Annotated in this window: 37 protein-coding genes (1 of these 37 running past the window's edge); 5 read left to right on the top strand and 32 right to left on the bottom strand. The window is 34.9% G+C overall.

Going from position 1 to position 40414, the window contains the following annotated elements:
* Positions 1-666: DDE-type integrase/transposase/recombinase (locus FYJ58_RS05915; protein ID WP_154518684.1), on the top strand; the 666-nt coding region annotated here is incomplete at its 5' end.
* 291 nt (positions 667-957) lie between these two features.
* Here FYJ58_RS05915 and FYJ58_RS05910 read toward each other — a convergent pair.
* From FYJ58_RS05910 to FYJ58_RS05855, 12 genes are all read right to left on the bottom strand, one after another.
* Entirely contained in the window at positions 958-1794 is an 837-nt protein-coding gene (locus FYJ58_RS05910; protein ID WP_154518682.1) for a DUF5685 family protein, read from the bottom strand.
* 128 nt (positions 1795-1922) lie between these two features.
* The gene (locus FYJ58_RS05905) at positions 1923-3131 is read right to left on the bottom strand and encodes a D-alanyl-D-alanine carboxypeptidase family protein (protein ID WP_154518680.1); all 1209 of its coding nucleotides are present in this window, start codon (positions 3129-3131) and stop codon (positions 1923-1925) included.
* A gap of 111 nt (positions 3132-3242) precedes the next feature.
* Complete coding sequence (locus FYJ58_RS05900; protein WP_154518678.1) at positions 3243-3434, bottom strand: ferredoxin; 192 nt, start codon at positions 3432-3434, stop codon at positions 3243-3245.
* Between the two features lie 87 nt (positions 3435-3521).
* Positions 3522-5279 (bottom strand): ABC transporter ATP-binding protein, encoded by a 1758-nt coding sequence (locus FYJ58_RS05895; protein ID WP_154518676.1) that lies wholly within the window; start codon positions 5277-5279, stop codon positions 3522-3524.
* The gene (locus FYJ58_RS05890; protein ID WP_154518674.1) at positions 5276-7024 is read right to left on the bottom strand and encodes an ABC transporter ATP-binding protein; all 1749 of its coding nucleotides are present in this window, start codon (positions 7022-7024) and stop codon (positions 5276-5278) included. The genes FYJ58_RS05895 and FYJ58_RS05890 overlap by 4 nt, the downstream gene beginning before the upstream one ends.
* Positions 7025-7048: 24 nt before the next feature.
* Entirely contained in the window at positions 7049-7693 is a 645-nt protein-coding gene (locus tag FYJ58_RS05885; protein WP_154518672.1) for a trimeric intracellular cation channel family protein, read from the bottom strand.
* 166 nt (positions 7694-7859) lie between these two features.
* Positions 7860-8621 (bottom strand): helix-turn-helix transcriptional regulator, encoded by a 762-nt coding sequence (locus FYJ58_RS05880; protein WP_328597807.1) that lies wholly within the window; start codon positions 8619-8621, stop codon positions 7860-7862.
* A gap of 17 nt (positions 8622-8638) precedes the next feature.
* Entirely contained in the window at positions 8639-9424 is a 786-nt protein-coding gene (locus FYJ58_RS05875) for a response regulator transcription factor (protein ID WP_154518666.1), read from the bottom strand.
* Between the two features lie 81 nt (positions 9425-9505).
* Positions 9506-10363, bottom strand: coding sequence for a carbohydrate ABC transporter permease (locus FYJ58_RS05870; RefSeq protein WP_154518663.1), 858 nt, complete (start codon positions 10361-10363; stop codon positions 9506-9508).
* A 15-nt stretch (positions 10364-10378) separates the two neighbouring features.
* Positions 10379-11260 carry a carbohydrate ABC transporter permease gene (locus tag FYJ58_RS05865; RefSeq protein ID WP_154518660.1) on the bottom strand — a complete coding sequence of 294 codons (882 nt, stop codon included), beginning with the start codon at positions 11258-11260 and terminating at the stop codon, positions 10379-10381.
* Positions 11261-11367: 107 nt separating this feature from the next.
* A complete protein-coding gene (locus FYJ58_RS05860) occupies positions 11368-12702 on the bottom strand; it encodes an ABC transporter substrate-binding protein (RefSeq protein WP_154518657.1) in 1335 nt (444 codons plus the stop codon).
* 191 nt (positions 12703-12893) lie between these two features.
* Positions 12894-14723, bottom strand: coding sequence for a sensor histidine kinase (locus tag FYJ58_RS05855; RefSeq protein ID WP_154518654.1), 1830 nt, complete (start codon positions 14721-14723; stop codon positions 12894-12896).
* Positions 14724-14884: 161 nt separating this feature from the next.
* On the opposite strand from FYJ58_RS05855, the gene FYJ58_RS05850 reads away from it, so the two are divergent.
* Positions 14885-16108, top strand: a complete 1224-nt coding sequence (locus FYJ58_RS05850) for a GNAT family N-acetyltransferase (protein ID WP_154518651.1) — start codon at positions 14885-14887, stop codon at positions 16106-16108.
* A gap of 65 nt (positions 16109-16173) precedes the next feature.
* On the opposite strand, the gene FYJ58_RS05845 is transcribed toward FYJ58_RS05850, so the two are convergent.
* Positions 16174-17589, bottom strand: a complete 1416-nt coding sequence (locus tag FYJ58_RS05845) for a phosphoglucomutase/phosphomannomutase family protein (protein WP_154518648.1) — start codon at positions 17587-17589, stop codon at positions 16174-16176.
* Positions 17590-17610: 21 nt separating this feature from the next.
* On the bottom strand, positions 17611-20001 hold the full coding sequence (locus tag FYJ58_RS05840; protein ID WP_154518645.1) for a GH36-type glycosyl hydrolase domain-containing protein: 2391 nt from the start codon (positions 19999-20001) through the stop codon (positions 17611-17613).
* A 224-nt stretch (positions 20002-20225) separates the two neighbouring features.
* Here FYJ58_RS05840 and nagB point away from each other — a divergent pair, with 224 nt between their 5' ends.
* Together nagB and nagA are read left to right on the top strand one after the other, a co-directional pair.
* Positions 20226-20960, top strand: coding sequence for a glucosamine-6-phosphate deaminase (nagB, locus tag FYJ58_RS05835; RefSeq protein WP_154518642.1), 735 nt, complete (start codon positions 20226-20228; stop codon positions 20958-20960).
* Positions 20961-21013: 53 nt separating this feature from the next.
* Entirely contained in the window at positions 21014-22123 is a 1110-nt protein-coding gene (gene nagA, locus FYJ58_RS05830) for an N-acetylglucosamine-6-phosphate deacetylase (RefSeq protein ID WP_154518639.1), read from the top strand.
* A gap of 83 nt (positions 22124-22206) precedes the next feature.
* On the opposite strand, the gene FYJ58_RS05825 is transcribed toward nagA, so the two are convergent.
* From FYJ58_RS05825 to FYJ58_RS05775, 11 genes are all read right to left on the bottom strand, one after another.
* Positions 22207-23301, bottom strand: a complete 1095-nt coding sequence (locus FYJ58_RS05825; protein ID WP_154518636.1) for an amidohydrolase — start codon at positions 23299-23301, stop codon at positions 22207-22209.
* Between the two features lie 95 nt (positions 23302-23396).
* On the bottom strand, positions 23397-25310 hold the full coding sequence (locus tag FYJ58_RS05820; RefSeq protein ID WP_154518633.1) for a PTS fructose transporter subunit IIABC: 1914 nt from the start codon (positions 25308-25310) through the stop codon (positions 23397-23399).
* Between the two features lie 28 nt (positions 25311-25338).
* Positions 25339-26244, bottom strand: coding sequence for a 1-phosphofructokinase (gene pfkB, locus FYJ58_RS05815; protein ID WP_154518630.1), 906 nt, complete (start codon positions 26242-26244; stop codon positions 25339-25341).
* Complete coding sequence (locus tag FYJ58_RS05810) at positions 26222-26992, bottom strand: DeoR/GlpR family DNA-binding transcription regulator (protein WP_154518627.1); 771 nt, start codon at positions 26990-26992, stop codon at positions 26222-26224. Before FYJ58_RS05810 ends, pfkB begins: the two co-directional genes overlap by 23 nt.
* Before the next feature lie 228 nt (positions 26993-27220).
* Positions 27221-27766, bottom strand: coding sequence for an SMC-Scp complex subunit ScpB (gene scpB / locus FYJ58_RS05805; RefSeq protein WP_408647369.1), 546 nt, complete (start codon positions 27764-27766; stop codon positions 27221-27223).
* Between the two features lie 40 nt (positions 27767-27806).
* The gene (locus tag FYJ58_RS05800; RefSeq protein WP_154518621.1) at positions 27807-28565 is read right to left on the bottom strand and encodes a segregation and condensation protein A; all 759 of its coding nucleotides are present in this window, start codon (positions 28563-28565) and stop codon (positions 27807-27809) included.
* A gap of 16 nt (positions 28566-28581) precedes the next feature.
* A complete protein-coding gene (locus tag FYJ58_RS05795) occupies positions 28582-29157 on the bottom strand; it encodes a hypothetical protein (RefSeq protein ID WP_154518618.1) in 576 nt (191 codons plus the stop codon).
* A 106-nt stretch (positions 29158-29263) separates the two neighbouring features.
* Complete coding sequence (locus FYJ58_RS05790) at positions 29264-30067, bottom strand: metallophosphoesterase (protein ID WP_154518615.1); 804 nt, start codon at positions 30065-30067, stop codon at positions 29264-29266.
* Between the two features lie 9 nt (positions 30068-30076).
* Entirely contained in the window at positions 30077-31297 is a 1221-nt protein-coding gene (locus FYJ58_RS05785) for a D-alanyl-D-alanine carboxypeptidase family protein (RefSeq protein WP_154518612.1), read from the bottom strand.
* A gap of 108 nt (positions 31298-31405) precedes the next feature.
* On the bottom strand, positions 31406-31762 hold the full coding sequence (locus FYJ58_RS05780) for an Ig-like domain-containing protein (protein WP_154518609.1): 357 nt from the start codon (positions 31760-31762) through the stop codon (positions 31406-31408).
* A gap of 223 nt (positions 31763-31985) precedes the next feature.
* Complete coding sequence (locus FYJ58_RS05775; RefSeq protein ID WP_154518606.1) at positions 31986-33194, bottom strand: LCP family protein; 1209 nt, start codon at positions 33192-33194, stop codon at positions 31986-31988.
* A gap of 249 nt (positions 33195-33443) precedes the next feature.
* Here FYJ58_RS05775 and FYJ58_RS05770 point away from each other — a divergent pair, with 249 nt between their 5' ends.
* Positions 33444-34472 (top strand): 3-deoxy-7-phosphoheptulonate synthase, encoded by a 1029-nt coding sequence (locus FYJ58_RS05770; protein ID WP_154518603.1) that lies wholly within the window; start codon positions 33444-33446, stop codon positions 34470-34472.
* A 1-nt stretch (position 34473) separates the two neighbouring features.
* Here the strand turns inward: FYJ58_RS05770 and FYJ58_RS05765 are convergent, their stop codons facing one another.
* From FYJ58_RS05765 to FYJ58_RS05735, 7 genes are all read right to left on the bottom strand, one after another.
* The gene (locus FYJ58_RS05765) at positions 34474-35064 is read right to left on the bottom strand and encodes a stage II sporulation protein M (RefSeq protein WP_154518600.1); all 591 of its coding nucleotides are present in this window, start codon (positions 35062-35064) and stop codon (positions 34474-34476) included.
* 164 nt (positions 35065-35228) lie between these two features.
* Positions 35229-35762: an NUDIX hydrolase gene (locus FYJ58_RS05760; protein ID WP_154518597.1), complete on the bottom strand. Its 534-nt coding sequence runs from the start codon at positions 35760-35762 to the stop codon at positions 35229-35231.
* Positions 35749-36849: an LCP family protein gene (locus tag FYJ58_RS05755; RefSeq protein ID WP_205839169.1), complete on the bottom strand. Its 1101-nt coding sequence runs from the start codon at positions 36847-36849 to the stop codon at positions 35749-35751. The genes FYJ58_RS05760 and FYJ58_RS05755 overlap by 14 nt, the downstream gene beginning before the upstream one ends.
* 51 nt (positions 36850-36900) lie before the next feature.
* Positions 36901-38355, bottom strand: a complete 1455-nt coding sequence (locus FYJ58_RS05750) for an aminoacyl-histidine dipeptidase (RefSeq protein ID WP_235912569.1) — start codon at positions 38353-38355, stop codon at positions 36901-36903.
* A 22-nt stretch (positions 38356-38377) separates the two neighbouring features.
* Positions 38378-39742, bottom strand: coding sequence for a PFL family protein (locus tag FYJ58_RS05745; RefSeq protein WP_154518588.1), 1365 nt, complete (start codon positions 39740-39742; stop codon positions 38378-38380).
* Positions 39743-39767: 25 nt separating this feature from the next.
* Positions 39768-40040 carry an ACT domain-containing protein gene (locus FYJ58_RS05740; RefSeq protein WP_154518585.1) on the bottom strand — a complete coding sequence of 91 codons (273 nt, stop codon included), beginning with the start codon at positions 40038-40040 and terminating at the stop codon, positions 39768-39770.
* A gap of 40 nt (positions 40041-40080) precedes the next feature.
* Positions 40081-40414 carry the 3' portion of an MBL fold metallo-hydrolase gene (locus tag FYJ58_RS05735; RefSeq protein WP_154518582.1) on the bottom strand. 464 nt of this gene lie beyond the right edge of the window, so only the last 334 of its 798 coding nucleotides appear in the window; its start codon lies off the right edge, out of view; it ends in the stop codon at positions 40081-40083.

The raw sequence follows: 40414 nt of genomic DNA, 5'->3' as shown, positions 1-40414 counted from the left end.
ATCTGCATCAAACCTTTTGTTGATCAGTATCCCTACGAAAAAGGGGATGTGTTCACAGCTGACGAAACATACATAAAAATCCGTGGTATCAAGACCTACATCTGGCTCATCATGAATGCCGCCACCCGATCCATCATCGGCTACCAGGTTTCTGACAACCGCGGTGTCGGCCCCTGTATCCTCGCCATGCGTATGGCATTTCAAGGACTCACAAAGCTGCCGGAGAACTTCAAGTTCATCGCTGACGGTTACAGTGCATACCCCCTTGCAGCAATGGAATTCGCACGCAAATTCAAAGAAGACTTTACCTTTAAAATCACCCAGGTCATTGGACTTACCAACGACGATGCTGTCTCCACAGAATACCGACCATTCAAGCAGATGATAGAACGCCTGAACCGTACCTATAAGGCTTCTTACCGTCACACAAACGGTTTTGACAACATCGACGGTGCCAACTATGACCTTGCTCTCTGGGTTGCTTACTATAACTTCCTTCGTCCGCACAAACACAATAAATACAAAGTCCTCAACGAAGTGGAGATGCTGCAAGGTGCTGACAATATGCCAGGTAAGTGGCAGCTCCTCATCTTCCTTGGCCAGCAGACCATTCTGAATATGCAGAAAACTGTTACTGCTGCACCGGAGCGGAGCTGTTGTCAATAGAACCGTGGAATACCGGAACAGACGGCTTTGCCGGCTGTCAGGATATGCCGCGAAAGTCTATTGACATAAAGCTCACGGATTATCCTGTTTCAGCAGAAAAGGGGCAACTGCGCCCTTTTCCTGCCCTCCGGCGAGGATGGGTTCGGGCAAAGCCCGTTAATAGGTCAAGGGACAAGTCCCTTGCGGGTTTTTAGGGCAGCGCCCTAAGCCCTCGGAGAGCTTATAGGAATAAATATCTACAATTTTCAAGGTTCTATTGAGCCTATTTTGTTGGCTCTGTTTTTTCATAACTTACTTGACACTACCTTTCTTTCTTATCCATTCATATTTAAACCAAACTCCCGAATATAAAATATTTCGTAAAATGTCGGCATATTGAATAATAGGAAGCCGTTCAAATGCCTTTGAACATTCTGCCATCATCAGTGTTAAAATTTGATGTATCATATCATTTTCTTCAAACTTAGAATTTTCTTCCTGCTTTAACAAAAATATATTATAATTTTTCTTTTTTCTGTCTATTTTCTGGTCTTCATACGCATCCATCAAATAAATAAACTTTCCAAGATAATAGCCGATCTGCATCATTGTTTCTTTCCATTCATCCTCTTGATAGACAAATAATTCAGCTAAAAAAAGTCCCGTTAGTCCGGACATATAATCAATGTCACTGCAATAATCCCTTTCTGCATTTCGAATCTGTTTCATATACTCTTCGATTGCTCTGGCTTGTCTTGTATAATGGTCCGCTATCTGATTATATTGTTTTTGTATTACCATAGACAATCCCTTTTTTGAAACAGAACGTTCGTCCTTCCAGTCATCAATACATTTGTGATAAGTTAATAACACTGTCATATCAGCCGCATATTCCGTAAACTTATTTTGAATCAGCGGTTCCTTCCGATTCGGATGTAAAAGACAACGATATTCTGACGGTTCCTCTTTCTCTTCATATAATGCAGATAAAAGAATTACAAGAAAAGTCATATCATTATTCAACATAATCTGCCCGATTCTTCCATAACGTTTTTTCAAAGTCTGACAAAGACCACAATAAAAAGCATGATAAATCCTATAATCCTCTTCGGATAATTGTTTTTGATTGATTGTTACATATCCAAACATGCTATCTCCTAACTCATTCGTCTAATTCTTTCTTCTGAGTTATAATCATAGTCGCAATAAAACTATCTGTCAACAATTCTAACCTATAGTTCATTCTTTTTTCATAGTTCTTTCGAAACCCTTAATTTTTATAAGAAAAACTGTTTTAAAATCTTCTGACAACACCACCAATAATCTAATTTTTCAACTGCACAATCCGTAACAATCGGATATTCCTTCAAGACCGTTCCTTCCAATGAGTATAGAATCCTTCCAACTTTTGTTTCTTCCTTCACCGGTGCTTCCAGTTTATTTTTACATTCAAATGATACATGAACATTCTCATCATTTCTAAGAAGCCATTCTCTCTCCTTATCCTGTTTTGTACATTTCACATAAAGATTCGCATACGCCAAATCGCTCTTTTCCCCACTTTTTGGAATTCCGTTTTTTACAAAAACAGGAGATAGCTTTGGTTCTTTCCAAACAGTACGATATTCATAATTATCAATGCCATAACTCATAAGCTTTTTCGTATCACTCCACTTATAACTTTTATTATTGGGCCATCCACAACCGAGCAATGCAACGACGAACATTTTTCCATCCCGCTCTAATGCACCGACATAACAATAACCTGCTTTCGAAGTAAATCCTGTTTTTCCACTTAAGGCACCCTCCATCATATTTAAAAACGCATTATGATTTCTACATGAAAATGTACGTTTGCCATCCAAATCAGAAAAAGAATGGGAAGAAGTTCCTGTAATTTTTAAAAATAAATCTTTCTTAGGCGATTCCTTAATACAGTACCTCATAATTTTTGCTAATTCAACCGCTGTTGTCCCATGAATTCCGTCCGCATTTTCTGCATCTAACCCATTTGGGGTAATAAAATGTGTGTGTACTAAATCAAGTTCCTTCGCCTTCTCGTTCATCATATTTGCAAAATTTTCTACGCTTTTCCCTACATGCTCTGCAATTGCTACAGCCGAATCATTATGCGATTCTAACATAAGCGAATAACATAAATCTTTTAAATAATATTTTTCCCCTATGTTTACATTTAATTGCACATCCGGCTGTCTTGCCGCATTTTGTGATATTGTTACAACTTCGTTTAAATCACAATTTTCTAATGTAACAATCAAAGTCATAATCTTCGTAGTACTTGCCATTGCCCTTTGTTCTTCTCCATTTTTTTCAAATAAAACACGTCCGGAATCGGCATCCATAAGACAAGAACACAAAGCATATAAACCACTTGGTTCTTCAATCTTTTCTTTTTCTTCCGCTTGTACAAAGCAAGCCGGGAATAAAAGAAGAAAAATAAGAATAATCGAAATTATTTTTTTCATTCCATTCTTTTCCTCAATCTAACATCATTTTATTCTATTCATTCTAAGAATGAACTATTCCTAGATACAGAAAAGATGAAGCCGAACCACTCAGCTTCATCTTTTCTCTCTTTATTCTTCAATATCAATTACACTGACAGGACAGCCATCTCTAGCCTCAATTGCACTTTCCACAACATCTTCCGGTATTTCTTCCTTTATTGCCTCTGATTTATCGTCGTCATTAAACTGAAATACATCCGGACAGACACTGACACATAACCCACAACTGATACAATCTTCCTGATTTACATATGCTTTCAAGTCACTACCTCCTGACACTTAAAATATTATAATATCGTTATTATATCCCAAAGGAATCTCCCTATTCATTTTCCTTTTTAATTCTAATCAGACATTGGCAAATTGACTATCATACAAATTTTTATAAAATCCATTTTTCTTAAGCAACTCAAAATGAGTTCCCTGTTCAATAATCATCCCATCTTTCATAACTAAGATAACATCTGCCTCCCGAATTGTAGAAAGCCTATGGGCAACAATAAAACTTGTTCTTCCTTCCATCAACTTATGGAATGCTTCCTGAATCATTAATTCCGTTCTAGTGTCAATCGAAGAGGTTGCCTCATCTAAAATTAGCATTGGAGGACTTAAAAGTAATACCCGGGTGATACATAAAAGCTGTTTCTGACCTTGTGATAAATTACCGCCATCCTCACCAATTATCGTATTATAAGCATTTGGAAGCCGCTTTATAAAATTATGAGCTCCTGTTGCCTTTGCTGCTTTTTTTATCTCCTCATCTGTTGCATCCGGCTTACCCATAATGATATTCTCCCTAACCGTTCCAATCTTTAACCACGTATCCTGCAACACCATACCAATTGAAGACCTGACGTCTTTTCGTTTTAAACGATTCATATTGTTTCCATCCAATTTTATTTCACCCGAATCGATATCATAAAATCGCATCAATAAATTGATTAATGTTGTTTTTCCACATCCAGTCGGGCCAACAATTGCAATTCGTTGTCCAGCCTTCACATTAAGATCAAAATGCTCAATTAATTTTTTTTCTTTACTATAAGAAAAACTTACATCCTCCAACAATACATTACCTTGAAGTACTATATTTTCCGGTGCCTCCAGATAATCCGGCACTTCCGGTTCTTCTTCAATCAATTCAAAAATTCTTGCCGCACAAGCCAGTGCATTCTGTAATTCTGTTATCACACCTGATATTTCATTAAATGGCTTTGTATATTGATTTGCATAACTTAAAAAGCAGGACAGATTTCCAATCGTAATAATCCCATAAATACCGGCAAACGCTCCGCTAATTCCTACTGCTGTATATACCAGACTATTTACAAATCTAGTCGCCGGGTTTGTAATAGAAGAAAAAAAAGTAGCCCGAAGGGAATATTTCTCTAATTTTTCATTGATTGCATCAAATTTTTCGATTGCTTCTTTTTCATGACCAAATGCTTTTACTACTTTCAAATTCCCTACCATCTCATCAATAAATGCAGTCTGCTCCCCTCTCGTTTCTGACTGTAACCGAAACATAGAATAAGTTCTTTTTGCAATAAAAGCAGCTACAAGTAAAGACACCGGAGTAATAATTACTACAACTAATGTAATCCATACATTAATTGAAAACATAAAAAATAACGTTCCAAGAATGGTTATGACGCCGGTAAATAGCTGTGTAAAGCCCATCAATAGCCCATCGGCAAACTGATCAACATCAGCAATTACTCTGCTTACTAACTCGCCGGAAGAATGAGAATCAATATAACTTAATGGTAAAATTTCTATTTTATTAAATGCTTCCGCCCGCATATCGCGAATAACAGAATAGGTAATCTTATTATTGCATAGATTCATAATCCACTGTGCGACTGCTGTACAGATAATTATAACCCCCAGTTGTTTTAAAATCAAAAAAATAGCATCAAACTTCACATTTTCTTTTCCTACAATAAAATCAATTGCTTTTCCAATTAAAATAGGGGCATAAAGAGTTAAAATTACCGTTACAGAGGCAAGAATAATTGAAAATAAGACATAAATACTATATGGCTTTATATAATTCAATACCTTTTTTATTGTTTCTTTTTGAGCCTTCTTCTCGGTCTGGTTCATGCAGTCACCTCCTCTTTTGGAAATTGGGAATAATAAATTTCCTGGTATACAAGACACTCCTTTAATAACTTATCATGATTTCCAACTCCCACTAATTTTCCATCCTCTAACACCAAAATCTGATCTGCCGACTGAATTGATGCAGCACGCTGAGATACAATAAATATAGTCGGTCTTTCTTTCATCGTCCGAATTGAATGACGAAGTTTTGCATCTGTGGCAAAATCCAAAGCAGAGGCACTATCGTCAAGAATTAATATTTCCGGTTTTTTTATAAGAGCTCTTGCAATTGTAAGACGCTGGCGTTGTCCACCTGAAAGGTTACGTCCGCCCTGTTCTAATTTAAATTCCATTCCTTCTTTTTTCCCGTCCACAAATTCTTTTGCCTGAGAAATTGTCAACGCCTCTTCCATTTCTTTATCCGTCGCTTCTTTCTTTCCCCAACATACATTTTCTCTTATTGTTCCCTTAAATAAAACTGCTTTTTGCATCACAATTCCAATCTTTGCTCTAAGCTCTGCCAAGGAATAGTCCGAAAGCTTTCGACCATCTAAAATAATTTCTCCATTCGTTACCTCGTAAAATCTTGGCAACAAATGCACAAGCGATGACTTTCCTGAACCGGTACCACCAATAATTCCAATGGTCTGCCCCCTTTTCACTTCAAACGAAATATCGGTCAATGCTTCCTCTGATGCACCTTTATACCGAAATCCTACATGGGAAAATGTTATATAATTTTCTGTTTCTGAATGTACCTCATTCTCTAAACTATCACTTAACAAATCAATATTTTTCTCGCTGCTTTCTACCTCAAAAATTGTTTCTATCCGTTTTGCACAGGCAAGTGCTTTTGTCACTGTAATAATTAAATTTGCCAATTTAACAAGTTCTACCAAAATTTGTGACATATAATTAACAAGTGCAACTACTTCTCCCCGTGTAATAATTCCTAAATTAACCTGTATTGCCCCTTTCCAAATTAGAGCAATAATTGCAGCATTTACAATTACATAAGTAAAAGGATTCATTAACGCAGAAATTCGTCCGGCAAACATTTGAATCTTTGTTAAAGCTTTATTGTAATTCTCAAACTGCTGTCTTTCTTCCTGTTCTTTATTAAATGCACGAATTACACGCACACCTGTAAGATTTTCTCTTGTAATTCCAAGTACACGATCCAAATTCATTTGCACTTTTCGAAACAACGGAATATTAAACAGCATAATGCCAAACACAACAAGAGATAAAAAAGGAATTGCACAAACGAAAATATACGCTGCTTCTCTATTAATCGTAAATGCCATTATCATAGCCCCAAATACAACAAATGGCGAGCGTAAAAAAAGTCTTAATACTAAATTCACTCCAGATTGTACCTGATTAATGTCACTTGTCATTCTTGTTATTAATGTTGAGTTGCCCAAAGTGTCCATATCCGAGAACGAAAATCCTTGTATATGAGAGAATAAAGAATGTCTTAATTTCGTTGCAAAACCTATCGAAGCCTTTGCTGCAAAATATTGTGCTGTAATAGAGCAAATAAGACCAATTATTCCAAGAAGTATCATAATAAAACACATCTTAATGATATAAAAACTATCTTGATTTCCAATTCCGTTATCAATAATCGCAGCCATAACTAACGGAACAAAAAGTTCAAAAGAAGCTTCCAAAAGCTTAAATAACGGTCCTAAAATACTTTCTTTTTTGTAATCTTTCAAATATACAAGCAATGATTTCATTTTAACTCCGCCTCTCTTTTTAATTTACCGTATTCTTGGCAAGTTCCATCTATATTTTGCAGCTAAAAACCGAATCAGCATTACAACAAATGCAGATAGAAACATAGCTGGAATTTCACCAAATTCCCGGTATAAGATGACACAAATAATAGCTCCTACCATAGAAGCACAAGCATAAATATGCTTTACTAGAATATAAGGTGTAACACCTGCCATCACATCACGCAAAAGCCCTCCACCTACACCGGTAATCATTCCAACAAAAATAAGTAAAAATGTCTGATTTGCAAATCCGGCCTTAATTGCGGTATTCACACCAACTGCAGTAAAAATTCCAAGTCCAATTGCATCAAACATCATCATAATCCTATCATAAGTTGTCCTAAAACGACTTGATAAAAATTTCTCATTCATAAATACAATAAAAAATAAACAACAGCAAGTAACAATTGATACCAATGCGTAGACAGGGTTTCGAAACATATTAGGCGGAGCAATTCCTAATATTAAATCTCTTATCATTCCTCCACCTACTGCAGTTGCAATGCCTAATACATTTACCCCAAATACATCCATATTCCTTTCAATGCCGACCATGGCACCAGAAGAGGCAAAGGCAATTGTCCCAACAATTTCCAGAACAAATGTTATAACTTCACTATATTCCATCTTTCTAACCTCCAAACTTTTATCCCACCTACTCTATTGAACGTTTTAAATTGTACCATATAGGGACAGTCATCGCAAGAAAAGCATACGTTTTTGCTTTATAGGAGACGAAGTTTCCTATAAAGTAAAAAAAGAGACTATAAAAGTCCCTTTTCCTCTCTTATTTTTATTCTCTTTCACGAATCATTTTAAACATTTGAACCCGATTACTAATACCAAGCTTTTTGTAAATATTTAATATATGCTTTTTTAATGTATTATTTGTAATCGCAAGCTCAGAACAAATCTTATCATTTTCATCCCCATCCATAAGTCGTCGTAGGATCGTTTCTTCTCGTTTTGTAAGATTATATAAGGTAACACATTGATGAACTGTTACCTTATCATCCGATTCACTTTCCGTCTGAAGTTCCTTATATAATCTTAAAGCAAGATGTTCTTTTAAAATATCTAATATCAACAAATCTTCATATGCAAAATCTTCCTGCTCTCTGGTACGATAAAATGTTACAATTCCTAAAAATTGATTTTTTCGTGCCAGAATCATTGTCACTGCATAGTGTAAATGATAAGGAGCAAAAAACTCTTTATAATACTTCGTTTCTACTCTCTTTTCTTCTGAAAGTATGTCACTTTCCCTATATACCTGACTTTTCCCCCCATACATAAAACCTCTGCTATTCTCTATTCCCTCCCATTTATCTTCTGCATTCGTATCCATCCGTATTGTATGGTTACAATATACAGGGGATGTTAATGTGTGATTCTTTGTATCTTTTATAATATAAAAATCAGCACTGTCAAACTCTAACACCAGCTTCATTTGTATTAGAAAATTCTCCCTCATTGCTTTTAAATCATCTGTCGCATTCATCTGATATATTATATTATTTAATACCATCCAGTCATTTGTACCTAAAGTTCTCACACATATCCTCCTCATTACTAATGTATATCATCTTTTGCAATTCGATTGCGGTATTCATTTGCAGATATCCCCATAATTTTCTTAAATACTCTTGAAAAATGAGCCAAATCAACAAATCCCACCGCTTCTGCTATATCACCTATTCGCAAAGAAGAATCCGAAAGTAACTCTTTTGCTTTGCTAATCCGAACTGAATTTAATAATTCAGAAAAGCTTTTCCCTGTATGCTTATTAAGTAATTTACTTAAATGCCACTGGCTGACATATGTTTTTTCAGCCACTTCGGACAAAGTTAACTTTTTCTTATAATTCTCCTCGATAAATTTCATAGCATTTTTTACGATAAAACTGCTCGCTGAACTATCCTCATCTATCGTCGCAGTCAGTTCATCGCCTCCTTCTTCCGTTGCAACTAGATCTACCGATTTTTTCTTTAATCGTTCTGTCATTACCTGAATTGCTTCTTCTATCTCGTCCATATTAGAAGGCTTCAATAAAAACCGTGTCACACCTAACCTTATCGCCTGCTGTGCATAATCAAAATCCCGATAGCCGGTTAAAATACAAATCATCATATCTGGAAATTCTGATTTTAATCCGGCAATCATAGTAAGACCATCTAAACCCGGCATTGCAATATCAGAAAAGATAATATTAGGTTTATGTTCACGAATTAGTTCCGCCCCTTCTATGCCGTCATGGGCAGTTGCGATGACTTTACAATTATATTTGTCCCAAGGCACCATCCTTGAAATCCCCTCAACAATAATTGGTTCGTCATCAATAATCATAACTTTATACATGCTTATCACTCCATATCCCACTATAATAGATAGAATCTTATCTCAAAATGACATTTTCGATAAAACTACCTTACTATAAGTTTATCCTTTTACAGCGCCTGCTGTCAATCCTTTCACAATATTTTTTTGTAATAAGATATATACAATCATAACAGGAACAACAATTAATGTTACCGCTGCTGCCATAAGACCATAGTCCGTACCGTAAATAGAACTAATCTGTTTTAATAAAGCACAAATTGGAAGTAACGCTTTTTTACGAACTAAACAGGATTGTGTAAATAAGTCATTATAGGACCATAAGAAACAGAAAATTGCAACAGTTGCAAGAGATGGTTTTGATAATGGAATAATAATTCTTGTAAATACCTTTGCAACTCCTGCACCTTCCATATAGGCTGCCTCTTCCATTTCAAGCGGAAGCCCTCTTAAAAATCCCATCATAACAATCGCAGCAAAGCTTAAGTTACCTGCAATCTGTGGAAGAATTGCTGCCAATAAATTACCGCTATTGATAAATCCAACTTTTACCATCATTGCCATAACCGGAATAATCGTAGCAAAAACAGGAAACATAAGACTACCTTTAATCAAAGCATCGACTACTTTTTTCCCCTTAAACTGATATCTTGTCATAGCAAATGCCATCATGGAAGAAAGAATCATTACACCAACCATAACACTTCCAGAAATAATCAGACTGCTTCGATACGCCATTCCAATATTTACACGTCTGAACGCTTTTTCATAATTCATCAGTTCAAAAGCTTTTGGCCATGCAAATGAATTGCTTATAACATCCTGTGATTCCTTAAACGAATTCATAAATACCCATATAAATGGAAATACTGTTGTAACTGCCCATAAAATTAAAACAATATAAATAATAATAGTAGAAATTTTAATAGGCTTTTTGTTCTTCTTTACTTCTGCTGCCATATGTATCATTCCCTCCTACAAATTCTTATCTGGTTTTACAATAAAGTCAACTGCCTTTGATACTATAACACCAACTACAACGATAAATAAAGCAATTGTAGAACCATAATCAAAATTATTATTACTAAATGCTGTATGATACATATAAGTTCCTAAGAAATGAGTTGTACCATTTGGTGCACCTTTTTCTGCCAGCATCCAAGGTAAGTCGAATACCTTCAACGCACCTGTAACTGCCAGTGTAATACAAGTACAAAGAACGCCTCTTAAAAGAGGTACTGTTATATAAAATACGGATTTAAAACCTGAACATCCGTCAATAGCCGCTGCCTCATATACATCATCTGGAATATCGCAAATTCCTGTTAAAATAATGACAAAATAAAATCCAACATAACTCCATAATACCGGTATGCTTATCATTGTAAATGCCAATGATTCAGATAGCCACATAACAGGCTCTTTTCCCATCTTTTCTAAAATCTGGTTTAACATACCACCATTGTAATCATAAAACAGTTTAAAAAGTAAGCCTAATGCAGAGGCAGAAATTACAACTGGGAAAAAGTAAAGGGTACGGAAAAGCTGTTGTCCGCGACGAATTGAATTTACCAAAATTGCAAAAACCAAAGCCAATCCTACTTGGAAAATCACAGTTAAAATCATCATTAAAAATGAATTTTTCAATGCAATTTTAATATAAGGGTCTTTAAATAAGTTTTTATAGTTTTCTAATCCGATAAAATTAAGCTCTACACCTGGCATCCTTACAACACTGCTCATATTGTAAAAACTATTTCCGATGTTAGAAATAAAAGGATAGTATAAAAATACTCCCATCATAATTAAGCCAGGTATTAAAAATACAATTAAAGGCCATTTCTTCTTATATAGCATATCACTCCACGCCTTTCTTCCATTTTTTCATATTTTTTCATAAAAACAGAGGGGCCCAATAAAAAACCCCCCTGTTCTGTTTCCATGCTACCTTAATACAACTCTTATTATTTCTGGCTGTTAATTTTTAACATATTGTTAATTCCTTTTTCAGCTGACATTTTTCCAGTAGCGATTGCAACCATGTTATCTTTTAATCCGTTAAATGCTTCTGGAGTCATACGAGAATCAGTTGGTCCAACTGGATTTTTAATTGTTTCTGCGTATTTAGCACCAGATACTTGAAGAGGATTGAAGTCTCCACCTTCTGGAACTGGTACGGAGCAAGCACCATTACCACCCCAGTATGTAAGAATTTGTTTGTCACATGTATTCGCTAATACAAATTCAAGAGCTGCTTTCTTCTTAGCTGGATCTTCCCAAGCTTTCTTTGTGATATAGAATCCTGAAGAATATCCGGAAATAGCTGTTCCTTCTTCCGATTTTGCTCCATCCCATCTTGGGAAAGCACATACTACAGTATTTTCTGTATCAGGAACTCCATTTAAGAACCAGGAACCTTCTAAAATCATAGCTGCTTTTTTGTCTTTAAATGTATTTTGAGCCATTTCATTATCTACAGTTGCAACGTCTTTGGAGAATGCACCTAAATCATATAAATCTTTGATTTTAGATAATCCTTCTACCCAGCTCTTTGGAGCCTTTTCTGGAATTTGAACGAATTCATCTGTTGTAGATGCTGTCATCATCAAGAATTCAATCCAGTAGTTAGGAACGTCGTTCATAGCCAATGCAACTGGAACGATGTCATTTTCTTTAAATGTTTTAACTGCTGTTTCTAACTTATCCCAATCTGTAGGTAATTCAAGATTGTATTTATCAAATAAATCCTTGTTACAGAATAATCCTTCCCAGTAACCTGTAGTAGGAACTGCGTAGTTCTTTCCATCTACTGGAGATTTTGTCTGCTCTAAAGCAACATCAGAAGTATTTTTTGCAATTTCAGGATTTTCAGCCTGCATTTCTTCTAATGTAACAAATTTATCTGCCTTTAAAATGTTTTCAGCACTCTTGTCTGTGAAGTACTGAATAACATCTGGTTCATTGTCCATTGAGAAGTCTGCTTCAATCTGAACTTTCCAATCATTATCAGCTGTTGCTGAATTATCTTCAATTGTAATGTTTGGATGATCCTTCTGAAATTGTTCAACTACTTTATTATAATTGTCTGTATTGGCGTCTTCACCGGCCATCATTGTTACTACATTTAATGTACAAGCCTCATCTTCAGAAGTTTCTTCTGTGCCATCTGTTGTTTCCGTTGTTTCCGTATTCCCCCCATTGTTAGTTGTCTGCTCATCGCTTGAACCACAGCCTGTCATCATGCTCATAGTCAAACCAAAAGCAAGCATAAGTGCAATCGCTTTTTTTGTTTTTCTCATGTCTTTTCCTCCTTAAAAAATAAATATGAAAATTTGTTTATACCATTTTGGAAATCGCATATTGTTTCGTTCTTTTTTATATTTCCTCATCTGGTATATCTATATTATACTTGCAGATTAACCAAATAGCATTAGTCTGTTTTGACATTATTTGTTCATTCTTGCCATATTCGCAAAAAAAAGCAACTTTTTTATAAAATATCACCCTCAAATGGTATTTTTATTGTAGAACACGTTATATTTTCCCCGCATGATTTTATCGTTAATCCGTAATTATCACCATAAATTAGTTTGATTCTTTGATTTACATTGCGAATCCCTAACGAAGTGTGCTGACCACGTCCCTTTTTAATTTCCTGTTCACCATTTAATATACTTGCTATTTTTTCTTCCTTTTCCTTCGTCAGTTTTTTCCCTGTATTTCGAACTTCCATAAAAATATTAGCCTCTTTTTTATAAACCTGAAGCCAAATCGTTCCCCTGTTTTCAGACTCAATTCCATGTAAAACTGCATTTTCCAATAATGGCTGTAAAATAATCTGAGGAACCTGTGTCTGTAAAATAGACTGGTCAATCTCTTTTTCTACTTGAAGCCTCTGTCCGAACCGCATTGATATAATGTAAAGATAAGCGTCGGCACAGCGGATTTCCTCTGCCAGGCTAATCAGACGTTTGCTTTCCCGGTTCATTGTATAGTCTAAAAGAGTGGATAATGCCTCTATCATTTTTGATACACTGACATCTCCTGCCATTCTCGCCTGCCAATTCATCATCTCCAATGTATTATTTAAAAAATGCGGATTAATCTGAGATTGTAATGCAATAATCTGAGCATCCTTTCTTGCGATTTCTTCATTATAAGCATAATTAAATAAATATTTTATTTTGGTGGACATTTCATTAAACGAATCCACTAAATAAATAAATTCCTGATTCGGCATTGTATCTCTATCTCTCGGAATCTGGATTCCCATATTTCCCTCTTTAATCTCTTTAAAAGCTTCTACCATATGTTCAATTGGAAAAGTGAAATTTTTCTTAAACATTAGAATAAAAATTGCCAAAATTGGAATTACTACAATTAACAAACCTTCCACTAAGTTAACTAATGTCTTAAATACAACAAATAATTCCGTACGGTCAATGATTAATATACTGCACAAATTATAATCATCATAGGCTTTTTGATAGACAAATCCCTGGTATTGTTTTTCCCTATCTGTCAGCTGATACTGTTTAATGATATTCCCCTCACGCTTAAAATTATATTTTACAACTTCTAATATTTCTTTTTTCTGCTCACAATCTTTTGTTTCTCTGTCATAGGTAATGTTTTCTTCTCCTTTATTAATGTAGAAAACTAAATCATATTCATCGCTGCTATTCATTCTATTCAATAGCTCCTGAGTATTTAATTTTATTACCATCGTAGCAATTTTTTTATACCCATGAATTGCATAAATATTTCTAAAAATATAAATTTCTTTATCTACCACTTTTACAATCACCCTAGCACTCGGATTAGCCGATACTTCATGAGCCGCTTCTTTTACATTTCCTTGAAAAACTTCCAGTTCACCCGTTGTACATGGATAAATCTGCTCCGGCGATTCAAGCAGATAAAAAAAAGCTTCATCAATTCTCCAATCCTTGTCAAACTTTATATTTATCATTTTCTTTGATTCATCGTAATATTCCCCCCAATCAATTGCTCCATCCATATATTTTTGCCATGGAGTTTCAATCAGCCGGTCATAAAATAAGTTCTTTGTTAAATCGATTACTTCATTTATATTATATGAAAGAGCCATCGTATAAGCTTTTGTTTCTTCCATTCGAATATCTTCGGTCTTTTTAATCATGTCCATTTGATACGTTGACGACATATTCACAAAAATTATCATAATCGGAAGCAGCCAGCAAATACTAATCAGCAAAATTAACTGTTTTTTCAATGAAAATTGCTTCCGATTAAAAATTTTCTTCCATTCATGTACTTTAAATTTTCTTTTGGTGTGCATAAATATCCCTCTCTTTTCCTATTTACTTATTATTAGTCTAACATAATCAGAAAAAAGAAGAAACCAAAAATGTGATATTTTGTCTTAACTTGTTCTCCCTCTTATTCTAATTGATTCTATTTTTCAAAATGGCTATAATATAGAAAAAAAGGAGGGTTTTCATGAATATACGACCAATTAGGAAAGAAGAATTAATTGAAGCCAAACAACTGAGTGCAATCTGTTTTGAATATCCATTTCAGATGAATAAACCAAAAGAAGAATACTTAAATCAGCTTTTAGCTTCTCCTGATCAAAAAGGGGATGCTTATTGGAATATGATATATGGTGCTTTCACAGAACAGAATGAGCTTATGTCTTGTTTAAACGTGATTCCTTATCAATTTTATTTTGATGGAAGCATTATGAATGGAACCGGAATCGGAAATGTAGTTACCTATCCACACCACAGAAAAAAAGGAGCCGTAAAGAAAATTTTCCAAACCATTTTACCTGAAATGTACAAGAATAAGATTGCTTTTTCTTATCTTTATCCATTTAGTGAAAGTTTTTACCGCAAATATGGTTATGAACGTTCTTGTACTTCCATCGGTTGGAATCTGGATTTATCGAAGATTCCATGTTGCTCCTATTCCGGTTCTTTCCACCTGTATTCTTCTCCATCGGAACAGCCAATGTTTGAAGAAACCTATAAAACATTTGCTTCTTCCTTTAATATGATGGTAAATCGTGATAAATATGACTGGACAATACTAAAAGAGGCAAAAGCAGCTTATAATAACACATATGCTTATCTATATAAAAACGACGCAGGCATTCCTTGCGGATATATCATCTTTAAAAAAGATTTTGATAACAATCAGGCAATCTTAAATTGCCGGGAACTTGTATATAACAGCTTTTCAACTTTACAGGCAATCATGAGCTTTCTCAGTACCTACGCAAGTGATTACAAAAGAGTCCATTTTTATGGTCCTTCCACTCATAATCTTCAATCCTTTTGCACTGACTTTGCTCAAAGTTCAAGTTATATGACAATTGGTTCAAATGGTATGATACGTGCAATCCATGTTCCATCTGTTTTGAAACAGGCAAACTATAAAGGCAGTGGTGAAATTACCATTGAACTTTTTGACCAACAGATTATAGAAAATAATGGAGTTTTCCACATCATATTTGAATCTGGAAAAGCAGTTTCCATTGAAAAGACGGAACACGTTTCACCAGACGTTTCATTACCTGTCTCTTTATTTTCTTCTGCTATTGTAGGAAACTACACACCTGAACAGTTATTATTCTGTAATGACCTGACATTACATTGCACTCTTGAAAAACTTTCTTGTGTTTTTTATAAAAAGCCTTGTTGGATTAATAATTATTTTTAGTCCAATTATGGCATCACAAAAAAAGTGCTATTTTTCATTTTCTTATAAAAATAGCACTTTTTTTATTATTTCAATTTTAGAAATTCTTCATACAAATTACAAAGCTGTTTTGCATCTTCAGGATTTGGCATCTCACAGAAAATTCGAAGCAATGGTTCTGTCCCTGAAAACCTTGCAATAATCCATCCGCCATTTTTAAAGTACACTTTACAACCGTCTAAATAAGAAATCTTGTCAATATCAAAATTTAACTCTGGTAATTCTTTATCTAACATTAATATTTGATAAATTTGTTCTTTTTTCTCTTGGTTGAATTTATAATCCCTTTCTTCCATATAAATTGAACCACATTCTGTTTCAATTTCTTTTGCAATTTCCGATAATTTTTTTCCAGTCACTGCAATCATTTCTACTAATAAGGAAGCGGCATAAATCCCATCCTTTCCTTTAATATGTCCACGGACAGTAAGACCACCAGAAGACTCTCCACCGATTACTGCATCCGTTTCCTGCATTTTAGCTGATATATATTTAAAACCGACCGGAACCTCATAACATTTCTCTCCAAATCGTTCTGCTACTTTGTCAAGCATATGAGTTGTTGCAATATTTCTAACAACCGGACCATGCCATCCTTTATATTTCACAAGATAATAATATAATAGAACAAGAATATCGTTTGGATGTAAGAAACGACCGGTATCATCAATTACACCGATTCTGTCGGCATCTCCATCTGTAGCAATTCCTATATCACATCGTTTGTCAATTACATGATTTTGTAATGCTCTTAACGTATGTGCAGACGGTGCTGGTAGTTTCCCACCAAATAAAGTATCATGACGGTCATGAATTGTTTCAACCTCGCAACGGGCTGTCAATAAAATGGTTTTTAAAGAAGTTTCACTTACCCCATACATTGGGTCTAATGCTACTTTTAACCCTCTGTCACGAATTGCCTTCATGTCAACTGCACTAATAATATTATCAAGGTATTCATTTAATGGGTTAATTTCTACGATCATGCCATTTTTCAATGCTTCTTCGTATTCCATTTCTCTTACATCTTCTTTTTTTACATGCGAAATATATTCCTCTAATGCTTTTGTCTGAAATTCATCTGCATCTCTTCCACCTTCTGTAAACACTTTAATCCCATTATAAATTGCAGGATTATGACTTGCTGTCACCATCATACCATATGGGAACTCATGTTTCATTACATAAAACATAATCAATGGAGTAGGAGAAGAACGATTAATTAAATATGTTTTAATTCCTTCTGCTGCAAAGACACGCCCTGCCCATTGCATCGCTTCTTTTGAAAGAAAACGTCTGTCATACCCAATTACCATTCCTTTTTCTTCCACTTCTTCATCTTTCATTTTATTGGAAAGTGCTTTTGCTAATAGCTGTATGTTCTCTTTCGTAAATTCATCACCGATTACTGCTCTCCAGCCACCTGTTCCAAATTGTATCATTCTGGGTTTCCTCCTTTTTGCTTATCCCATCGTTACTTCTACCTGATTTACACTTCCTGCTGCCATAACAGGGATTTCTTTTACAGGCGTATCATTTAAGAAAATATCCTTTACTCCCTTCATCACGCCATTTGGATTCGAAACATGAATCATGTATTTTGCACCTCGCCATTCTCGTTCCACAGAAAATTCTTTCCAGTCCGAAGGGATACATGGATCAATTTCTAAATAGTCAAGCTGTGGTCGTATTCCAAGCATATAGCGTGTTGCCGAAAAATATGCCCAGCCACCTGTTCCGGTCATAAATGGATGTCTTGCACGTCCAAATGCGGTATGGTCTTTTCCCATAACAAACTGGCAATAAGAATAAGGCTCAGCCTCTCTGATCTCAATCATGTCATTTTGATAGTATGGACACAAAGCATTGTAAAACTTCATCGCCTTATCTCCTCTGCCAAGCTTACACTCTGCCGCCCATGCCCATGGATTCGGATGACTAAAAATTGCACCATTTTCTTTTACACCAGGGTACACTCTGGTCACAAAACCAATATCATCATCTGGAATTGTATAAGAAGGTCCGTTTAACATAATACCATAAGGTGTAAATAGATAGTTATCAACGGAATCCATCGCTTTCACTCCCTTTTCATAGGAAGCTGCACCCGATAAAACTGCCCAGGCATTTGATTCTAAATGAATCTTTCCTTCTTTATCAGCTTTTGTTCCAATTTTTTTTCCATTTTTCGTTATTCCACGAATGAACCATTCTTCATCCCATAACTCATTGTCACAAACTTCTTTTACATGTTCCTTCATTTTCGTATATTTTTCTACATCCTCTTCTCGTTCCAGATAAGAAGCTAACTGCAAGAAATTATCCAAAGCCCAGTAATGAAGGAATGAAACCATAGCACTTTCTCCACCGCCAAGATTCAGGCAATCATTCCAGTCTGCTCTAAGTCCTTTGCAAACTCCCGTTGCACCAACCATTTCATTTGAGAAATCTAAAATTCGCTTCATATGTTCGTAAACAGTACCTTCCCCTTTATCTGCATAGCGAATTACCTGATCAACAAAATCATACTCTCCTGTTTCTTTTATGTATTCCACGATTGAACTTACAAGCCATAGTGCATCGTCAGAGCAGGCATCTTCTAAACCGTGTATCATATCACTGGCATTAGGAGTTGGTACAACTGTAGGTGACTTAAATGGTTTTACATCTGTATCCTCTTCAAACCATTCTGGTTGAAATAAATGAAGACCATATCCCTTTGAAACAAGTCCCTTCAATAATTCAACAATTCTCTGCTTACATTTTTCTGGATTTGAATGTGGAACAGTCATGGAATCCTGTGCCGTATCTCGATACCCTAGCCCTGTTCTTCCGCCAACTTCAATAAAAGAAGCAAAACGTGAGAACATTATATTGATTTCCGACTGATACAAATTCCATATATTAATCATCGTATTCATACCATCATTTGGAGTCTGAATCTGTAATTTTCCTAACTTCTCATCCCAATATTCTCTCAATTCTTCATAAACAGAGTCCACTTTTTTCATGTCAGAATACTTTTCTCTCATGCATGCACCAGTTTTACGGTCGCCTTCACCAAGCATAAAAATCAATCTTATCTCTTCATTCGGCTGTAACGTTATTTTCTTTTGCAAAGCACCACAATGATTGCCGCCTTTTTCAAAAGAACTACTCAATTCGCCCTTTTCTACTCCAATTGGATTATCTTCTGTATGATATAATCCAATGAACTTATCTCTTAAACAATCATATCCATCCGGTTCAAAATTTGATGTAAAATATTGATAGCCAAACTCTTCATAAAATAAATCATGTTCAATAATTCCATCTTCATAAGAGGAACCTGCTGCATACAAACTCATCTGAAAATTACGATTATCCATGTCAATATGGTGGAAAGAAAATTCACAATAGGAGTACACACTCAAATTACGAACTTTATCATCTTCATTTTTAATCTTAACATCCCAAAGTTCAACAGCATCATTTAGAGGAACGGATAAAGTCTGTTCTGCTTTAATTTTATTATAGTCACAAGAATATTTTGTATAGGAAAGACCATGGCGACACTCATAATTTGCCTCATCAAGAGGTTTCCCAACCGGTTGCCACGAAACGCTCCAATAATCCTTTGTTTCATCATCACGGATATACACATAATGACCCGGTCTGTCCATTGGAACCGCATTTGCACGAAATCTTGTCACCCTATGATATTCCGGTGACTTATAAAACATATATCCTCCTGCTGTATGGTTCACTACTACACACATATCCTTTAAGCCTAAATAATTCGTCCAAGACGTTGGCAAATCTACTCGTTCAATTACATACTCCCTGTTGTCGTTATCAAAATACCCATATTGCATTTATCTTATTACCTCCTATGTCTTCTGTTACTTTCATTATATAGTTACAAGCCATAGAATAATATTGTTAACTATGTTAATATTTGCACAAACTTGCCTTTTCTTTGCATAAACTTGTCATTTATTGAAATAGCATTTACATAGATACTAAAGAATTATATAATAGCAATTGAATAAAATCTCACAAGGAAAAAAACAAAGCAATCATTGAGGAGGATATTATAATGAAACTTATTCAAACAAAAGACTATGATGACATGAGTAGAAAAGCTGCAAATATTATATCAGCACAAGTGATTTTAAAACCGGATTCTGTGCTTGGACTTGCTACAGGCTCTACTCCAATCGGTACATATAAAAAACTAATCGAATGGTATCAAAAAGGCGATCTTGATTTTTCTGACGTTCGCACTGTTAATTTAGACGAATATAAAGGTCTTACAAAAGAAAACGACCAAAGCTATTACTATTTTATGAATGAAAACTTATTCAAACATATTAATATTGATTTAACAAAAACAAATATTCCCGATGGAACAGAAGAAGATGCAAAGAAAGAATGTGACCGATATAATCATGTTATTGAATCAATGGGTGGTATTGATTTGCAGTTATTAGGTCTTGGCAATAATGGGCATATTGGATTTAATGAACCTTGTGATACATTTGATAAATTAACACATTGTGTTACATTAACCCAAAGCACAATTGATGCCAATGCCCGTTTCTTTGAAAAAATAGAAGACGTACCTCGTTATGCTTATACAATGGGAATCGGACAAATTATGAGCGCAAAAAAAGTATTAGTTGTTGTTAACGGTAAAGGAAAAGCAGAAATCCTCAAAAAAGTAATAGAAGGACCAGTTACGCCATTTGTACCAGCTTCTATTTTACAATTTCATCCGGATGTAACAATTGTGGCTGATGAAGAAGCCGCTTCTTTATTAACTTTAGAATAGAATGGTATTAACACTATCAATTCATATATATAAATGGAAGGACTGTATTTCTCATGATAATAAAAAATGGACTTGTATATACAGAACAACACACATTTGAACAAAAAGACATCTTCATTGAAAATGGTCTTTTTGCAAAAGAAACTTCCGATTCTACTGTGATTGATGCCCAGAATCTTTACGTTATTCCAGGTCTGATTGACATTCATTTTCATGGCTGTGTCGGATATGATTTTTGTGATGGTACAACAGAAGCAGTAAAAGCAATGGCAGAATATGAAGCGTCAGAGGGAGTCACTGCCATTTGTCCTGCAACAATGACACTGGGCGATGACAGCCTGACAAAAATATTTGAATGTGCCAATCAATACGAAAGTGAAACCGGTGCTGACTTAGTTGGAATCAATATGGAAGGACCTTATCTTTCCGAAGCCAAAAAAGGTGCTCAAAATGCTTTGTATTTACATAAACCCGAAATCGAACATTTTAGAAAAATGAATCATTTATCGGGAAATAAAATAAAATTGGTATCGATTGCTCCAGAAATAGAAGGTGCAATTGATTTTATAAAAGAAGTAAAAGACGAAGTGACTCTCTCTATCGCACATACCGCCTGCGATTATGACCAGGCTAACGCTGCATTTTTAAATGGTGCCTCTCATGTAACTCATTTATTTAATGCTATGAATCCATTTAATCACCGTGCTCCCGGTGTTGTCGGAGCTGCCTATGACAATCATGCAATGGTAGAATTAATCTGTGACGGTATCCATATTCACCCATCTATGATTCGCTCTGCATTCGGATTATTTACTGAAAAACAAATTATTTTAATTAGTGACAGTATGATGGCAACCGGATTGGAAGACGGCGATTATTCACTTGGCGGTCAGGCAGTTCACGTAAAGGGCTCTTTAGCCACTCTGGCAGACGGAACCATTGCTGGCTCCGCAACCAATCTAATGAACTGCATGAGAAAGGCAATTGAATTCGGTATTCCAGCCCAGCACGCAATCCAATGCGTAACAGAAAATCCTGCAAAAGAAATTGGCATTTACGAACATTATGGAAGTATTACAGAAGGAAAAATCGGAAATGCTGTTTTATTAGATAAAGATTTCAACGTAATTTCTGTTATCTTAAAAGGTAAAAAACTTCGTTAAAATTTATCATTTTTAAATAAAATAGACACTTTATGAATCAAAATCAATAACATTGTATTCATAAAATGTCTATTTTTCTTTTTCTACTCTTCTATAATACCATAAAACATTGAAACTGCTGTCTTTATAATCTCATCTGGGAACTCATATGTTTCTGTATGAAGCTGAGTATAAGTTTCTCCATCTCCAATTCCAAAAAATGCACCTTTTGTATCTTTTAGATAATGCCCAAAATCTTCAGACCAACGGAATGGTTCTTCCGGATATACACTTAAAAGCCCTAATTTATCCGAAACTTTCTTAATTGTTTCTACGCATGTAGAATAATTTCTTGTTTCTGGGAATTCCTCACTGTAAGCAAAAGAATATTCTAATCCGCTTTTTTGTGCATGTTCCTTAACAAACCGTTCCATTTTATCTTGCAATTTTTCTAAATCTTCCTCGTAATGAGCACGAATTGTAAGTAATATTTCTCCTTCACTGGCAGATACTCCAAATGCCTCATCACCAACCAATATCTTAATAACAGTACATAATACCATACCTTTATAATGTTTTTGTTCTAATAGGTCAGGAAGACTTGTAATTAACTCACCAATTACAAAAGCAGGATTAATTCCAGCCTCCGGATAAGCAGCATGGGATGGCTTTCCTGTTAAATGGATAATCATTCCTTTCGATGCACAGGCAAATGTTTCTTCTCTAATCAGCACGCTTCCGACCGGATACCCCGGAATATTATGAAAACCATAGATTTCATCTGTATTTGTATCTTTTAAAGTCTTTTTACACTCTCTTGCACCTTCCCCGGTTTCTTCGCCATGTTGAAATAATAAAATTACATCCCGTTCTGGCTTTTTTTCTTCTAATTCCAGTGCAAGACCTGCTAATACTGTACTATGTCCATCGTGTCCACATCGATGGGCAACGCTTCCATCAGGTGAAGATACTCCATCCATATCAGCGCGGAAGGCAATCCTCGTTTTTTCCTTCGCCTCTTTCCTTCCTTCGTAAATACAATAAAACCATTTTCCCTCTTCCACAATTTTTAGAGAAGTATTGGAGCGAATAAATTTCTTTAAAATTTCCTGGGTTCTTACTTCCTTTCCAGCCCCTTCCGCATGGGCATGAAGCTCTTTTCTCAATTGATACAGCTTTTCTAAATTCTCTTGTGTCATTGTTCCATCCCTTTCCTATGGTAATTCAACTGTCCTCTTTTCTCTACCAATATTATCTTAGAACAAAGAGATGAAAAAATCAATTTTGAATTTTTCTAGTTTACTTTTTTCTTTAATACACCTAACAATATCGCACTGATTATCGTTCCAACTACTAAACTCACGAAATACATCATTGAATTTGTAACAACCGGGAATACAAAAATTCCGCCATGAGGTGCCATAAGTTCACACTGAAATGCCATTGATAATGCTCCTGACACTGCAGAGCCGCCAATCAATGCAGGGATTACATGCAATGGGTCAGCTGCCGCAAATGGTATTGCACCTTCCGAAATAAAAGAAAGTCCCATAACAAAGTTTGTAGGTCCAGATTTTCTCTCCTCTGCCGTAAACTTATCTTTAAATAATAACGTTGCTAAAGCAATTGCACATGGCGGAACCATACCACCTATCATAACAGCAGCCATAACATTGTAATTACCAGAAGCGATTGCTGCAGTTCCAAATACGTATGCCGCCTTATTTACCGGACCGCCAAGGTCAACCGCCATCATTCCGGCTAAAATAAACCCTAATAAAATACTACTCGTTCCACTCATACTGTTTAATCCATTTGTTAAGGCTTGGTTTAATGCACCAATTGGAGGTTCAATTAAAAATTTCATAGAAAGTCCCATGATAAGAACTCCAAAGAATGGATATAACAAAACTGGCTTAATTCCTTCAAGGCTTTCCGGTAATTTGTCAAATGCTTTTTTCAAAAGTACGATAACATAGCCTGCCAAAAATCCGGCAATCAAGGCTCCTAAAAATCCAGATTTTCCCTCAGATGCAATTGCACCGCCAACAATTCCAAGTAAAAGCCCCGGTCTGTCTCCAATACTCATTGCTATAAATCCCGCCAAAATTGGCAACATAAATTGAAACGCTGTACCTCCAATCCCCTTTAGCAATGCAGCTGTAGGTGTAATCGTTCCAAATTGACTTCTAGTTTCTGGATCCAATGAGGCAAGATCAACTGACATACTATCAATTAAAAATGCAAGTGCAATTAAAATACCACCGCCTACTACAAATGGAAGCATATGCGAAACACCACTCATCAAATGTTTATAAATCGTATGTCCGATACTATCCTTATCCGTTCCTGTCGATAAATGAGCCTCTTCCTTTTTCCCATTTTTTGCATGGTATTCCTCAACTTCTCCACTCTCAGCAAGTAAGATTAATTCTTCTGCCTTATGAATACCATCTGATACCTTTCTTTGAATTACCTTTTTTCCATCAAAGCGTTCCATCGGCACATTCGTATCAGCACATACAATAATGCAATCCGCTTCTGCAATTTCTCGATCTGTTACTACATTTTTTACACCACCTGAACCTCTTGTTTCCACCTTAATCGAATGTCCCATACTAACTGCTTTCTTTTCTAATGCTTCCGCTGCCATATATGTATGTGCAATACCGGTAGGGCAAGCAGTCACCGCAAGAATTTTACAATTCCTTTCTTGCTTTTTCTCTTCTTTTCCTTCCTGTTTTTTCATTCGTTCCTTCTCTGTTTTATCAATAATTTGCAAAAATTCATCTGGTGTTTTTGCCTGTTTTAATTGTTTTGTAAATTCTTCGTCCATGAGTAAAACAGATAACCGGCTTAATACATCTAGATGAATATTATCTTCTGTATTTGGTGCTGCAATCAAAAATGCAAGATGAACCGGCTCGCCATCTAGTGAGTCATAATCTACACCTTTAGGAATAACCATAGCAGCAAGTGCCGGTTTTATAACTGCATCACATTTTCCATGAGGAATCGCAATTCCTTCTCCTATTCCGGTTGTTCCTTCTTCTTCCCGCTTTAATACTTGAGCTTTATAAGCTTCTTTGTCCTTTAAGCTTCCTGTCATCTCCATCAAATCAACCAATTGATTAATTGCTTCTGCCTTTGAAGATACGTTGACATTTAAGCGAATCCCATCTCTAACAAGCAAGTCTGTAATTTTCATAGTGCATCCTCCTTCTTCTATAATCGTTTCATGAAAGCTGTTTTAATAAAGATACTACCTCATCTTTTGTTGCTAATTTTTCTGAAAACGCACTGGCGCTCCCAGTTGCAATTCCCATATAAAATGCCTTTTTATAATCGTTTTCTTTTAAATACCCGGTTAAAAATCCGGCTACCATAGAATCTCCGGCCCCAACCGAATTCATAACCGTTCCTTTTGGTGCCAGACTTTCATAAAAAATTCCGTCTTCCGATAATAATACTGCTCCATCACCAGCCATGGAAACAAGAACATTGATGGCTCCCAGTTCCTGTAATTGTTTTGCCATACGTTTTACATCTTCTTTTGTTTTTACTTCCTCATGAAAAATTTCTTCTAGCTCATGATTATTTGGTTTAATTAAAAACGGGTGATACTTTAATACATTTACGAGTAAGTCCTTCGTCGCATCTACTACAATTTTAACCTCCTTTTTCTCCAAATATTTCATAATGTCTTCATAAGAAGAAGCAGGCATAGAAGCTGGAATACTTCCTGCCAAAACAAGAATATCATCGTTATTTAACTTATCTAATTTCTTATAAAGTAAAGAAAGCTCTTCTTTTGATATCTCCGGTCCCCGCCCATTGATTTCCGTTTCTTCTTTTGACCGAAGCTTTATATTAATTCTAGACATTCCATCTTTCGTTTTAATAAAATCCGTAAGACATCCCAATTCTTTTAAAGACCGCTCAATCTCTACTCCGGTAAATCCGGCAATAAAACCAAGTGCCGTGCTTTCCACTCCCAGATTTTTTAGTACTAAGGAAACATTAATTCCTTTTCCGCCCGGATAGATAAGCTCACGTTCTGTTCTGTTTACCATTCCCATACAAAACTCTTTTACTGTAACAATATAGTCTAAGCTTGGATTAAATGTTACGGTGTAAATCATCCTTTTTCACCTCCATGATATTTTCATACTGCTTATATGCCTCATCTTTTAGTTCTGTCGTTAAAATAGTAGCACTCTCAAACGGTGCAAACGTAACTGCTGATGTCTGGTTAAATTTCTTAGAATCTGCCAGTATATAACACTCCATACATTGTTCCATTGATTTCTTCTTTACCATCGCTTCCCGAATATCCGGCGTACTAAATCCATTTTTAATATCAATACCATTCGTACCAAAAAATCCAATTGTAAAATGATACTTTTCCAGTTCGATTACCGTTTCATTTCCAACAATTGCCTCTGTTGCAAGCTTAAATTCTCCACCAACGATATGTGCCTTACAGCCTCGTTCTACTAACTTTTTTGCATGACTGATTGCATTTGTGACATAAACTGCCTGTTTTTCTGTAATATAATCAATCAGCATTTCTGTTGTAGTTCCTGCATCAATATATACAAAATCATTCGGGCGGATTAAAGTTGCTGCATACTTAACAATTTCTTTTTTTTCTTCCTTATTTAACGTTTTTCTAAATGCAATGTCTTCGTCTTTTGTACTATATAAGCCACTTATTGTTGTTGCACCACCATGAACCTTTTTTAATTTTCCCTGACTGTCAAGTAAAGTCAAATCTCTTCGAATGGTAGATTCTGATGAATCTAATAATTTAGTCAATTCCTGCACAGTCACCGTACTTTTTTCTTCTAGTAAATTCATAATTTGGTTTAGTCGTTCTTCAAGCAACATAATTCCACCTCCTTGAACGAATTTAATTGTTTTTGATTGTTTTTTGATTATATCTTTATATTATCACCATTTTCAGTCATTGTAAATCATTTTTAATCAAATTCATTTACAAAAATAAGCGGATATTTTATACATATTGCACAAAATATCCGCTTATTTTTTATTTTACCTATCTTTTTTTATAGTCAGACATAAAATGACCGAAATTGCCGAATTCAATCATATTGATTAAATATCTAATGTAAGCTGGACTTCTTCTTCCGCTTCATTTTTAAAATCCTCTACCTTCTCTGGATTTAAAATCGGAAGATCTTCTAAAGAATGAATTCCAAAATAACGTAAAAATTCTTCGGTCGTTCCAAATAAAATTGGTCGTCCCGGTGCATCCAGACGCCCGACTTCACATGCTAAATTATACTCAACCAATTTGTTTACTGCATGATCGGATTTGACACCACGAATTGCTTCAATTTCTATCTTAGTAATTGGCTGTTTATAAGCAATAATCGAAAGCGTTTCTAACAACACATCCGTAAGTACATGTTTTTTCGGAACATGAGCAATTTTGACAATCGCTTCGTACATTTGAGCTTTTGTGCACATCTGAAATGCACCATCCAACTCAATTATCTGAATTCCTCTTTCCTCTGCTTCATATCGGTCCATCATGTTTCGAATAATTTTTCTTGTTGTATCAACATCATGCTCAACTGCTGCCGCAATCCGTTCTAATTCAACGGCTTCTCCCATTGTAAATAAAATTGCTTCTATCATCGCTTCAACTTTTTTTAGTTGTAATTCCACATTCATTCCCCTATTCCTTTGTTTCCTCATCGATATATGTAATTAAAATATCATCAAAAATATTTTCCTGAAGAATTTTCAACTTTCCCAACTTCATCAATTCTAAAATTCCAAGGAATGTAACAATTACCTCCATTTTAGAACTCTGCTCTTCCAACATTTCACGAAAGCTAAAATTGCGATGCTTTCTCGCAAATTGCTCAATAAATTCCATTTTTTCTTCTTGGTTGACTTCTTCTTTCTCAATTCTGCCAAAATTGCTTCGAATTGGGTCAATTTTATCGACCTGCTTCTTCATAACTGACTTAAAAATGGATTGTAGTTTATTTAATGTTAAATCAGAAAGTAAATCTTCCAAATTAACTTCCTCTTTAAAATTTTTCACCTCTTTGGGAATAGTTGGTTCCTTAAAAATAATCTTTGATGCGTCAATCTGCCTGTCTTTTAATTCATATGACATATATTTATACATCTTATATTCTAACAGTCGTTCCACAAGCTCTTTTCTTGGATCTTCTTCCTCTTCTGGTTCAACCTCTTCTCTTGGCAAAAGCATCTTTGATTTAATATTAACTAAAGTAGCAGCCATAACTAAGAATTCACTCATTACATCCATATCTTTTGTTTCCATTGCCGAGATATATTCCATATATTGTTCTGTAATCATTACAATTGGAATATCGTAAATATTTACTTTATTTTTATCAATTAAGTGTAGCAACAAATCTAATGGTCCCTCAAATACCTCTAACTTAATTGGAATTCCCATTGTCTTCTCTGTCCTCCTAACTTCCCAACAGGTACATTACAGTCTGCACCCCAAATGATTTAATTAATCCTAGCAGGACTACAACAAAATAAATCATCTTAATAATAGAATCACTTTTTAAAATGGAAAAATACATATGATCCGACTTGCCACGTATTATTTGTCCCATGTCCAACACTGCTAATGGAAATAAGTTTGTAACAAACATGCCGGAACTAATAATTGCAATGGATTGAATAAAAAAATAGCAAAAGACAAGTATCGTTCCCTCTAATGTTTCTAAATTCATCCGATTTGTTAATGGCTTCAGTCCGTATTTTGCCAGCAAAATTGATCCAATAAAAATAAAAAACAAACTGCAAAGACCAACTATCCCTGACCGTCTGCTTATCTCTTTTTCCTTTCCCAAATAAATATAAGGCTTTGAAAAACCACAATAAGAAGTAACACAAAAAATTAATCCAACCGGATCAATATAAGAGAAAATATTTTTATTTTTATGATGAATTATCATTTTCGGCAATTCATGGAGTATCATAACAACACAAGAAGCCAGTAAGACTGCCACCAAAGAAAGTAATTGTTCTTTCAAATTTTTCGCCCTTTCTTGCTGTAAATTAATAAATCAGCCAATTTACAAGGCTTTTTCTATTCACCAGTCTATTTTACTAATACTTTCGTTTTTTCGCAAGTTTTTTTTATTTCGTTTTTAATGTTATGCAGGAAAGCTCCGGTCTGTTATGAATACGCAAATGAATCGTATGTGTTCCAAGTCCCCTAGACAAAACCATTTTATGCTCTCCTTTTTCAAACAGACCAAAATCATAAGTCGGAAACAATTGATACGATGGTGCAATAACTCCGCCTAACTTTGGAAGAATCATGATTCCTCCATGGACATGTCCTGACAGTGTAAGATCAGCTCCCCAATCTGCATAACAATCAAAATAAGCCGGGTTATGGGCTAACAAAATCTGATATTTATCCTTTTTCTTCTTACCAATCTGTTTTTCCAAATACGCCTGATTCATATGAAGTCTTTTCCATATTTTCCCATAATAAAAAAAGTCAATTGTAAGTCCTGTTATAAAAATAGACTCATTTCCTCTTTTTAATTCAAATGTCTGATTATCCAAAACAATAATTCCAAGTTCTTTTAAATGTGCAAAATAAGAATGATAAACCGTATCACGAGTTTCCGGATATTGTTGAATTTTTTGCTCGTGATTACCTAGACTATAAAAAACCTTCCATTCTTTTGCCAGCCGTTCCAATAATTCCATTGCAACTTTGGTATCACAATCTTTGCTTCCAACTATCATGTCACCGGTTATCATAATATAATCCGGATTCATGCTATTTATTTTCTCAATTAAATACTGATTTTTTTCTCCATAAAGATTATTATGTAAATCAGTTAGAAATGCTATTTTACATCCATCAAAACTTTTAGGAATTTTTTCAGAATAAATGCTATATGGTTCCAATTTTATTTTTCTCATTGTAGTTCATTACTCCTTACCTTTGTCTTCCTTCATAAAAAATTCTTTTGTTACTCGCATCAGATAATCTTTATATTTTGCTTTTTTTACGTTATTTTTAGCGAAAATAGGAACAATTCCGATTGGTTTTCCTTTCATTTTATACTGGATTTCTCCAATTTTATCTCCTTTTTTCACTGGGGCAACAATCTTCTTTTTTATTACAACATTCTTTTTAATTGATGATTTATCCTCTCCCATAATACAGACATAGGAAAATGGCTTTTCAATGTAAACTTCTGTCATTTCCGTTGTTCCTTTTTCAACTGGAACTGATTTTATTTTCAAAGCGTTCTTTTTCTCTTTATAGAGAGAACAATTTGCAAATCCATAATCTAATAGCTTTGCTGCCTCTGAAAATCTAGTTTTAGGATTCGGTGCTGCCATAATAACAGCAATCATATCCATTCCATTTCTGCTTGCAGTTGCAGACAAACAAAATTTTGCTTTACTTGTACTTCCTGTTTTTAAACCTGTAATTCCATCATATGTCCGAATTAACTTGTTTGTATTTGTCAGACCGAATTCGCTCTCTCCCTTTCTTGTTACATGTGTAATCGTATCCATCCAGACTGTTGCATAATCACTTACTTGTGGAAATCTTGAAATCAGCTCTCTGGACATAATTGCAATATCATGAGCAGTTGAATAATGTCCCGACTCAATATCATCATCTAAACCACAGCAATTCAAAAAATGGGTATGTTTCATTCCCAATTGCTTTGCTTTCTTATTCATTCGCTTTACAAATTCTTCTTCTGAACCCGCTACTTTTTCAGCCATTGCAACGCTCGCATCATTTGCACTTGCTATGCTAATACACTTTAACATTGTATTTACGTCCTGTGTTTCTCCCGGCTCTAAAAATACTTGAGAACCTCCCATGGAAGCAGCATGCTCGCTTACGCTTACTTTATCCTCTAATTTTAACTTTCCCGCCTCAATCGCTTCAAATATTAAAAGCATTGTCATTATCTTTGTCACACTGGCAAGTGGTTTTTCCTTATCGCCTTCTTTATTGTATATAATTTTGCCTGTAGAAGCTTCCATTAACACAGCCGATGGAGATTCAAGCTCAACCTCTCCCTCTGCTCTTACTGTAACCGGATGCATCCCTATGGAAGAAATCGTAAGTACTATTACTAACAAACTGCTTATCTGCCGTTTCGAAAACCATTTTGTCCGTTTCATTTGACTCTCCAGATGAAAGATGTTATTTCTATTATATTATCTTTATTATATACAATATGACAAATGAAATCCATTCTTATTAAATAATCCTCCAAGTAACATATTTATTCAAGAAACCACTTTTACTTTACATTTTAATTGCTTTGTATTGGTTTTAACAACAATAATTGCAGTACCATTTTTATGTGCATATACGTTTCCTCCAAAATCCACTTCGGCAACCTTGAAATCCGTGCTAAAAAATACAGCCCTTTGATTCACTCCAATCACTCTGATTTTTTTTCTTTCACCAGCCTTCATTACAAGCTGTGTTTTATTAAGACGACAAAACATATCTTCATACACCGGACTATAATAACCGAATCGAGTATATGGAAGAATCCACTTTATAAATACACAGAAGCATAATATTAAAATAAAATACTTATAAATACAACCTCGTTTTCCCATTCTATTCCTATTCATATCACAAGCCGGCCTGCAATACTGCCAATTTCTTTCCCCTTTCTTTTTCAATCCTTATTGGTATTTTATTCAATCTAAAAAAAGATTCTACGCTTCTTATTCTGTAAAAAAATACAGAGGGCTTTTTAATTCATAGGACGTAACTTCCTATGAATTAAAAAAAAGGCAAGCATCTGTCCTTATTTTCTAAGATACTTGTCTTTTTCATTTCTTACGAAACTTATCAATTGCTTCCATTTTGCACACCAGAATTTCCAGTAGCAGTATCTGCTGTACTATTTGAATCTGTTGTTGTACTAGCACTCACGGTACCATATAACTCTTCCTGTAAAGCCTGGTTGACGGTTGGGTAATCTACAATCAGTACATCACCGGCACTATTCTTCTCTCCATGATAACAATTATTCATAGGAACACGAAATGTGTCCAATTTTGTTGTGCCAAGGGAAACTACAGTAGCAAGATAGCTTAAAAGATCAGTCTTGCTTATATTTGTTGTAATATACGGTAATAAATCGTTGGCAATTCCAACTAATTCCACAAGACCTTTCGACTTATATTTCTCAAAAATTGCATTTAATACAATTCTCTGACGATTTGTTCTTGCAAAATCATCATGTTCTCCATTAATACCTGCAACCTTTCGTACACGAGTATAACCCAATGCCTGATTACCATTTAAAGTCTGTACACCTGCTACTACATTTCGATTATTTGGGTCTGATATATAGTTTGTTCGATTTAAATATCTGGCTTCATTATCCGTTAATTCTATTTCAACACCGCCTAACTTATCGACAATTGTTTCAAAAGCTTCAAAATCAACTCTAACATAGCCATCAATGTGAATCTGGAAGTTTTGCTCAATTGTATTTAAAAGCAAAGGACCTCCTCCTACATTATAAGACGTATTTAACTTTCCTTCTTTATAACCAGGTATCATTACGTAACAATCTCTCATAAAGGAAGTTAAGATTAACTTCTTTGTTTCTTGATTAATTGTCGCTACCATAATAGAATCCGAGCGACCACGCGTCGTATCATGAATCTTCTCTTCTCCAATTAGTAAAATATTAACAACTTTATCATTACATGGAACTACATCATTTGCATTACTTGCGTCCCAGTCAATGGCAACACCATCTTTATCTACTTTCGCTTTTACATCAGAATCGCTCTCATAATTGATTCGATTCATAAAATAATTTCCTGCCAGTGCAACACAAAGAATCATAGCAACAAACACACCGGCTACGGTTCCTGCAATTTTTTTCTTAGACCATTTCTTCTTTTTTGAATCTAATACCTCCATAGTCGTTTCTTCGCTTTGATTTTCTTTGTCCAGCTCATTTGCAATCTGTCTTCCAAGATTATCATTAATCTCCTTTAACAAATTATCCGTCTGAAAATTATTCTTATCATATTGGCTCATTCATTCATCCTCTTTTCATAAGCAGACCAAATAATACTTAAACACTTTACCATCATTATGAACATTAGTCAATTGTCATTTTTCTTAAATTTTTTAAAAATTTTGTAACACTTTGTTCAAAATCACAATTTTTTTGTAAAACTTTTATTCAAAATGATGACCTTAAGCAACCGAACACGTTGAAACCATTTGACAGGGTCAAATTTTCAGTATAGAATAAGAGCAGTTAAAATAAGGAGTTTACATATTATGAGTTTACATTTTTTAAGAGAAGCAATGTCACCGGAAGAATTGATCTCCCAATACCCTTTACCAGAAAAACATAAAAAATTAAAAGAAAAAAGAGATTTAGAAATCAAAAAAGTATTTACCGGTGAATCGGATAAATTTTTAGTTATTATTGGTCCCTGCTCTGCAGACCATGAAGATTCTGTTTGTGATTATATCAATCGACTTGCAGTTATACAGGAAAAGGTTGCAGATAAGCTGCTTATTATTCCACGTATTTACACAAACAAACCCAGAACAACCGGAGAAGGCTACAAAGGTATGGTTCATCAGCCAGACCCTGAAAAAAAGCCTGATTTATTTGAAGGTCTGATTGCAATCCGCAAACTTCATTTAAGAGCAATTAAAGAAACCCATCTATTCTCTGCTGATGAAATGCTTTATCCTGAAAATTGGTCTTATCTAAACGATTTGCTTTCCTATGTAGCCATTGGTGCCCGTTCTGTTGAAAATCAGCAACACCGGTTGGTTGTCAGCGGAATTGACATTCCATGCGGAATGAAAAATCCTACAAGTGGCGATTTTTCTGTTATGATGAACTCTTGTATCGCTGCCCAAGGAAAACACACTTTCCTATATCGGGGCTGGGAAGTAAAAAGTGACGGCAATCCTTTTGCCCATACAATCCTTCGAGGTGCTGTAAACAAACGTGGAGTTGCAATTCCAAACTACCATTACGAAGATTTAATCCGTCTTCTTGAAAAATATAACGAGTTAGATTTATCTTATCCTGCAACCATTATTGACGCGAATCATGCTAATTCAAACAAATGCTACTCCGAACAGCCACGTATTGTTTCAGAAGTACTGCACAGCAGAAAAGTTAACGATGATATACGAAATCTCGTTAAAGGCATTATGATAGAAAGTTATATTGAAGAGGGAAAACAATCCGTACACGATCATATATATGGAAAATCTATCACCGATGGATGTCTTGGCTGGAACGATACAGAGGTACTTCTTTATAAGATTGCAGATAATATCTAATTTATTCTGCACTGCACCACAATAAAATATATTTTAATATTCTGGCATTTACAAAGGCTTCTAATAAACAGCCTAATAACAAAATTACCATTAGGATTAAAATGGATGGTATTTGTTCTGTAAATGCCTTTTTTTTCGGTCCGTTTATGCTAATATAATATCCTTTATGTAATGTTGCTGCAATAACCGGAATCAAAAGAAGCCAATGAGGGAAACCATATAAAAGTCCCACTACAATTCCTTTTGCTCCGAATTGTAAAATCGCATTTCCCGCAAAAAATCCCCATAATGCACCCTTATAGATTAAATACCATATGATATATGGTATTCCTAAAATAGAAATGCAAAATAATAAGAGCAAAAAATAAGAACTAAATTCCTTAATTAGTACTTCAATTAAAAATTGCCCATATTCCATTTGACACATTCTCAAATTATAAACAACCTGTTCAAAAAACGATTTTACTTCGCTATGAAAGTAATTTTTTGAAATAACGGCACCTATCGCTCCGATAAAAAAACCGAATAGAAATAAAAGTAAAATAAACTTCAAAAATCCGACTTTATCTAAAAAATGATTTATTTTTTTCATAACATCCTCCTTGTATTTCCAATATTCATGTTATGAAAAAAAAACAAAAAAGATTCCTACTTGTCAATCTTTTCCCTGATATCAAAAAGAACAAAAAACTGTCATAAAGTAATTTACTTTACAATAATTTTTTGTTCTTTTAAGTGGAAAAATTTTAAAAATACCTATTGTTCTATTTTTGTCTTATACGCAAGAATTGCCGCAATTGTTTTACCATCCTGAATCGTTCCATTTAAAATGAAATCAACTAATTCATCTAATGTATACCATTCCAGAGAAATAACTTCATCTTCATCCAAGTGCTGTTCTGTCTTTACAAGGTCAGTTCCGCAGTAAATTCCTATCTTTTCATTGCAAAATGCGACCGTGGTATACATATCCAGCAAATGCTCTATTTTCATTGGACGATAACCGGTTTCCTCCTCTAACTCTCTTGCCGCACAAGTCATTTTATCCTCACCTGGGTTCAAACCACCGGCAGGAATTTCCAGCGTATCCCTGTCTACTGCATTTCGATACTGCCGAACCATAAGTAATCTTCCATCGTCACCAACTGCAACAATTGCTGCTGCCCCTTTATGCTGTATAAAATCCCATTTTGCAACATTTCCATTCGGAACTTGAATTGAATCCTGATAGTAATCAATAATTACACCTTTATGAACTAATTCCCTTTTCAAACGCTTAAAATTCTCCATGAGAACCTTCCTTTCCAACTTCTTTCTGGCTGTCTGCATCTGACTCTGGTGTTACAATGTCCTGAACACCAAATACAAAATCATGAAGTGCATCTATATTTGCCTGCATATTTTCCGGAAGAACAACCGACATCGTACGAATTCTTGTCAATCGGTAGGAATCCTCAATCGGCAGACGAAATGTTTCTATTTCCTGAACATTCATACCGGTTATCAAAGTAATATATTCGACACACTGTGTTCTGGAAATATTAGTTGTAACTAACGACAGCATATCCGGTAAAATTTCTAACAATTCTGTTGCACTCTTATCCTTTACACGGGCAAATATAGCACTTAATAAAATACGATGTCTTTGTGTACGTCCAAAATCTCCTGCCTGATCACCATTTGCAACATAACGGACTCTCGCATATCCCAATGCCTGATCACCGTTCATGTTAATAGTTCCTGCATATAAATTCCGATTGCGATAATCGGTAATATAATTTTTACGATTCAAATAACTGGCTTCATCTGCAGAAACCGTAATTGAAACTCCACCAAGCTTATCAATAATTGATTCAAATCCATCAAAGTCAACTAAAATATAGCCATCAATTTCAATATCAAAATTTTCCTCAATTGTTTCTTCTAACAGTGGCATTCCACCATTGTGATAAGCAGCATTAATTTTATTATCACTATAGCCTGGAATCTGTACATAAGTATCACGCAATATTGAAGTCAATTTCAATGAGTTCTGCTTTAAATTCATAGTAGCAATCAAGATAGCATCCGTTCTTCCACGGTCATCATGAACTGCTTCTTCACCTGCAATTAGAATATTTACAACCTCTTTATCGCTCTTGATTTCACCGGTTTTATTCCATTTTATCTCATTTGGATCCGTTTCTTCTAATTTCTTACTATCCTTATCCTTGTCAAACTTTTCTTCTTTCAGTTTTACATCTTCTTTGTTTTCAACCTTCATCTTTCCATAAAGATAGTTTGCATAACATCCAACACATATTCCTGCTGTTACTAATATAAAAGCTGTAACAGATAATATTTTTGCCCAAACCGGAAACTTTTTCCATTTTTTCATTCCTATAACTCCTATCATATCTCAGCTAGTAAAGTAAAGAAACTAAATGTGCTATTTTGTTGCCTCTGCAAAATCTTTTAGTACCTTTAATAATAAATCAAAAACACGTTTTGTTGAAGAAATGCTCAATCGTTCTTCTGTCGTATGAATATCAAACATATTTGGTCCAACTGAAATAATATCTAAATCTTTTATTTTTTCTGCTATAATTCCACACTCTAACCCCGCATGAATTGTTTCAACCTTAATTTCCTTTCCATAAAGCTCTCTATAAGCATTACTGTAAATATCACGAAGCTTAGAATTCTTTTTATATTCCCAGCCTGGATATTCGCCATGATACTCATAAGTACCGCCTAAAAATGTAACAAGATTTTGTAACTTATCATTTAAAAACCATTTATATGAGCTTGAAGAGCTTCTTACGCTGTAGGAAAATTCAATTTCCCCCTCTTCCATCTTTAGAACACCAAGGTTTAAAGAACTTTCTACAAGTCCATTAATATTCGGACTCATTACCTGAATTCCATTTGGTGTTTGCAATAGCATAAACAAAACATTTTTCTTTGTCTTCTCATCCATTACAAGGTATTCTTTCTCTTCCCCCTGCTGAATTAAAATTGTCAAATCCGGCTCATTCACACGATATTCATTTTTATATTTTTCTAATAAAAACTTCACTTCATTAATCAATTCATAGGAATCTTCCTCTTTCACGACTAATTCCGCCAATGCTTCCCTTGGAATTGCATTATCTTTAAGACCACCTGAAACAGAAAGCAATTCAAAAGAATGTTTTCTCAAATCAAATAACAGACGTCCTAATAAAATATCCGCATTGACTCTATTTTTATCAATTTCCGAACCGGAATGACCTCCTAATAATCCCTTTACTATAATAGATACTTTCTTGCCCTCCATCTTTTTATAAGATAATGGAAGTTTACAAACCGCACGCATACCTCCTGCACAGCCTGTCAATAAAATATCCTCTTCCTCCGAGTCCAAATTAATCATGTACTTTCCTTTTAGGCTGGAAACATCCAAGTTCGTAGCACCAATTAAGCCTACCTCTTCATCTGTTGTAATTACTACCTCAAGTCTAGGATGCTCTATCGAATCACTGCTTAAAATTGCCAATCCATAGGCAACTGCAATTCCATCATCACCGCCTAATGTTGTTCCATTCGCAAATAAATAGTCATCTTCGATACAAAGTTCTAATCCCTGCGTTAAAAAATCATGATCACTATCTGATTTTTTCTCACATACCATATCCATATGTCCTTGCAATATCATAGTAGGACAATTCTCATACCCTTTTGTTGCCTCTTTTGTAATAATTACATTTAAAGCCTCATCTCTTGTATAATCAAGTTCATGCTCCTGTGCAAATGCAACTAAATAATCGCTCATTGGCTGATTATTTCCAGAGCCCCTTGGAATATTACTTATCTCCTCAAAATAATGAAACACATTCATATAGTCAATCTCATCTAATACCATTTCATTTCCTCCCATATTTTTATTAGTTTTTAAAACTATGAATTGGTGCAGGAATTCTTCCTCCACGATTTACAAATTCTGCACAGTCAAAAGAGTTGACCGGCATAATTGGAGCGTATCCCAATAAACCGCCAAACTGTGCCATATCTCCAACATTTTTTCCAATAACCGGAATAATCCGAACTGCTGTTGTTTTTTGATTTACCATTCCAATTGCCATCTCATCCGCAATAATTCCTGAAATGGTAGTAGCTTTTGTATCACCCGGAATTGCAATCATATCCAGACCTACGGAACACACACAAGTCATTGCTTCTAATTTTTCAAGCGTTAATGCTCCTGCCTGAACGGCATCAATCATGCTCTGGTCTTCACTGACCGGAATAAAAGCTCCGCTTAGACCTCCGACATAAGAGGAAGCCATAACACCACCTTTTTTTACCTGATCATTCAATAATGCTAATGCCGCTGTTGTTCCAGGTGCTCCTGCTTTTTCTAATCCCATTACCTCAAATATTTCGGCAATACTATCTCCAATTGCAGGTGTCGGTGCCAGAGATAAATCAACAATTCCAAATGGGACATTTAAACGCTTAGAGGCTTCCTGGGCTACAAGCTGACCTACTCTTGTAATCTTAAATGCCGTCTTTTTGATTGTTTCACATAATGTTCCAAAATCAGCACCTTTTGCCTTTTCCAGTGCAGTTTTTACTACACCAGGACCGCTGACACCGACATTAATAATACAATCTGCCTCTGTTACACCATGAAATGCTCCTGCCATAAATGGATTATCATCCGGTGCATTACAAAATACCACTAATTTTGCACAACCAAGAGAATCATTTTCTTTTGTCAGCTCTGCTGTATCTAAAATAATATCACCCATAAGACGGACTGCATCCATATTAATTCCCGTCTTTGTAGAACCAAGATTAACAGAACTGCATACCCGCTCTGTCACTGACATAGCCTCTGGTATAGAACGAATTAAGTATTCTTCACTTTTCGTCATTCCTTTTGAAACTAATGCAGAGTACCCACCAATAAAGTTAACTCCAACCGTTTTCGCTGCCTGGTCTAAAGTTTTAGCAATTGATACATAATCTTTTGGTTCTTTGCAGGCATTTGCACCAACTAACGAAATTGGAGTAATTGAGATTCTTTTATTTACAATTGGAATTCCATATTCTCTCTCAATTTCTTGTCCAACTTTTAACAAATCTTTTGCCTTTGTTGTTATCTTATCATAAATTTTTTCGTTCACTTTATCCAAATCTGAATCAGCACAGTCTAGCAGGCTGATTCCCATTGTAATTGTCCGAACATCTAAATTTTCTTTTTCAATCATATTGTTCGTTTCTAATACTTCTGAAATATTAATCATTTTTACAACCCTTTCCTGCTTCTCTTTAGATTCTGTGCATTTTGTTGAAAATATCTTCATGCTGTGCCTTTACAACGCATCCTAGCTCTTCCCCTACCTGTTCTAATTCCGCTGAAAGAACACTAAATTCTTTTATAGACTGACTGCTGTCAACAATCATCATCATATTAAAATAGCCTTGAACAATTGTCTGTGTAATATCTAAAATATTTACATTATTATTTGCCAAATAAGTACAAACTTTAGCTATGATTCCTACGCTGTCTTTTCCTACTACTGTAATAATTGTTTTTTTCATTGTTATGCCTATCCTTTCTTTTTGATTAACCCTTCTAATCTTAATCTATAGAAACTAATTGAGATGGCTCATCTCTCTTAGCAACTCCCATAAAGAAATCAAACTTATCATGTAGTCCCTGCTTTTCCAGCTCATATTTTACTGTTTCATAAGCCAACTCGGGATAATTGTTTTCCTTACTTAAATGACCTAAAAAAATATATTTTAATCCGCTATGTAATAAAGTACCAAGCAATTTGCCAGATGTATCATTCGATAAATGTCCCCTATCACTTAGAATCCTTCGCTTTAATGAATATGGATAAGACCCAACCTGTAACATATTCACGTCGTGGTTTGCCTCTAATAATAAAATTTCACACCCTGTAAGATTT

The organism is Velocimicrobium porci (genome assembly GCF_009696045.1).
Taxonomy (GTDB): domain Bacteria; phylum Bacillota; class Clostridia; order Lachnospirales; family Lachnospiraceae; genus Velocimicrobium; species Velocimicrobium porci.
The sequence above is the reverse complement of the archived record's forward strand: the minus strand, read 5'-3'. Positions and strand labels throughout refer to the sequence as shown.

Coding starts and splice junctions, on each gene's coding strand:
- FYJ58_RS05910 (WP_154518682.1), bottom strand. CDS start 1,794: ATGTTTGGATATGTAACAATCAATCAAAAACAATTATCCGAAGAGGAT.
- FYJ58_RS05905 (WP_154518680.1), bottom strand. CDS start 3,131: ATGAAAAAAATAATTTCGATTATTCTTATTTTTCTTCTTTTATTCCCG.
- FYJ58_RS05895 (WP_154518676.1), bottom strand. CDS start 5,279: ATGAACCAGACCGAGAAGAAGGCTCAAAAAGAAACAATAAAAAAGGTA.
- FYJ58_RS05890 (WP_154518674.1), bottom strand. CDS start 7,024: ATGAAATCATTGCTTGTATATTTGAAAGATTACAAAAAAGAAAGTATT.
- FYJ58_RS05885 (WP_154518672.1), bottom strand. CDS start 7,693: ATGGAATATAGTGAAGTTATAACATTTGTTCTGGAAATTGTTGGGACA.
- FYJ58_RS05875 (WP_154518666.1), bottom strand. CDS start 9,424: ATGTATAAAGTTATGATTATTGATGACGAACCAATTATTGTTGAGGGG.
- FYJ58_RS05870 (WP_154518663.1), bottom strand. CDS start 10,363: ATGGCAGCAGAAGTAAAGAAGAACAAAAAGCCTATTAAAATTTCTACT.
- FYJ58_RS05865 (WP_154518660.1), bottom strand. CDS start 11,260: ATGCTATATAAGAAGAAATGGCCTTTAATTGTATTTTTAATACCTGGC.
- FYJ58_RS05860 (WP_154518657.1), bottom strand. CDS start 12,702: ATGAGAAAAACAAAAAAAGCGATTGCACTTATGCTTGCTTTTGGTTTG.
- FYJ58_RS05855 (WP_154518654.1), bottom strand. CDS start 14,723: ATGCACACCAAAAGAAAATTTAAAGTACATGAATGGAAGAAAATTTTT.
- FYJ58_RS05850 (WP_154518651.1), top strand. CDS start 14,885: ATGAATATACGACCAATTAGGAAAGAAGAATTAATTGAAGCCAAACAA.
- FYJ58_RS05845 (WP_154518648.1), bottom strand. CDS start 17,589: ATGATACAATTTGGAACAGGTGGCTGGAGAGCAGTAATCGGTGATGAA.
- FYJ58_RS05840 (WP_154518645.1), bottom strand. CDS start 20,001: ATGCAATATGGGTATTTTGATAACGACAACAGGGAGTATGTAATTGAA.
- nagB (WP_154518642.1), top strand. CDS start 20,226: ATGAAACTTATTCAAACAAAAGACTATGATGACATGAGTAGAAAAGCT.
- nagA (WP_154518639.1), top strand. CDS start 21,014: ATGATAATAAAAAATGGACTTGTATATACAGAACAACACACATTTGAA.
- FYJ58_RS05825 (WP_154518636.1), bottom strand. CDS start 23,301: ATGACACAAGAGAATTTAGAAAAGCTGTATCAATTGAGAAAAGAGCTT.
- FYJ58_RS05820 (WP_154518633.1), bottom strand. CDS start 25,310: ATGAAAATTACAGACTTGCTTGTTAGAGATGGGATTCGCTTAAATGTC.
- pfkB (WP_154518630.1), bottom strand. CDS start 26,244: ATGATTTACACCGTAACATTTAATCCAAGCTTAGACTATATTGTTACA.
- FYJ58_RS05810 (WP_154518627.1), bottom strand. CDS start 26,992: ATGTTGCTTGAAGAACGACTAAACCAAATTATGAATTTACTAGAAGAA.
- scpB (WP_408647369.1), bottom strand. CDS start 27,766: ATGATAGAAGCAATTTTATTTACAATGGGAGAAGCCGTTGAATTAGAA.
- FYJ58_RS05800 (WP_154518621.1), bottom strand. CDS start 28,565: ATGGGAATTCCAATTAAGTTAGAGGTATTTGAGGGACCATTAGATTTG.
- FYJ58_RS05790 (WP_154518615.1), bottom strand. CDS start 30,067: ATGAGAAAAATAAAATTGGAACCATATAGCATTTATTCTGAAAAAATT.
- FYJ58_RS05785 (WP_154518612.1), bottom strand. CDS start 31,297: ATGAAACGGACAAAATGGTTTTCGAAACGGCAGATAAGCAGTTTGTTA.
- FYJ58_RS05780 (WP_154518609.1), bottom strand. CDS start 31,762: ATGAATAGGAATAGAATGGGAAAACGAGGTTGTATTTATAAGTATTTT.
- FYJ58_RS05775 (WP_154518606.1), bottom strand. CDS start 33,194: ATGAGCCAATATGATAAGAATAATTTTCAGACGGATAATTTGTTAAAG.
- FYJ58_RS05770 (WP_154518603.1), top strand. CDS start 33,444: ATGAGTTTACATTTTTTAAGAGAAGCAATGTCACCGGAAGAATTGATC.
- FYJ58_RS05765 (WP_154518600.1), bottom strand. CDS start 35,064: ATGAAAAAAATAAATCATTTTTTAGATAAAGTCGGATTTTTGAAGTTT.
- FYJ58_RS05760 (WP_154518597.1), bottom strand. CDS start 35,762: ATGGAGAATTTTAAGCGTTTGAAAAGGGAATTAGTTCATAAAGGTGTA.
- FYJ58_RS05755 (WP_205839169.1), bottom strand. CDS start 36,849: ATGAAAAAATGGAAAAAGTTTCCGGTTTGGGCAAAAATATTATCTGTT.
- FYJ58_RS05750 (WP_235912569.1), bottom strand. CDS start 38,355: ATGGTATTAGATGAGATTGACTATATGAATGTGTTTCATTATTTTGAG.
- FYJ58_RS05745 (WP_154518588.1), bottom strand. CDS start 39,742: ATGATTAATATTTCAGAAGTATTAGAAACGAACAATATGATTGAAAAA.
- FYJ58_RS05740 (WP_154518585.1), bottom strand. CDS start 40,040: ATGAAAAAAACAATTATTACAGTAGTAGGAAAAGACAGCGTAGGAATC.